This is a genomic window from Erythrobacter sp. (genome assembly GCF_011765465.1).
Taxonomy (GTDB): Bacteria; Pseudomonadota; Alphaproteobacteria; order Sphingomonadales; family Sphingomonadaceae; genus Erythrobacter.
On record NZ_CP050265.1, the window covers coordinates 56,038 to 109,192 of the forward strand.

Here is a 53,155-nt window from a genome sequence, read left to right on the forward strand (position 1 = left end):
TTGAGCATGGTCTTGAAATCGAGGAAGGGCTTGGTCCCGAGCTTGAGATAGCCTTCCTCGTAGACGCGTTCCGAATATTCGAGGAAGCGCTGGTAGCCCACGACATCGTCGGGTTCGAGCTTGGCGATCTCGGCGTTCAGCGCCTCTTCGTCATTCGAATAGTCGAAATTCGTCCCGTCGGGCCAGTTGAGGCGGTAGAAGGGCATGACCTTCATCAGCTCGACGTCTTCGGCGATGTCGTGGCCGGTGAGCTGCCAGAGTTCTTCAAGGCAGGGCGGGTCGGTGATGACGGTCGGCCCGGCATCGAAGGTGAAGCCGTCCTTTTCCCAGAAATAGGCGCGCCCGCCGGGCTTGTCGCGGGCCTCGATGACGGTGGTCGCAATGCCGTGCGATTGCAGGCGGATGGCGAGCGCCATGCCGCCGAAACCGGCCCCGATGACGCAGGCTTTCTTGCCTGCATAACGTTCGGCCATGGCGGGGTCGATCCCGGTCCCCGAGGGATTCGTGGGGGCGATCGGCGTTTCGGCGTTCATGCCGTTTTCTCCATTCTGAAAGGCTTCCCGCGCGAGACCATCGCGCGCATCGCACGGCCTATAGCTACGGGCGGCTTGCCGCTTAGGATGCGGAAACGATCGGGCCAGGTCGATTGCCCGGCATAGAAACGTTCCACGAGATCGCCCGACAGGCCGTAGAAATGCTCGAACACGTTGACCCGGCGTTCGGGATCGGCGGCTTCGAACAGCATCCGCGAGAGCATCCGGTAGAACCCCGTCTCGCGCCAGTGGCGCCGCGCGCGCTCTTCGCAGAAGAAGGCGAGATCCTCCGCGCTCGTCTCCGGACACTCGGCCAGCAGCGCCGCGATGTCGCGCGCATTGGCGGCGGCGAACGGCAGGGTGTAGCTGGTCAGCGGATGCGAGAAGCCGCCGCGCGAACCGGCCACCGCGACGCCCGGAATGCGCAGGTCTTCGATCACGCCATCGAAATCGCCGCCCGAGATGACCGGCAGGATGCCCGTCTCGCTGCCGATGACCTCGCCGCGCCAGCCCTTTTCGCGGGCATAGGCGCGGGTGCGCGCGGCGAGCTGTTCGCGGTCCATGCGCGGATGGTCGGCGTAATAGGTGTCCTCGACGAAGACCTCGTCTTCGGAAAGCGGCAGGACATAGACGAAGCGATAGGCCGCGCCGTTGCCGTGCGGGGCGAGCTGATCGACCGTCGCGTCCATGATGACGGGGCGGGTCAGCCCGTGGGGTTCGTGACAGCGGATGTGCTGGCCCAGGAACACCTGCCACCCGCCTGCGAGCTTGTCCGACGGCTTGAACGTGCGGCAGTCGACGACCCGCCGCGCGCCGATGCGGCTGCCGTCGACCAGCGTGACGCCGCCCGCGTCGAGTTCGGCGACCCGCTTGCCCAGCAGCACGCTTTCGCCCGGCAGGACATTGGCGAGGTGGCGGTGGAAATCCTCCGAGGCGAGCGAGCGGTAGGACGTGCCCAAGGTCCGGCCGTAGCCCGGAAAGGCGATGTCGTAGCCTTCGTCCCAGCTCTTGAGCGGGAATTCGCTGAGCAGCGCGGCGTTTTCGGGCGCGAGGTCGGTTTCGAACCAGCTCCAGCGGTGGTTCCCGCCGAGCGTCTTGCCCGCTTCTACGAGAAGGAAGCGCACACCGGGCGCCATGCGGGTGAGCGCGAGCGCCAGAAGGCCGCCCGCCAGCCCGCCGCCGACGATCACGAGATCGAGCCTGTCTATGTCGCCGGGGGAGGGAATCGTCTCGCTCATGCCGTCCCAGCCCTAGGGCACGGCGGCGAGGGGGGCAATGCGGAGCGGCGCGGGGCGCACCGGAGAAAGCGCGCGCAGGAACAGGGAGGCTCGCTGCGGATTGATTGCGGTAATTGCATGATCGGGCGGGTGGCTTTACGAATTCATGATATACCATTGCCAAGAAGTACGCCGCTTGAACAGGGTCTTGCGCAAGGGCGGGGCACGGGCGAAAGGCAGGTGCGAAAGGATCTGCCTGCCGCTTCGCCCGCGTTCCGCGCGCCCCACCTGTCCGCCGTTTTCCCATGTCTCCAGGAGCTGTATTGCCGTGACATCTTCTCGCCTTGCCGTCCTCCCGATCGCCACCGCTTGTGCGGTCGGGTTTGCCCTCGCCGCGCCCGCAACAGCCGCAACTGGTGCCGAAGCCGGGGCCGCGACGCTCGCCGCCGAGGAAGGCGGGCTCCGCCCGGCGCTGCTGGCTGCGGGTTCTGCCGGAGGGTTCGATCTTTCCGAGGACGGGGCCGAGGCAGGCGAGGCGCAGCCCGCACCGCAGCAGCAGGGCCAGCAGCAGGGGCCGGGTCAGGGCCCGATGCCTACGGGTATGCAGGGCATGAAGCCGGTCTTCGACAAGAACTGGGTGACGCTCGGCCTCGGTGTCGGGATGGTGCCGAGCTATGCAGGATCGGACGATTACATCGCCTTCCCGCTGCCGCTGATCGTCGGGCGGCTGGGCGGCGTGGGACTGTCGCCCAACGGGCCGGGCATTACGCTCAACCTGCTTTCGCAGCGCGCCGTGCCGGGCCAGCCGAGCGGGACAAGTTTCCAGTTCGGCCCGGCCTTCCGCATCCGCAACGATCGCCAGGCGCGCATTTCCGACGATGTTGTCGAGGCCGCGGGTAAGCTCGACATCGCGGCCGAGGTCGGTGCCAATGCCGGGGTGAACATCCCGCGCGTGTTCAACCGCTTCGATTCATTGACCGTCGGCGCGCAGGTGCGCTGGGACGTGCTCGGCGCGCACAGCGGGATGCTGGTCGAACCGAACGTCGCCTACACCACGCCGATCGGCCGGGCGACGGTGATCAACCTTCAGGCCGGGCTGCAATTCGTCGACGACGATTTCGCGGACTATTATTACACCGTCAGCCCCGAGCAGAGCGCCGCGAGCGGCCTGCCGCAGTTCCAGGCCGATGGCGGGCTCAACAGCGCCGGGCTGACCGCGATCGTCAATTACGACCTCAGCGGCAACAGCCTCGACGGCGGTTTCAGCATCTATGGCGTTGCCGGCTATTCGCGCCTGTTCGGCGACGGGGAGGATACGCCCTACACCTCGATCCGCGGCAGCGCGGACCAGTTCATCGGCGGGCTGGGCGTCGGTTACACGTTTTAGTTTGCCCTACCGGTTCAGCCTGCGGCTGTGCTTCGCAACCGCTGCTTGAGGGCGAATTTTAGTCCGCCCTACCGCTGCGCTGCTTGAGGGCGAATTTTAGTCCGCCCTACCGCTGCGCTGCTTGAGGGCGGGGCGGTCAGCTCCCCCACCTTGTCGCGAGGGCTGCCCGTCATCGGCGTCCAGGCGGCGGAGCGGCATCGGGCCGCTCCGCCGGTCGGCCTCATTCCTCAATGCTCGAGCCCGCCGCGCCCTCGGCCAGTTCGGGCCGCGGATCGGGCAGCGGGGCGCGCCGGTCGCCCGTCTTCAGGTAGGTGTCGAACCAGCGCATCATGCGAAGGTTGTAGTCATAGCGCGCCGCCGCGCCCTGGTTGCCGTGGCCTTCGCCCGGATAGAACACGAGCCGCGTGGGCACTTCGGGCTTCCTCACCTTGAGGCTGCGATAGAGCTCGAGGCTCTGGCCCGGATTGACCCGCGTATCTTCCTCGCCATGCATGATGAGGATCGGGGTGTTCGCCTTGTCGACGTGATAGACCGGCGAGACTTCGAGCATCCCCAGCCAGTCGTCCCACGGCCACGCGCGCGAATGGACGTTGTACATCTCGTAGGGAATGTCGCCCGTGCCGAATTTCGACACCTGGTTCGAGATGCCGACGAACATGACCGAGGCAGCGAATTCGTCGGAATAATAGGTCGCGCCCCAGCCGCTGGCATAGCCGCCGTATGACCCGCCGGTGATCCCGGTGCGGTCCGGATCGGCGATGCCTTCGGCGACCAGAGCGCGCTTGGCATCGACGATGTCGCGGAATTCGGGGTCGGTGTAATTGCCCTGGTGCTGCTTGGCGAAGGCCACGCCGTAGCCGGTCGAGCCGCGATAGTTCGGCAGGAACACGGCATAGCCCTGACCTGCGGCGACCTGTCCGGGCTTGGAATAGGCGGTCTGCCAGCCATTGCTCTCATGCGCTTCCGGCCCGCCGTGGATGTTCATGATCGTGGGCGCGCCGCCTTTCGGAGCACCGCCGACCGGCTCGATCAGCACGCCCTCGATGGTTTGACCGTCGGCGGCGGTGTAGGTGTAGGTGCGCTGCGTGCCGAAGTCGATTTCGGCAAGCCACGGATTGTGCGTCGTCCAGCGCTCGAATGCGCCGTTTTTCCAGACGAACAGCTCGCTCGGGTGGCGCGGGGAATCGGCGGCGACCGCGAGAGTGCCGCCCGCCGCCTCGAGCCGGGTGAGGATGAGCCCTTGCGGATCATATTCCTGCGCGACGCTGCCATCGGGATCGTAGAGCCTCAGGCGGGCCTGCGCGCCCACGTGGATCACCGCGGCGAGCCGCCCGCTGTCGAGCCATTCGGCATCGACCGCCGCCTCGGCCGCGCCCGCGTTGAGCGCGCGATATTCGCCGGTGGAGGCATCGACGAGGTGCAGCGTGGTGGCCGCCGGATCGTTCATGTCGACGCCCGCGATGAGCGAGAGTTGCGAGCCGTCCGGCGACCATTCGACGTCCCCGATCTTGCCCGGCGTTGCGACCACGGCGGTCATCGCGCCGGTCGCAAGGTCGATGATATTCACCCGCTTCTGGGTGTAGCTGTCGTCGACCAGCGGAGTGGGCGCGGTCTCGATCAGCGCGCGCTTGCCGTCCGGCGAGACGTCGAAGGCGCTGACGAAGCCGGGAAGGGGGATCTCGCGCGGGTCTTCGTCGAGCGTCTCGCCAAGCTGTGCGGCGAACATCCGCGCAGGGCGGAATTCCTCCTCGTAGACCTTGGCATCGAAGCCGCCCTTTCTCTGCGCGGTGCGCTGTTCGTCCTCGCCCGGCCCTGCGAGCATATAAATTGCAGAACCATCGGGCGCGATTTCGTAGGAGCGCACGCCCGTGCCCGGCACGGCGGCGAGTTTCTCGTAGGTTCCGCCCGCGACCGGCACGCCCCACACGGCGGTGTCCTCGCTGCCCTTGGCCCACAGGAAAGTGACCATCGAGCCGTCGGGGGTGAAGGCGACCTGTCCGGGGCTGATGTCGGCGGGAAGATAGGCGCGCGCATCGTCCGGGCCGGTCGCGATCTTGAGTTCGCCGCGATAACCCCCGTCGGCCTCGCCCTCGGTCACGTCGGGGCGCGAGCCGGTGGTGAAGGCGATGCTCTTGCCGTCGGGCGAGACGGCCATCGCGCCCAGCGCTTCGAGCTTGGCGACGTCCTCGGGAGTCATCGGACGGGCGTTCGCGGCGCTGGCGGCGAGCGAGGCCGAGGCGGCGAGGCCGGCTGCGAAAAGGGCGATACGGGTGGTGCGGGTCATGTAAGGGCGGCTCCTCTCTTGCCGTGTTCTCTTGCTGCGCCTTTCCATAACGGCCATGCCTGCGCGCGCAACTTTCGCAAGCGGGGGACGGTCATGGGTTGTGTAAGGGGAGGGGCGGCGGTTCTCGCTGCGCTGCTGGCGCTGGGGCAGCCGAGCATCGCGGCGGATGAGCCAGCAGCCTGCGCGCGCGAACTGGTGGTGCTGGGCACCGGGCAGGACGCGGGCGCGCCGCAGATCGGCAACGGCGATGACCATGGCCCGCCCTTGTGGCCGACCTCGCTCGCGCTGGTCGACCGCGAGGCGGGGACGCGCTACCTCTTCGACGCGACCCCCGCGATCACCGGGCAGCTCGCCCTGCTCGACGCGGTGGAACCGCCGCGGGGCGAGGGTCTCGGGATCGACGGCATCTTCCTCACCCACGCGCATATTGGCCACTATCTCGGCCTCGCCTACCTCGGCACCGAGGCGGCGGGGGCGAGGGGCGTGCCGGTCTTCGCCATGGAACGCATGGCCGCTTTCCTGCGAGACAACGGTCCGTGGAGCCAACTGGTGAAGCAGGGCAATATCGCGCTCACCGAAATGGCCGAGGGCGCCTTCACCGTTCTGTCGGACGATTTTGGAGTGCTGCCGATCCGCGTGCCGCACCGCGACGAATATTCGGAGACCGTGGGCTTCATCGTGATGACGCCCGATCGGCGCGCGCTCTACCTGCCCGACCTCGACAGCTGGGAGGAGTTCGAGAGCGCCTCGGGCAGCAGCCTCGAACAGCTTGTCGCCGGGGTCGATTTCGCGCTGATCGACGCGACCTTCTGGGATGACGGGGAACTCGAAGGGCGCGACATGAGCGCAGTGCCGCACCCGCGGGTGAAGGCGGTGATCGAACGGCTCGCCCCGCTGCCCGCGACCGAGCGGGTCAAGGTCCACTTCATCCACATGAACCACACCAACCCCTTGCGCGATCCGGCGAGCGCGGAAAGCCGCAAGGTGGAGGAGGCCGGCTTCGCTGTCGCTCGCCGGGGGATGCGGATGTGCCTTTCGGGGTGATCAGGCCGCCTTCATCGCGGCAAGGTCGCTGCGGCGGGCGATTTCCCCGGCGGTGAAGCGGCGCGCGGCCTCGGCCACTTCGCGCCCCCTGTGCCAGTCGAGCAGCTGCATCGTCTCGGGTATCGGCGGGACCAGCAGCGCATCGGCGCTGTCGAGCGCGGCGCGGACCGCGCTTTCCGAGGCGACCACCATCGAGCGCGACATGATCTCGACGAGGCTCGGGAAAGCGCGCTCGGGCCGCCGCCGCAGGATGAGGTCGCGCGCCAGCCGCCCCGGGCTGCGCACGTCGCCATAGCGCGCCTCGATCCGCCACGCCGCCCCGGCATCGGCGCGCAGCGCGACCACCACGTTCGGCCCCGTCTTCGCCGCGCGCATGATCTCGACCGGCACGTTGTCGAGCACGCCCCCGTCGACCAGCACCTCGCCTTCCTCGGTGACGAAAGGCGGCAGGATCGTCGGCAGCGAGCCCGAGGCGCGCACGGCTTCCCATAGCGGCCCGCGGCGGTGGACATGGACCGCGTTGGTCGAAAGATTGGTCGACACCGCGAAAAAGCCGGTCGGCAGGTCGGCGATGTCTCCGGCCGGATAGCGGCGACGCAGTTCCTCGTCGAAGACCCGCGCATCGAGAAAGGAATGGACCGGCAGCGTCACCCGCTTCATCGCCCGGCGCGCGATGAACATCTCCTCCATCTGCACCACCACCTCGTCGGGCGTCAGCCCCTGCGCGAGCGCGCCCGCCATCGCCGCCCCGGCGCTGGTCCCGCCGTAGAAATCGATCGGGATGCTGTTTTCGATGAGCGCCTGCATCACCCCGAGATGCGCGCAGCCCAATGCCCCGCCGCCGGCCAGCACGATGCCGTTCGCCCGCCCCGCCATGAACCGCGCGAGCCGGGCAATGCCCGCCTCCTCGTCGAGCGCGACGTGGTGGTGGAGCTTGACCGGGCGCGGATCGAGCCAGCGCGCCGTGCCCGCGATCGCCTCGCCCGCGCGCTCGCGCCAGAGCAGCAGCGTCCGGTCCTGTTCGAAGAAACGGGGGAGGGCGTAGTCTTCGAGCGCGGACAGGGAGGTGTCCGTTCCGGCAAGCGGGGCGAGGAGCAACAGGTCGTCGGCATTGCGCGCGATCGCGCGGTCCCACGCCTCTTCGCCCTCGGCGACGAGCAGCACCCGCGCGGCGCTCGCTTCGACTCCGGCGATCCAGTCGCCGAAGGCTTCGCTCGCCGGGTCGAGCCCATCGGGCCGGTCGGCGGCGCGCACCAGCCGGATATCGTCGTGGCGCGACAAGTGCTCTGCGAGGCGGTCGGCCAGCCCTTCGGGTATCGCGCTCCCGCCTGCGGGCAGCAGCGCGACGACCCTTCCGGGGCGCGCGGGCATAGCGGCAGACCCGGCCGTGCTGCGGGCGAGGCGGCGGGCGATCTCGGCAAGGATGGTGTCGGCGATCTCGCGGTGCTCTGCCGAAACCGCGTCATAGGCCGTGCGGGTGAGAGCGAAGACCGTGCTGTCGCGGCTTGCGCGGACATCGGCGGTGCGCGTGCCGCCGGCGAAGAAGGCGAGTTCGCCGACCGGCTCGCCCGGCTCGATCTCGGCCACCACGCGCCCATCGGGGAGCATCACGTGAAACCGCCCGGTGGCGACGATGTAGAGCGTGTCGGCGGTCTCGCCGTGCCGGACGAGCAATTCGCCGCCCCGCACCGCCTCGATCCGCGCCGCCGCGCGCAGCGCCCCGAGAGCGGCCTCGCCCAGCCCCGCGAAAGCCTCCACCTGCGCGAAATCGCCCGCCGTCCCTGACCTAGATCCATCACTCGCCACGCATTGATCCCCTGGCTAGCGACCCCGCCTCATGCCTAGCCCAAGGACGGCCCGGCGCAAATGCTTGGAATCGGTCGCGCGGCGCGTTACAAGGTTCGCACCCCGGGGAGCCAGCACGTCGCCGCCGCAGATCGGTGGGGACGCATGGGCTGAGAGGTGTGGGTATGCTCCACACGACCCGTCGAACCTGAACCGACTAGCATCGGCGGAGGGAGTGGTCTGGTTGACGCCAGCGAACCGCTTTCTCCGTCCACGAGGAGAGACTTCGCATGGCCGACATCAATTCCCCCGTAGAAATCGGCGTCACCACCGGCCCCATTCGCGGCAGCCGCAAGATCCACGTCGGCGCGCGCACCGGCAGCGGCGTGCGCGTCGCGATGCGCGAGATCATGCTCGAAGGCGGGGAGCCGCCGGTCCGGGTCTACGACACCTCCGGCCCCTACACCGACCCCGATGCCGCGATCGACATTCACGCGGGTCTCCCGGCGCTGCGACGCGACTGGATCATGGCGCGCGGCGATGTCGAGGATTACGAGGGCCGTGAGGTCAAGCCGGAGGACAACGGCCAGCTCGGCCCCGACCGCTCGGGCGGCGTCGCGCAGTTTCCCAATGTCGTGAAGCGCCCCCTGCGCGCCAAGGCTGGCGGCAACGTCTCGCAGATGCACTATGCAAGGCAGGGCATCATCACGCCCGAGATGGAATATGTCGCCGAGCGCGAGAACCTGGGCCGCGAGATCGCGAAGGATGTGCGGCGCGACGGCGAAAGCTGGGGCGCGTCGATCCCCGACTACATCACCCCCGAATTCGTCCGCGACGAGGTCGCGCGCGGGCGGGCGATCATCCCGTCGAACATCAACCACCCCGAAAGCGAACCGATGGCGATCGGGCGCAATTTCCTCGTCAAGATCAACGCCAATATCGGCAATTCCGCCGTGGCGAGCGACGTGGCGCAGGAAGTGGAAAAGATGGTCTGGGCGACCCGCTGGGGCGCGGACACGATCATGGACCTGTCGACGGGCCGCAACATCCACGACACGCGCGAATGGATCATCCGCAACTCGCCCGTGCCGATCGGGACCGTGCCGATCTACCAGGCGCTCGAAAAGGTCGGCGGCGTCGCCGAGGAGCTGACCTGGGAAATCTTCCGCGACACGCTGATCGAACAGGCCGAGCAGGGCGTCGATTATTTCACCATCCACGCGGGCGTGCGCCTGCCCTTCGTGCCGATGGCGGCGAAGCGGGTCACCGGCATCGTCAGCCGCGGCGGCTCGATCATGGCGAAGTGGTGCCTCGCGCATCACAAGGAGAGCTTCCTCTACGAGCACTTCGACGAGATCACCGAGATCATGAAAACCTACGACATCGCCTATTCGCTGGGCGATGGCCTGCGTCCCGGCTCGATCGCCGACGCCAACGACGAGGCGCAGTTCGCCGAGCTCTATACTCTGGGCGAGCTGACCAAGCGCGCTTGGGAGCAGGACGTGCAGGTGATGATCGAAGGGCCGGGCCATGTGCCCATGCACAAGATCAAGGAGAACATGGAAAAGCAGCTCGAGGCGTGCGGCGAGGCGCCGTTCTACACGCTCGGGCCGCTCGTCACCGACATTGCGCCGGGATACGACCATATCACCAGCGGTATCGGCGCGGCGCAGATCGGCTGGTACGGCACGGCAATGCTCTGCTACGTCACGCCCAAGGAGCACCTTGGGCTGCCCGACCGCGACGATGTGAAAGTCGGGGTCGTGACCTATAAACTTGCCGCCCACGCCGCCGACCTCGCCAAGGGCCACCCGGCCGCGCAGGTGCGCGACGATGCATTGAGCAAGGCCCGCTTCGAGTTCCGCTGGCGAGACCAGTTCAACCTCAGCCTCGATCCCGACACGGCCGAGCAGTATCACGACCAGACGCTGCCCGCCGAAGGCGCGAAGACGGCGCATTTCTGTTCGATGTGCGGGCCGAAGTTCTGCTCGATGAAGATCAGCCAGGAAGTGCGCGACTTTGCGGCGAAGCAGAATTCGGACCCCGACAGCTTCCTCGCCGCGACCTCGCCCGAGGCGGTGGAAGAGGCCGAGAAGGGCATGGAGGAAATGGCGAAGCTCTACGACGCCAAGGGCCGCCGCCTTTACCTGCCCGAGGACGCCGCCGAATGAAGGCGGAATAGGGCCTGAGGGGGCCCGGCGGGGCTGACGCCCCTGCCGGGTCCGGCCCCGCCGGGGAGCGCGCGCCATGATCCGCATCACCTATTGCCTCCACCGCCTGCCGGGCATGAGCCGCGAGGCGTTCCAGCGCTACTGGCGCGAGACCCACGCCCCGCTTGTCGCCGCGGCGAGCGAGGCGCTCGGCATTCGCCGCTATGTCCAGCAGCATACGCTGACCAGCGAGATGGCCCGCCGCTTCGCCAGCGCGCAGGGCATCCCCAACGGCGAGGGCGAGGACTATGACGGCATCGCGGAAATCTGGTTCGACAGCGAGGCCGCGCTCGCCCGCGTCGGAGAGACCGAGGAAGGCCGCCGCCACGCCGCGATCCTCGCCGCGGACGAGGCGAAGTTCATCGACTTTTCGCGCAGCCGCTATTTCTTCAGCGCGGCGAACGAGGTGATCGTGTAAGGTCCGCCGCCGCAGGGAGGGACGTATGAGAGCATCGCGTATCACCGGACGGGTTTTCGGCTTCGCGGGGGCCGGAGCGGCGCTCGCCGCCTGTGCGGGCGAGAGCGACCCTGCCCCGCCACCCGCGCCGCTCGACGAGGCGGCGGTCGCCGCGCGCTCCGCCCCTATCGCGCAAGGCTTCGCCGCCGACCTCAAGACGCAGCTCACAAGCGCGCTTCAAGCGGGCGGACCGAAGAACGCGGTCAGCGTGTGCCAGCAGGTCGCCCCCGCGCTGGCCGAGGCGGCGTCCGAGCAAAGCGGCGCCGAAGTCCGCCGCATCGCCGCGCGCAACCGCAACCCGGCCGGCGGCGTGCCGGGCGAAATGCAGGCGCAATACGACGAACTCGCCGCGCAGCCGATCGCGGACGGAGCCCCCGCGCGCCGCATCTGGCGCGCCGAGGACGGGCGGGTCCATTTCATGAGCGCCATCCCCATGGCCGAACAGCCCTGCTCGACCTGCCACGGCAAGGACATCGACCCGGACCTCAAGGCCCATATCGAGAGCCTCTATCCCGAGGACGCCGCGACCGGCTTCGCCCCCGGAGACCTGCGCGGCGCGTTGCTGATCACGTGGCCCGCGGGCAGCTTTGGCGCGGAAGGGGCCGGGGCAGGGGCCAAGGCGGGGGCCAAGGCAGGGGCCAAGGCGGGGGAAGGCGCATGAGGCCCGGCAGGCGCATCCCCGCGCTCCTCGCCGCGCTTGTCGCGCCCTTCGCGCTCATGGCCTGCGCGAGCCTGCCGGACGAGGGCTTCGACCCCGTCCCCCGCGCCGAAGCGCCCTATTTCGACCCGCTGGTGTTCTTCGCCGGGACAAGCACCGGGCGCGGCGAATTGTCCAAAGTCTTCTCCGGCACGGTTGCCGTGCAGGTCGAGAGCACCGGGCGACTGCTGCGCCCCGGCGTGATGGAACTGGTGCAGGTCGTCACCGAAGGCGACAAGGAGCCGCGCACCCGCCGCTGGGAAATCCGTGAAGTGGGGGAGGGCCGCTGGGAGGGCACCTTGACCGACGCGGACGGGCCGGTCGAGCTCTATGCCAAGGGCAACCTCTTGACGATCCAGTACCGCATGGACGGCAATTACGACGTGACCCAGCGGCTGACCTTGGCCCCGGACGGGCGGAGCGCCTACAACGAGCTGAAGGTGGAGTTGTTGGGGGCGACGGTGGCGGTGCTGGCGGAGCGGATTGTGAAGGGGTGAGCGTTCTCTTTAGCCCCCTCCTTCCCAAGGAGGGGGTTGGAGGTGGTTGCTCGCTTTACGACGCGTCCGCCCGCCACGCTTTCAAAGCCCGAACCCGTCCGACCCGCAAGCATCCGCCGCGCTTCCCCGTGGCGGCGGACCCACCACCCCGCTGCGACTAGGCTCGCTACGCTCCCCAAGTCTCGCTGCCCCTCCTCCGGGAGGAGGGAAGGTCAAGGTGCTGGCGAAAGAGACTACAATCATCCGGGGCGCTACTGCCACCTCGTCGCTCAAGATGGGCTAAGACTCCTGCTGTCTTGCACTAGCCCGCTCTGGGCTTCGCCATCTCCAAGATACCGTCTTTCAGTCTAATCAGATTTTTGGCATCCCAGAATTCGCCTTTGATCTTTCGAGAAACTGCATGTGTTTTTGGGTGGATGAACATCCGATTGAATGGGCTTTTCCCATGCCAAGGATCTAACCCTGAAGCATAAGCCCGAACCATGACGTTCGCGAATACGTCAGCTGCTTGTAAGGGCGGTAAAGCCTGATCGTCGCCGAATGCTATAGAACCCAGCATCGATTTTTCGCCTTTCCAATGCTTCTTGGTCTTGGACCATATCGAAAGAAAGCGGCTCGAGGTCTTTTCGCTATCGTCGATCCAAAATCCAAGCGATTCCGATATTTCCTCGCTAGCCATATAATCGAAAGATAGTCTCAATATCCTTCGAAATAGAAACTCTTCTGGCTTTAGCTTCTTTTTTGCGTCCTTGAGGGTGTTACGATATTCACCAGCATTTATCGCTGAGAATATTCCGCAGTCAATCTCATCTCGTATTATGTCCATGAATTCGCTAAGGATGTCTAAGCGATCTTCGTAGGAGTGTGACAATTCACGGTATTCCCCTTCACCCGCCAGAAAGTCCGAAGTGTGGAGTACGCTCATTCCATGTTCATCCAACTTGTCACACCATCTCTGGCTAAATTTTTCCCAAGCGTAATCCGAGGATATAAAACCAGCTAAACAGATAAAGCCGTTCTTGCCAAAGGTGTCGCTATCGTCTGTGAACACGTGCATGAAATCAGCCTTCGAACGCTGTAGAGAACAGGAGCGAAGGTTTCTAATGCACTTTTTCTGAGATTGCCGCGAGACCTTATGAAATGCGATGAGCTAATCTCTCCTTTCCTACACCCCCACCCCAAGTCATCCTCCCCGGATGCCCCACAAGACGCCGGCCCTCCGCTCCGCCTCGCGCTCGTCCGCGACCCCCTCCACAAAGCGCAAGACCCGTGTCGACGGGTGGACCCTCGCCACGCAGGCCGCCTTCCTGCGCGCGCTTTCGGCGACGCATTCGGTCTCCGAGGCCGCGCGCTCGGTCGGCAAGTCGCGCCAGTCGGCCTATCGCCTGCGCTCGCGATTGAAGGGCCAGCCCTTCGATCTCGCGTGGGAGGTTGCCTTTCACCATTCCTATGACGTGCTCGCTCATGCCGCGCTCGACCGCGCGCTGAACGGGGTCGAGGTGCCGGTGTTCTTCCAGGGCGAGCAGGTCGGCTCCTATCGCAGGTATGACGAGCGGCTGACGGTCGCGCTGCTGAATCGCGTCACGCTCGGCGGCAATCCGAGATACGGGCGGCTCGGCCCCATGGCCGAACGCCACGCGCGCGATTTCGAGGCGCTGCTGAAAAGGATCGAGAAAGGCGAGAGCGTCGAGACCGGCGCGGCCAGCCCTGAGGACCCGGGCGAGCTTGAGGCGATCCGGCGTTTTGCCGCCGACGGGCTGGAAAGGGCCGCACTCCCCTGTCCGTCCGCCCCCACGGATGCCGAGATTATGGCGCTATTACAGGAATATGCGCGGGATGAGGAAAGGTGACAGGGTGTAAACTTCGTAAACTTCTTTTTTTGCGTGAGCCCATCCGGGCGCACGTCCTCGGTGCTGTTTCGCGCTTCGCGCGAGCACCTGCGGCTCGGCCGCGTGGCCTCGCGGTCGCGGCGCGACCGTTCTTGCGCGACTATGCGGGGCCTTGTGCGCCCGGTTCTTCCGCAACCGGGCGAGGGCAGATCTGGTCCGACGCCGCAGGCGTCGCAAGGGCGACCGCCCGCCCGCAGCGCCGCAAGGCGCGAGGACATCGCAGCCCGGATGGGCTGCGCAAACAAAAACGCGGGAACAGCACCGAGGACGCCCGCGCGGATGCGCGGGCATGAAACAAAGACTCCGATTAGGAGAATCCGCCAGTCCGTGCTACACACTCCCCGCTGACGTCGGAATTTGCGACGGACTTCGTATTTTGACTCGCCGCCTGGCCGCGCTTTCATGCGCCTAAGTCCCCCGGCGTAAACCAGACGACGACTTCCTTTCCCCTGAACGATTTGACGCACGACCCGGGGGCAATGTCGCCCTCGGTGCAACACTAACGTTCTTCGAAAGGAACGACTTATGGCCAAGACCGGCACCGTGAAATTCTTCAACACCGACAAGGGCTACGGCTTCATCCAGCCCGACGACGGCAGCTCGGACAGCTTCGTCCACATCACCGCGGTCCATGCCGCCGGGATGCAGACCTTGGATCGCGACCAGCGCCTCAACTACGAGGTCGAAACCGGTCGCAACGGCAAGGAAAGCGCCGTCAACCTCGTCGCGGCGGACTGACGCGAAGGGCCCGGCGCGCGGCGGCCTTCCGGCAAGGAAGGCTCGCCGCGCGCCCCCTCTTCCCAGCGCCCTTTTTCGCCCGACCAACCGACAGGAGGCCCCCCGATGGCCCAGACCTACGAATTCTATCTCGAACGCGCCGAAGCCGCCGCCGAAGCGGCGAAGAAGGCCAAGCTCGCCAATGTGCGCGATCGCGAACTGCGCTCCGAAAAGACCTGGCGCGGGCTTGCCGAACAGGCCCGCAAGACCGCGCTCGAACGCGAAAAGGCCGACGCCGAACGCGCCGCCCGCCGCGAAGCCGAGGCGGCCGAAGCGGCTTCGGGCGAATAGGCTCTCGCAATCCCCGGTTCACTCCCCAGCTTGTATGGTGGCGCTGTCCTTGAGTAGGATGAGCGTTGAAAGAGAAGAAGAGAGGAGAAAGCCGCGATGCAGTTCCAGTTCAACACCAACAGCTCGGTCATGGGGACCGAAAACGTCGCGGAGCGGATCGAGGCGGCGGTGCGCCAGAAGCTCGCCCGCTACGAGGACCGCCTGACCCGGGTCGAGGTCCATGTCGCCGACGACAACGGGGCCAAGCACGGCGCCGACGACAAGCACTGCACGATCGAGGCCCGCCCGCGCGGCGGCAAGCCGATCGGCGTGACGGCGAAGGCGAGCAAGGTCGACGATGCCGCGCGCAAGGCCGCGAACACGCTCGCCCAGCGGCTCGATCGCCATTTCGGCAAGGGCGAAAAGCACAAGCACGACGCGCGCCCCGACAAGGTGATGTGAGCGCGCGTCCCGCGGGGCCCGCAATCCGGCCCGCACGTGCCTCAGGCGCGGCGGGCCGTCAGGCCTGCGCCGGAATCCATGTTATGGTCGGGCCATGCCCGGCAAGACCCACTTCAAGCGCTTCCGCCCCGCCACCTGCGCCGCGCTCGGCCTCGCCGCGCTCGCGGCCGCCTGCGCACCGGTCGAGGATACCGCCTCCAGCCAGCTCGCTGCGGGGGAGGAGGGCGGGCGCGAATGCTTCTATCCGCGCAACGTCACCGGCTTCCGCAACGCGCCCGAGGGGCCGGACGGCTCCAGCCGCATCTATGTCGACGTGCGCGCCAGCGACACCTTCCTGTTCGAGCTCTTCAGCCCGTGCCGCGAGTTGACCTTCGCCCGCTCGATCGCTTTCGACACCATCAGCGGGGTCGGGCGGGTGTGCAGCGGGCTCGAGGTCGACCTGCTCGTGCCCGACCCCAACCTGGGCACGCAGCGCTGCCAGGTGAAGATGATCCGCAAGCTCGAACCCGGCGAGGAAGGCGCGCGCGCCGGGGCGAAATAGGCGCTCAGCCGGGCAGCCCTTCCGGCGGGTTCGCGCCGGTGATGCCGAGTTCGCCGAGGATCGGCTCGATCTGCTTCTTCACCCGGAAGAACCCGGCGCGCGCGTGCGGCCAGGTCGCTCGCGCGAGGTCGCCCAGTATCCACGCCACGCGCCCTTCCTCGACCAGCGGCGCGATCTGCGGCATCAGCGCGTCGCGGGTCCAGCCGGTCGGCAGGTAGGGCACGGCAAGCCGCTCGATCCCCGCTTCGGCGAGGATCGCCGACAGATCGCCCCCGTCCTCCCACCACACGGACCCGCAGCCGAAGGCGCGGGCCCCCTCGTCCATCCCGCTTGTCACCGCCCCGCGCGCGAACGCGGTCGCGCCCGCTCCGACCGGGCGGGGCGAGCGCGCTTCGGGCCGGGCCGCGCCGATCACCAGCGCAGGCGGGGCCGACAGGGCCAGCGGGACATGGTGCGCCGCCTCGTCGTGCAGCAGCAACGCATAGGGCTCGGCCAGGGCATCGGGACTGACCGGGCCGGGAAGGTCGAGCGAGCGGCGGCCATGCTCGCGCGGCTCGGTCAGAGGCTCGGCCTCATCGGCCAGCTCCTCGGCGGCGAGCGGCCCGCCCGGCCGGCTCGCGGTGTAGCGCGCGATGTTGTCGCTGCGCGCGAGATAGGTCTTGCCCGCCGTGTGCAGCCCGCCGACCCAGCGCCACGACAGCGTGTTCGAAGCCGCATCGCCGTCCTTGAGATGCCGCAGGAAGAAATCCGCGCCCAGTTCCCAATCGAGCTTCAGGGTGAAGATCCAGATGCTCGCGAACCACATCCGAGCGTGGTTGTGGAGGTAGCCGTGGTCGCCCAGTTCGCGCGCCCAGGTGTCGAAGGCGGGGATCCCGGTGCGGCCCTCCACCGCTTCCTCATAGGCGGTGCGCAGGCCCGCGTTCGCTTCGACGCGCGCGAAGGCCGCCTCGCGCCCCTGCTTGTAAGCCTCCCACACGCTCGGGCGTTGTTCGAGCCAGCCCTTGAAATAGACGCGCCAGAACACCTCGGAGACAAAGCTGCCCGCCTCGCGCGGGCTGTGCTGGCGCAGGACCGCCTCGATCACCTCGGCCTCGCCCACCAGCCCGGCGTGGAGCCAGGGCGACAATTGCGAGACATTGGCCCCCCCGCGCTCCCCCGGCGCCTCGCCGACGGGGCCGTCGTCATAGCCGCGGGTTTCGGCATAGTCGCTGCCTGCGCGCGGGAGGAATCGGGCGAGGCGCTCGAGCGCGCGGGCGCGTGTCGGGGTCCAGTCCATGTCGCGAGCAACCGCCAAAGCGGCAGGCGGTTCCGCGCCCATCTGTGTCGAAATTATGGCGAATTTCGGAACATTGCCGCGCCTTCGCGCATTGGGCAGGTCAGGGTGGGGGAAGGACACCGACCCTGTTTTTAAGGACCGCGTGCATCCTGCGCGCGCTCGTCACGATTGAAAAACCAGGAGCTACCCCGATGAAACTGCTCAAGATCACCGCCGCTTCGCTGCTCGCTCTCGGCCTTGCCGCCTGCGCCGACGACGCGGCCGAGACCGACGACACGATGATGGCCGACGAAACTGCGATGAGCGAGGACGCGACCTCGCCCGGCACGATCGTCGAGGTCGCCCAGGGCAATGGCGACTTCACCACGCTGGTCGCCGCCGTGAACGCCGCCGAACTGGGCGAGACGCTGTCGGGCGATGGCCCGTTCACCGTCTTCGCCCCGACCGACGAGGCGTTCGGCAAGCTGCCCGAAGGCACGGTCGAAACGCTCACCACCGACGAGACCGACAAGCTCAAGTCGATCCTCACCTATCACGTCATCGAAGGCTCGATGGACGCCGCCGCGGTCACTAAAGCGATCGAGGACGCGGGCGAGGAGGGCCTCGTCGTCGAAACGGTCGGCGGCCCGACGCTGACCGCCACGCTGGTCGACGGCGAGGTCATGCTGACCGATGCCGCGGGCAACACCGCGACCGTGACCGCGACCGACGTCGAAGCCTCGAACGGGGTCATCCACGTCATCGACACGGTGCTGATGCCCGAATAAGCTTCGGTTCATCGCCGACTTGCGAGAAAGGCGGGCCCGTGCGGGTCCGCCTTTTGCGTATGCGCGGCTGAGCCTTTTGCATCTGGGCCTTTTGCATCTGCGCGATCGAGCGATTAGACGGGGCGCAAGGAGAGAGAGAACCGATGTCGCCACCCGCCTTCGCCGCCCCGGCCGCGCTTGCGGCTCTCGTATCGCTTGCCGCCTGCTCGGGCGATGAGGGCGATGCCATCAGCCGCGACACGCAGCCCTTTTCGGGCATTGCCGAGAATGAGACGATCGAAGTCACCGGGACCGAGCCGTTCTGGGGCATGACGATCGACCAGGCCGAAGGGGTCGCGGCTTACTCCACGCCCGAGAACATCGAGGGCACGCGCTTTGCCGTCGAACGCTTCGCCGGCAATAACGGGCTCGGCTTCACCGGCGCGCTGGACAGCGGGGAGGGCGTCACCGTCACCATCACGCCGGGCGAATGCAGCGACGGGATGAGCGACCGGACCTATCCCTTCACCGCCACCGCCGAGGTCGGCGAGCGCGACCTTCGCGGTTGTGCCTTCACCGACGCGCAGGGCTTCACCGGGCCTCAGGCACCATGAGCGATGGGCGTCTCGGCGCGCCGATCGGGCGCAGGCCGGTGGGGCAGGGCTGGCGGATCTTCCTGTGGCTCGCCGCCGCGTTCAATTTCGTCGTCGGCCTGCTCGCCATGCTTTCCCCCGAGGCGGATGTCGATGCGCGGCTGGTCGGGCTGCTTATCTTCGCCTTCGGGGTCGTCTATTTCCAGGCCGCGCGCGATCCCGAACGGCTTGCGCCCGTGCTGTGGGGCGGGGTCATCGCCAAGGTCGGAACCGCCGCCCTGTTCGCCCCGCTCGGTTTCGGTGCGGATGGATCGCTGCTGGTGGCGAGCGCGGTGGTGATCGACGGCTTGTTCGCGGTCGGTTTCCTCGCTTTCCTGCTGTCGCGCGGGGGCGATCTGTGACACGATGACGGGGCAACGAGGGGGAGAAAGAAGCATGAGCGAGGACGAAACGCGCAGCGGCGGCTGCCTGTGCGGCAAGGTGCGATACACGCTGGCGGAGGATCCCGTCATGTGCGTCACCTGCCATTGCAAGAACTGCCAGCGCCAGGCCGGAAGCGCGCTGTCGATCATCATCGGCGTGCGCGAGGACGCGATTGCGATTTCGGGCGCGGTGAAGACCTATGACGACACCGCCGACAGCGGCGCACCCGTCCACCGCCAGTTCTGCGATACCTGCGGTTCGGCGCTGTTCACCCGGATCGACCATCCGCCCGGCCTGATGTTCGTCAAGGCCGGAACGCTCGACGACACCTCGAAGCTCGCGCCTGCGTTCCATTGCTGGACGAAGAGCAAGCAGGACTGGGTGCCGCTCGGCGACATCCCGGCCTATGACACGGTGCCGCAACAGGGGTGAGCGCGCGCGCACCTGCGAACGGGTCGCAGGAAATATATCAACATATCAGGCACTTGCCCGAACCTCGGAACCCGGGGGCGGAATCCGGTGTTGGAAAAAGGCAACCTATGTTCGTGATCCGCGCCAGCGCGCGCGGCGCGGACGAGGCCGTGGGAAAGACGAGACGTGAGCACTGACGACCAGGACAAGCCGAGGCTGAGCGACCAGGCATCGATGCGATTCGATGACGCGCCAGAGAGGTTCCGCACGGGCGGCGCAGGTGCACGCAGCGGCGACCGCTTTTCGGGCGCATCGGGCGTGCTGTTCGAACAGGCCATGGCCCAGACCCGCATGGCGATCTGCCTGTCCGACCCGCACCTGCCCGACCAGCCGATCGTCTTCGCCAATCGTGCCTTCCGCCAGCTGACCGGCTATTCGGAGGAGGAAATCCTCGGGCGCAATTGCCGCTTCCTGCAGGGGCCCAAGACCGACCCCGAGCCCGTCGCCCGCATCCGCGAGGCGATCGTCAACGAGGACGTGGTGGTGGTCGAGCTGCTCAACTACCGCAAGAACGGCACGACCTTCTGGAACGCGCTCCATCTGGGCCCGATCTACAACGACGCGGGCGAACTCGTCTATTTCTTCGGCAGCCAGTGGGACGTTTCCGACGTGCGCGCCGCGCGGGCGGAGGAACAGCACGCCAAGGAAATGGCGCGCGAGCTGTCGCACCGGATGAAAAATATGTTCGCGGTGATCTCCGGCATCGTCAACGTCACCGGGCGGATGCGCGGCATCCAGTCTGAAGCGGCCGAGATCAACGCCCGCATTCAGGCGCTGGGCCGGGCCTATGAAACGACGCTTGACGATGCCTCATCGGGCAGCATCGACATCGGCGGGGCGATCCGCGCCGTGCTCTCCCCCTACGACCAGGGCGGCGAGAGGCTGACGCTCGATGGCGAGAACGCGCGGCTGCCCTTCGCGATCATCTCGATCGTCGGCATGATCCTGCACGAAATGGCCGCCAACGCGATGAAGCACGGCGCGTGGACCGCGCCCGATGGCCGCGTGCGGGTCGCGTGGGAGACACCGGGCGAGGACGCGACGCTGGTGATCCGCTGGGAGGAAGCGGGCGGCCCGCCGGTCGACCCGGCGCGGATCGAGGCCGGGACGGGCACCGCGATCGTCGACCGGATGCTGGCGACGGCGCGCGGGCGGATCGAGCGCGAATGGAAGGAAAGCGGGCTGACCGCGACGATCACGGTCCCCGCGCGGGCGATCTGATGGCGGGAACCTGCTCGATCCTGCTGCTCGAAGACGAACCGATCATCCTGATGGACCTCGAATTCGCGGCCGAGGATATGGGCTGCGATGCCGTGCCCGCCTCGAATTGCGCGGGCGCGCTCGAACGGCTGGCGACGCTGGGCGGGGTCGATGTCGCGGTGCTCGACGTGAGCCTTGCAGGGGGCGAGACGTGCCTGCCGGTGGCCGAGGAACTGGGCCGGCTCGGCATTCCCTACGTGCTCCATTCGGGCGATCTCGACCGCCACGACGAACGCATCCGCGAGCTCGATGCCGACCTCATCGCCAAGCCCGCCAGCGCCGAAACCGTCATCGCCGCTGCCATCTCCCGCTGCGAGCGGTGCAATGGCGGCGGCGACAAAGCCTCCTAGAACAGCCCCGGAATCTCGAACTGCGCCGGGTTGGGGCGGCGCGGCTGGAGCATCCGCCGCGTGTCGCCCAGATCGACGGTCGCGCGCTGGGCCTCGGCGCTCGCCCCGGAAATATCGGAATCGCGCCGGGCGCTGATCGCGGTGCAGGACCGCCCGGCAAGGAAGTCGAGCGCCTTGGCGACCGAATCCTCCGCCGGGTCGCCGAGAGGGGTGAAGATGTCGTCCGCCGCCGCGCAGGTGTTGGGCACGGTGGTGGCGAGGCCGGAGAAGTAGTCGCCCTCGTCGTCGGCATTGACGGTCTTGAACGTCACCGCCCGGATCCTGAGATCGCAGGAATCGAGATCGAAGCCCGACTGTCCCACCGGCTTGCCAAAGGTGTTGGTGCCGATGAGCGCGATATTGTTGCCGAGATAGGACTTCATCGAATTGATCACCAGTTCGCTGGCCGAGGCGGTCCCGCCGCGTGCGATGAAGGCGATCTTGACCGGATTGACCGAGGCGATCGGTTCCGCCGCGCCGAGTTGGCCGGTCTGCGGGTTGAAGAAGGGCACGCTGCTTTCGAAGCTGTCGGTCCGGTTGCGGTCCGACTTGCTGTCGCGCCAGACTGTCCGGCTGAAAACCGAGCCGGTGTTGGGGCCGCGCATGAAATCGCCCATCACTTCGGCAAGCCGCACGAGGCCGCCGCCGTTGTAGCGGAAATCGATGATGAACTCGGTGACGCCTTCCTGCGCGAAGCGTTCGAACGCGTCCTCGATCTGGCGGTCCGCGCCGGAGGGAAAGAAGGTGCGGAAATTGAGATAGCCGACCTTCTTCGCCCCGTCCTGGATGATCTGCACGCCGTAGCGGTCGGAGATCGGGTCGAGCGAGAAATCGCTCTTGGCCACGCTCTGCTCGATCACCGTGCCGTCCGCGGTGCGGAAGCGCAGGACGCGCGTCACTCCCGGATCGGACGGGCCGAGCGCATCGACCACGGCCTGCGGGCCGCCCGACGCCATGAGGCTGCTGACGAGCTGGAGGTTGGTCGACGCCGTGCCGATCGCCAGCAGCTCGGTCCCCCGGTCGATCCCGGCGGCGAAGCCGTTGCCGTTCTCGAAGGCTTCGAGCACGAAGACGCGGTCGTTCGCCGTGTCATAGCCCAGCCGCACGCCGAAGCCCGCGCTGGAGCCTGAATTGATCAGCTCGTTCTCTTCCTCGATCGAGGTGGCGAAGGTGAAGCCGCGGTCGATGTCCTGTGCGCGGGCCGGGGCGACGCGCGCGTCGAGGAAGTCCTGCACGTCGTTGAAATCGGCCGGGTTCACCGTGTCGTCGAGCAGGTCTGGGAAGAGATACCATTCATTGAGCACGGCATTGGCGAAGTCGATTTCCTCCGCCGCGGTGCAGGCGGCGGTCGTCGGGGTCGGGGTCGGCGTCGGGGTCGGAGTGGGGCTCGGCCCGCCGGAGGTGGGCGGCGGGTTCGATCCGCCGCCGCCGCAAGCGGCGAGAGCGAGCGCGAGCGTGGCGGTAAGCGCGGTGCGACCGATCTTCATGGAAAGCGCGACTCCGGAAAGGACAGCAAGGACGATGGTTTAGGCAGGCCCGCAAGGGTGCGAATCCCCGCTCTTCATGCAATGTAGAGGCTGCTTCGGCAAGCGGGCGGGGGCGTTCGGGCGGGGATCGCCGCGCCCAAGGGCCGCTCGCGATGCCGTTTCGCACCCTTGTCCGGCGGGTTTTCCGCAGAAACCGGGGCAAAAAGACCCGGCCCCGTCTACTATCGGGGGGGCAACCGCACTAGCACGAAGGAATGGAATCGACCGAGTCATGACCGAATTGCCGCAATGGATCGCATCGAAGCTGCCCTCGGGCGCGCGCCACCCCGGCCTCGCCATCGCGCGGCTGGGGGACGAGCGCACGCTGGCGAAGGGCGGCTTCGCCCTCTCGAGCCCGGCCTTCGCCGCCGGCGACCAGCTCGACCCGTGCTTCACCGCCAAGGAGGAGGACGCGGTCGCCCCGCCGCTCGAATGGACCGCGCCGCCGCCGGGCAGCCAGGAAATCGTGATCGTCGTCGAAGACGCCTCGAGCGAAGGGGCGGAGCCGCAATGCCATTGGCTCGTCTGGGGCCTGCCCGGGCAGAAGGGCAAGCTGCTGGAAGGCGAAACCCCGCCGCGCACGGGCAAGAACGCGCAGGGCAATTCGGAATGGCTGCTGCCCAATCCGCCGCTGGGCGAAACGCGGCATTACGTGTTCCAGGCTTTCGCCACCGACCTGCCATTGACGACCATGCCCGGCGCCACGCGCGATGACATCATCAAGGCGCTCACCGGACAGGTCACGGCCTGCGCCGTGCTCCATGCGCCCTTCACCGGGACACCCGCCGACGACTACGCCCCGGCGGACGACGATTTTTGACTTACCTGCCATGAGAAAAGGAGAAGGATGATGGCTGGCAATAATGCGCTGCAGAAACCCGTCCAGCTTTCGGGGGATCTCGAAGCGGTGGTCGGCAAGGGTCCGATGACCCGCGCCGAAGTGACCTCGAAGGTCTGGGAATACATCAAGGCGAATGGTCTCCAGGACCAGAAGGACAAGCGCCAGATCAATCCCGACGCCAAGCTCGGCGCGGTGATCGGGAACGACCAGATCTCGATGTTCAAGATGACGGCGGCGGTGTCGAAGCACCTCAGCTGACGAATTGGCCTGCCCGGTCAGCGGCGCGCGATGCGATAGGCACCGCGCCGCTGGCCGAGCGGCTGCCCTTTCCACGACAGCGCGATTTCGCCTGCGGCGTGAAGCGCGTCCACTTCGCGGTGGACAGCCTCCATCTGCCCGCGCCAGTCGTCCTCGCTCCCGGCGAGCGCCCTTGCGGCCTCGCTCGGGCAGATTGTCCTGCCCTCGCCGCGCGCCTCCAGCAGGCCGAGGATCGCGTCTTTCGGGGTCATGGGCGACCCGTTACGCGCCCTGACCCGGCTCCCAGCCCGGCGGGGCCAGTTCGAACCCGGCGAAATCGAAGCCGGGCACGACCACGCAGCTGACCAGCGACCAGCCGTGCGCGCCGTTTTGGGGCGTCAGCGGGCGCGTCGCCTGCCAATGGCCGGTGGGGACCACGCCCTGCGGCGCTTCGCCGCCGGCCACGTCCGCGCCGAGCCGGAGGCTCGTGACTTGCGCCTCGTCGCTTGCCGCCAGCCGCAATTCGAGCGGGTCGCCCGCCTGCCAGATCCACAGCTCCTCGGCATCGACCCGGTGCCAGTGCGAGGGTTCGCCCGCTTTCAGCAGGAACAGGATCGCCGTCCCCGCCGCCCGCTCGCCCGTCACCGAGGGCGCGCGCCACGTCTCGCGATACCACCCGCCTTCGGGGTGCGGCTGGAGCTGCAATTGTTCGATCAGCGCGTCGGCGTTATGCCCGCTGCCGGACCCGTCCTGCGTCATGGGAGTTCCTTTCCCTGCAGGTCCTAGAGGGAGTGACCGAGATGATGCAACACGCCGCCGCCGCCCGCCCGCTGTTCGCCGCGCTTCTTGCCGGAGCCGCCGCTCTGCCGGTACTGGCCCAGGATGCGCCCCCGCAAAGCGCCGAACCGCGCACCACCGGCCCCGAGGCCGAGCGCGCCGAGACCGTGTTCGACCCCGCCGTCGACACCGCCAATGCCGCGCTTGAGGTCGCGCCCGTGTTCGACGGGCACAACGACGTGCCGATCCAGCTGCGCGCGCGCTTCGACAACCAGCTTGGCGAGTTCGACTTCACCGACACCACCATGACCGGCGAAACGCACCCGCAGGGCCGCACCATGCACACCGACCTCACCCGGCTCGCCGAAGGAAAGGTCGGGGCGCAGTTCTGGTCGGTCTATGTGCCCACCTCGCTGACCGAGGCCGAGGCGGTGCAGATGACGCTCGAACAGATCGACGTGACCAAGCGGTTGGTGGCGCGCTACGACGAACTGGTCCTCGCGCGCACCGCCGACGATGTCGAAAACGCCTTTCGCAGCGGCCGCATCGCCTCGCTGATCGGCATGGAAGGCGGCCATTCGATCGGATCGAGCCTTGCCGTGCTGCGCCAGATGCACGAACTCGGCGCGCGCTACATGACGCTCACCCACAACCGCAACACGCCTTGGGCCGACAGCGCGACCGATACGCCCGAGCACGGCGGGCTTTCCGATTTCGGCAAGGACGTGGTGCGCGAGATGAACCGGCTGGGGATGCTGGTCGACCTCTCCCATGTCAGCGAGGAGGCGATGCTCGACGCGCTCGAAGTGGCGAAGGCCCCGGTGATCTTCAGCCATTCGGGCGCGCGCGCGGTCAACGGCCATGCGCGCAACGTGCCCGACAGCGTGCTGCGCCGCCTGCCCTATAATGGCGGGATCGTGATGGTGGTCGCGCTGCCCGGCTATGTCAGCGAGGAACGCCGCCTCTGGTTCGCGGAGCGCGAGGCGGAAGCGGCGCGGCAGGAATCGCTCTATCAGGGCCAGCCGGAGAAGGTGAAAGCGGCGATGGACGAATGGGACGCGGCCAATCCCGAGCCCGTCACGACCATCGCCCAGATGGCCGACCACATCGACCATATCCGCGAGGTGGCAGGGATCGAATCGATCGGGATCGGCGGCGATTTCGACGGGATGCCGAGCGGGCCGGAAGGCTTCGAGGACGTCACCGGCTATCCCGCGCTCTTCGCCGAGCTGGCGCGGCGCGGCTATTCACAGGCCGAGCTGGAGATGATCGCGAGCCGCAACGCGGTGCGCGTCATGCGCGAGGCCGAGCGTTACGCGGCAAGCGTGCGGGGCGAGCCGCCGATCGAGACGCTCATCCCGGACGGCGAGTAAAAGATCGGTCCCGAGGCTGGGCTGGTCCCGGGGGCATCACGATCGGTCCCAGTCCTCAAGCTCGCTGCCGCGTTTGAGGACGCGGTCGCCGTCCTCCTGCTTGACGAGATAGGCCGGGTTGTCGCTGTCGCCCTTCTTCGTGATCTCGGAGCCCTGCAGGGTGCGCGTGACCTCGCGTTCGAAGCGGTCCTCGACCTGCCCCTTGCCCTCGCCATTGCCCCAGTTCCATTTGACGTATTGGCCGGTCTGGAAGCTGTTGCTCATCGTGCTTTCTTCACTCGCCCGTCACCGGCTCCTCTACGGTCGATTCCGGCGCGCTCGGCTGGGTCGTGGGGACCGCGGGGATGTCCTCTTCGGCAACCCCGTCCTCGCGCATCTCATCGACCCGCTCGGTCGCGAGTTCGGCGCTTTCGACGTCGCCTTCCTGAAGCGCGGGGACGATCCACGCGATGCTCATCGCGACGATCGCGATCAGGGTGGAGATGATGAGGATCCAGCGCACCCGGCCGGTTTCGGTGCCCGCGCGGGCGGCGTCGTCGTCGATATGGGTGGCGCCGTCGGCGCCGGTGTGGGTGGTCTTGCTGTCGGCCATGTCATTGCCTCCCCTTGGAAAACTGTCTCGCCAGACCAACGGGAGCGCCGCTGGCCTGTTCCGAGGCGGGGAGGGCAATGAGCCGGGAAAAGCCCCGGCCTGACGCTGCGATCAGTCGCGCAGCAGTTCGTTGATCCCGGTCTTGGCGCGGGTCTGCGCGTCCACCGTCTTGACGATCACCGCGCAATAGAGCGACGGGCCGGGCGAGCCGTCGGGCAGGGGCTTGCCGGGCAGCGTACCGGGCACGACGACCGCATAGGGCGGCACTTCGCCGCGGTGGATCTGGCCCGTCTCGCGGTTCACGATCTTGGTCGAGGCGCCGAGATAGACGCCCATCGAAAGCACCGCGCCTTCGCCCACGCGCACGCCTTCGGCGACTTCGCTGCGCGCGCCTATGAAGGCGCCGTCGCCGATGATGACGGGGTCGGCCTGCAGCGGTTCGAGCACCCCGCCGATCCCAGCGCCGCCCGAGATATGCACGTTCTTGCCGATCTGCGCGCAGGATCCGACCGTCGCCCAGGTGTCGACCATCGTGCCTTCATCGACATAGGCGCCGATGTTGACGAAGCTCGGCATCAGGACGACGCCCTTGCCGATGAAGCTGCCGCGCCGCGCGACCGCGCCGGGGACGACGCGAAAACCGCATTCGCGAAAGCGCCGCTCGCCCCAGCCGGCGAACTTGTTGGGAACCTTGTCGAAGGCCGCCGCCCCGCCCGATCCGTGATCGATCAGGCGGTTGTCGTGGAGGCGGAAGGAGAGCAGGACCGCCTTCTTGAGCCACTGGTTGACCCTCCAGCCGCCGTTCCCGTCGGGCTCGGCGACGCGCGCCGCGCCGCTGTCTAGCATCTCCAGCGCATCGCTCACCGCGCCGCGGATTTCGCTGCCGGGGGTGATGTCGGCGCGGTGTTCCCACGCTTGCTCGATCTGGGTGATGAGAGTGTCGGTCATGGAGCCTCCGCTTCGCGCTGTCGGCTGGGCTGCTAGCCGGGCGGACGGGGCTGGGCAAGCGCCTTGGATCGCCAGGCGCGGCGCACCGGGGCAGGGCGGTGCGGGAGACACAACCGCTTTGGCGGCAAAGATGAGCGACGGGCGCGTGCGAGGCTGCTATCCCGGGCAGACCGTTCACCCCAGATCCACCCCCCGGCCATAGGAGGGGCCACCATGACCGCTCGTGCCGACGCCCCCCGCAGCCCGAACGCTCCTGCCCCCGATCCGCGCGCGCCGGTGCGTTGGCGCTGCACGGCGCCGGGCAAAGCGGGCCGCGCCGCGCTGGCGGCGCTTGCCTGCGCGGCGCTTGCGGCCTGCGGCGGCGGAGGGGGCGGGGGCGGCGGTGTCGTGTCCACTCCCCCGCCGCCCCCGCCCCCTCCGCCGCCTCCTCCACCCCCTCCGCCTCCGCCGCCGCCGCCGACCAATTTCGACACGGCCGAATTCCGCCGCTCCGACGGGCCGGCCTTCCACGGCGCGGACAGCGCGTGGCGCGACGGCTTCACCGGGGAGGGGCAAGTGATCGCGGTGGTGGATTCGGGGCTCGATTCCGACAGCCCCGAATTCGCCGGCCGCGTCCATCCCGCCTCGCAGGATGTGGCCGGAAACCGCGGGATCGATCCCGAAGACGATCACGGCACCAATGTCAGCCTCGTCGCCGCCGCGGCGCGAAACGGGGACGGCGTGCTCGGCATCGCGTTCGAAGCGCAGGTGCTCGCGCTGAGAGCCGACCAGCCAGGCTCCTGTGCGGGCGATACGCTCGCCGACCCGAGCCTGTCGTGCCGCTTCCTCGATGCCGACATCGCGCGCGGGATCGATGTCGCGGTGGCGAACGGAGCGAAGGCGGTGAACCTCTCGCTCGGCGGGGGCGGTATCTCGCGCGAATTGTTCGACGCGGTCCGCCGCGCGTCCGATGCGGGGCTGGTCATCGTGGTCGCGGCGGGCAACGGGGGCGACGGGTCCGATCCCGACATCGACCCGTTCGAACCCGATCCCTTCGCCCGGGCGCTGGCCGATGCGGGCGGGGCGAACGTCATCATCGTCGGGTCGGTCGACGATGCGGGCACGATCTCAGACTTCAGCAACCGCGCGGGTTCCCTCGCCGCCTCCTATCTCGCCGCGCGGGGGGAGGCGATCTGCTGCGTCTACGACAATGGCGATCTCTTCATCGAGACGATCGACGGGCAGCAGTTCGTCACGCTGTTCTCGGGCACGAGCTTCGCCGCGCCGCAGGTGTCGGGGGCCGTGGCGCTGCTGGCCGAGGCGTTTCCCAACCTTTCGGGCGCCGACATCGCGGAGATCCTGCTCACCTCGGCGCGCGATGCCGGGGCGGGCGGGGTGGATGCGATCTACGGGCGCGGCATCCTCGACATCGCCGCCGCCTTTGCGCCGCAGGGGACCACCACTCTCGCCGGGAGCGGGGTGGCGCTCGCCGCGGGGGAGGATATTGCGGTCGGCTCGGCGGCGATGGGCGATGCGCCGGGTGCAATCCGCCTGACGGGCGTGGTGCTCGACCGGTATGAGCGCGCCTATCGCCGCGAACTCGGCGGACGCGCGCGCGGCGCGGCGCAGGTCCGGCGGCTCGCGGGCGCGGTCGAGCGGCCCGGCTTCACCCGCGCCGCCGGGGGCGAGGCGCTGTCCTTCGCATTGACGCTGGGCGAGACGGAGCGTGCGGCGGGCCTGCAATGGTCGCGCGAACTGCGCCTCGCGCCCGAAGAGGCGGACGGCCCGCGCGTCCTCGCCGCGCGCGTCACGGGGCAGCTTGGCGACGATCTCGAGGCGGGCTTTGCGCTCGGGCAGGGCGCGCTCGGGCTGGCGCGGCAGCTTGGCGGCGGAGCGCGCGGCGGGGCCGGGAAGGCCCCGCCGCGCCCCGCTTTCCAGATCGCGCCCGAAGCAGGGCTCGACGAGGGCTTCACTGGCAGCAGCGATCTTGCCGTCGCCGCGCGGCAGGGGTTCGGCGCATGGGGCATCACGCTCTCGGCAGAGCGCGGGCGGGCATGGCTGGGCGAGAACCGCCGCGCCGAGGAGGTCATCTACGGCCTTCCCGAAACCCGTGCGACGACGAGCATCGCGCTCGCCGCCGACCGCCGTTTCGGCAGCGGTGAGGCGCGGCTCTCCGCGACCTGGCTGGCCGAGGAAGAGACACTGCTCGGCGCGCATTTCCACCGCGCTTTCGGCATTTCGGGGGCGGATACGGTTTTCATCGACGGCGCGCTGGCGGGCGAAGTCGCCCCCGGCTGGAGCCTGTCGGGCGCCGTGCGCGGCGGGATCACGCGCCCGCGCGCCGGGGCGCTGGTCGGCGAGGGCTCGGCCCTGCTGACGCAGGGCTGGTCGCTCGACCTTGCCAAGGCAGGCGCGTTCGGCGCTGCCGACAGGATCGGCTTCAGGCTCAGCCAGCCCCTGCGGGTCGAGGGCGGGGCGCTCGATTTCGACCTTGCGACCGGGTGGGACTATGCGAGCCGCAGCCCGGTGATCGCGCGGCAGGCGGTCTCGCTCGAACCGGCGGGGCGCGAGGTGATGGGCGAGCTGGCGTGGTCCACGCCCTTCGCCTTCGGGCAGGGCCCGTGGGGCGCGCGCGCTTTCGGCAATGCCACCGTCAGCCTGTTCTACCGCCACCAGCCGGGCCATTTCGCCGATGCCCCCGCCGATGCGGGCGCGGTGGTGAACGTCAGCGCGGGGTTCTGAGCGAAAGCGTTTCCGTTCGGCCCCCTTTGCGAGCCCCTGCGCAGGCAGGGCCTTCATGCGGGTCCGCACCGAGGCGCGCAGATCATGCGCGAACAAGGCGGCCGACGAGCGACATGGCGCGCTCACGCGGCGGAGCGGCATCCGGGCAGGGAACCTGCCTGCGCAGGGATCAGCGGCGGGACGGCCAACCCGTGCGGCAGGCGGCGCGCCCCTATTCCGGCATCCCGGCCTTCACCGCGAATTCGTAAGCCCGTTCGACGAGCGGGGCGACCCGGTCGCTCATCGCCTTGGCGTGGGCGCTGGAGGCGGTCCCGTCGATCACCCGCTTCTTGATCCCCTGCATGATCCCGGCAAGGCGGAACAGGTTGTAGGCGAAATACCAGTCCATCGGCGGCACCGGATAGCCGGTGCGCGCGACATAGCGGTCGACCGCCTCCTGCTGCGAGGGGATGCCCAGCTCCTCGAGGTCGAGCCCCAGCAGCCCCGCGCGCCCGTCGGCCGGGTTGTGCCAGTTGAGCATGAGATAGCTGAAATCCGCGATCGGATCGCCCAGCGTCGACAGCTCCCAGTCGAGCACGGCGATGATGCGCGGTTCGGTCTTGTGAAAGATCACGTTGTCGAGCCGGTAGTCGCCGTGCACGACGCTAGAATTGTGCTGCGGCGGGATCGTCTCGGGCAGCCATTCGATCAGCCGCTCCATCTGCGGCATATGCTCGGTTTCGGACAGCTTATACTGCTTCGACCAGCGCGCGATCTGGCGCGCGCAGTAATCGGTCGGCTTGCCGTAGTCGCCGAGGCCGATTTCGTCCGGCTTGTTGAGATGCAGGTCCGCCATCGTGTCGATCAGCGCGTGGTAGATCGCGCGGCGTTCCTCCTTCGCGCAGCCCGGCAGCGCGCCGTTCCACAAGCTGCGCCCGTCGGCCATGCTCATCACGAAGAACTTGGAGCCGATGACATCGGGATCCTCGCACAGGCCATAGGTGCGCGGGACCGGAAAGCCGGTGGGATAGAGCCCGGTCATCGCGGTGTATTCGCGGTCGACCGCGTGGGCGCTGGGCAGCAGCTTGCCGAAAGGCTGGCGGCGCAGGACGTAGTTCGCCCCCGGCGTTTCGATCTTGTAGGTCGGGTTCGACTGGCCGCCCTTGAACTTGGTGTAGCTGATCGGCCCTTCGAAACCTTCGACATTGGCCTCGAACCACGCGGTGAGCGCGTCGAGGTCGAGCTTGTCCTTCTCGCTCACCTCGACCGTGCCGACCATTTCCTTGTCGAAGTCGATCTGGGGTGCGTCTGTCATTGCCTTCGTCCTCAATCGAACACCACCACGCTGCGCGCGGAATGGCCCTCGCGCAGCTTGTCGAAGCCCTTGTTCACGTCCTCAAGCGCGATGCGCTCGGCGATGATCGTGTCGAGGTCGAGCAGGCCGCGCATATAGAAATCGACCAGCCGCGGGAGGTCCACCGGGAAGTGGTTCATGCCCATGATCGCGCCCATCAGCTTCTTGCCGCCGAGCAGGTCCATCGCGCCGAGGCCGACCTTGCAATCGAGCGGCATCATGCCGAGGATCACCGCGGTCCCGCCGCGCCGCAGGCACTTGACCGCGAGGTCGGCGCTGGCCTGCCGCCCGACCGCCTCGATCCCGTAATGGACCCCGCCGCCGGAGATCTCGATGATCTGGCTCGCCGCGTCATCGGCCAGGGCATCGACCGCGTGGGTCGCGCCCAATACCTTGGCGAGCTCGCGCTTTTCGGGGAGCGGGTCGGCGGCGATGATCTTGGATGCGCCCGCGATCTTCGCCGCGTTGATCGCGGCGAGGCCGACGCCGCCGCAGCCGACCACCGCGACCGTCTCGCCCGGGGTGAGTTTCACCGCGTTGAAGATGGTCCCCGCGCCGGTCGTCACCGCGCAGCCGATCACGGCGGCGCGGTCGAGCGGCATATCCTTGTCGATCGCGACGCAGGCGTGTTCGTGGATGAGCATCTGTTCCGACAGGGCCGACAGGTTGAGCATCTGGTTGACCGTGTCGCCGCCGCTTCTCGTCATGCGCGGGGCGGTGCCCTTGGCCCGGCGCGTGTCCCCGCCGAGGCACAGCGCCATGCGGCCCGTCACGCAGAATTCGCAATGCCCGCAGAAGGCCGAAAGGCAGGTGACGACATGATCGCCCGGCTTCACCGTTTTCACTTCGCTGCCGACCGCGCGGACCACGCCTGCCGCCTCGTGCCCCGGGATGCAGGGGAGCGGGTGGGGATAGGCGCCGTCGATGAAGTGCAGGTCCGAATGGCAGAGGCCACAGGCTTTCGTGTCGATCAGCACTTCGTGCGGGGCGGGATCGGCGTATTCGACCTCGCCGATGACGAGACCCTCGCCCGGTTTTTCAAGGATGGCGGCCTTGGCCATGACTTTTCCTCTCCGTCTGAATCTGGATTTCCCGACCGCCCTTCAAGCAGGCGTGGCGGTGTTTCGGGAAAGCCGGGGAACCCCCGCAAGGGCGGTCCCCCGACGTATCAAGTGATCGAGCCTGCCAGCAGGCGAAAGCCCGTCAGCGCGCGACCCCCATGTCGCCCGAGCTCAGCGTCTCGCTGTCGTTCGCCGGCGCGGGGCCGGAGCGCAGCGCGTTCGCGGTCGGCCCTTCCTGCGGGGCGTGCTTGCCGAATTCCATGCGGGCGATGGAGCGGGCGTGGACCTCGTCCGGCCCGTCGGCAAGGCGCAGGGTGCGCTGGTTGGCATAGGCGCGCGCGAGGCCGTAGTCCTCCGACACGCCGCCGCCGCCATGGGCCTGGATCGCGTCGTCGATGATCCTCAATGCCATCATCGGCGCCTGCACCTTGATCATGGCGATTTCCTGCTTCGCCGCCTTGTTGCCGACCTTGTCCATCATGTCGGCGGCCTTGAGGCAGAGCAGGCGCGTCATGTCGATGTCGATGCGGGCGCGCGCGACGCGCTCTTCCCAGACCGAATGCTTGTAGATCGGCTTGCCGAAAGCCTCGCGCTCCTGCAGGCGCTTGCACATCTTCTCCAGCGCCTCTTCCGCGACGCCGATGGTCCTCATGCAGTGGTGGATGCGGCCCGGCCCGAGGCGCCCTTGCGCGATCTCGAAACCGCGCCCTTCGCCAAGGAGAATGTTCGAGGCGGGAACGCGCACGTCCTTCATCTCGACTTCCATGTGGCCGTGCGGCGCATCGTCATAGCCGAAGACCGGCAGGTGCCGCAGGATGTTCACGCCGGGGGTGTCGATCGGCATGAGGATCATCGACTGCTGCGCGTGGCGCTGGGCCTCGAAATCGGTCTTGCCCATGACGATCGCGACCTTGCAGCGCGGATCGCCGAGGCCCGACGACCACCACTTGCGCCCGTTGATGACGTATTCGTCGCCGTCGCGCTCGATGCGGGTTTCGATGTTGGTGGCGTCGGAGGACGCGGTGTAAGGCTCGGTCATCAGGAAGGCGGAACGGATCTCGCCGTTCATCAGCGGGCGGAGCCATTCCTCCTTCTGCTCGCGCGTGCCGTAGCGGTGGAAGACTTCCATGTTGCCGGTGTCGGGCGCGGAGCAGTTGAACACTTCCGACGCCCAGCCGATGCGGCCCATTTCCTCGGCGCACAGGGCGTATTCGAGGTTGGTGAGGCCCGGCCCTTCGAATTCGAAGCTGTCGTCGACATGGTGGTGGCTGTCATTGCGCGGCGGCATGAACAGGTTCCAGATGCCCTCTTCCTTGGCCTTGGCCTTCAGCTCCTCGACGATGGGCAGGACCTTCCAGCGGTCGCCTTCGCGGTCCTGTTCGTCATAGGTGGGGACATTGGGGCGGATGTGCTTCTCGATGAAGCCGCGCACGCGGTCGCGCCAATAGACCTGGCGTTCGGTGGGTTCGAAATCCATGGGGGAGTTCCTCTCTCGTCCTTAATTGCAATCGAATCTGATGGGTCGACCGTGGCAGAGGCAAATGCCAGCGCCAAGCTCCTATTTGCGAGGGGCTATGCCTGTCACCCGGTCTGCGGATGCTCCTTGGCCGGCGCCGCGGCAGCCTTGGCCGCCGCGCGCGGCTCGGCGGCGAGCGGGTCGGGTTCGCCCGCCGCGATGCGCGCATGGCGCGCGGCGACGCGGGCCTCGTGCTGTTCCTGCGTGATCGGGAAACGCGCGAGCCAGAAGGCGGCGAACACGGCCAGCACCGCGGTGACGAGGATGTAGAGGATCGCGAGCCAAGCCGCGACCGAATCGCTCACCTCGGCCTGCGGCGTGCCCGGCTCCAGCCCGATCATCGACACGATCAGCCCGCTCAGCATGATGCCCCCGCCGGTGGCGCATTTCTGGATCAGCCAGTTGCCCGAATAGAAGGTCGCCTCGGCCCGCTTGCCGGTGCGTTCCTCGAAAGCCTCGACGATCTCGGCCACCATCGAGGTCGCCGAAATGCTCGAAATGACGCCCGCCGTGTTGGCGAGGACCATGAAGGTCATGAAGCCGATGGTCGAGGCGGTCCCGCCCGTGGTCGGCCACATCCCGACGAGGAAGAGCGTATAGGGGATGGCCATGATCCCGAGCGCGGCGAGCGCGCCGATGGCGGCGGTCATCTGCTTGCCGAAACGGCGGTGGAGCGGCCCTGCGAGCAGGAACATGAAGACCACCGACAGCCCCAGCACCAGCGGATAGACGACGAAGGCGCGCTCTGAGAACTGCCAGACATATTGCGTCACGTAGATCGTGATCGACAGCGTCACGCCGTGACTGACATAGGTCGCAAGTCCCCCCAGCGCGAATATGACGAAGGCGTGTTCGCGGAAGGCGTCGATGATCTCGCCGAAGGCATCGGACAGCGAAAAGCGCCCCGGCGGCTCGGCGGGGCGCTGCGCGACATAGCGGTGCTGCCCCGCGGCCGAGCCGATCACCGAAGCGGCGATCACGATCGCGCCGACCACGCCGTAGGTCGCATAGCCTTCGGGCTGCATCCGCGCGGCCTCGGTCGGCAGGAAGACCGCGAAGGTGAGCAGCATCATCAGCAATCCGCCGACCCAGCCGAACAGGAAGCGGAACCGGAACAGCGTGGTGCGCGCGACGTAATCGTCGGTGATTTCCGGCACGAGGCTGACCGAGGGAACCTCGCAGGCCGACAGCAGCAGCCGCACCCCGACCGCGAGCGCGACGATTTCCCAGAAGCTGGGCGTGCCGGTGAAGGGTGGGGACCACAACAGGGTCCACATCAGCGCGAGCGGGATCGGCGCGACGTAGAGCCACGGCAGCCGCCTGCCCCAGCGGGTATAGGTGCGGTCCGACAAGTGCCCGATCAGCGGGTCGACGAAGGCATCGATCACCAGCGCCGTGGCGAGCGCGAGCGAGACGAGCCACGCATCGACACCCAGCACGAGATTGTAGAAGGGCAGCAGGAAATAGAGGAACCCGCCGTCCTTCACCCCGAAGGCGACCGCGCCGAGCCCGTTGAAGAACCTGAGGTCGAGCGGCAGCTTGCCCTTCACGAAGCTCACGCGCCGCCCCCTCTCGCGCGCGGCGCGGGGGCGCTTCCGGCGAATCCGGACCTCGCGATCATGCCCTTGTCCTCTCCATCTCTCTCGGGCGCGAGAGTGGCCTTCCGGCGCGGCTTCGTCAATCGCGCTCACCTTGACGCTACGGCATCCCGGCTTGCCCGTTTCGCAAGCCAAGAGCGCTTGCGGCGCCCGCGAAAATCACGCTAACGTAAAGGTCAAGTGGGAGCTTACGAACAAACGAGGAGAGTCGGATCATGAGCGATCTGGAACAATTCCGCATGGAAACGCGGGCCTGGCTCGAGGCGAACTGCCCGGCCGAAATGCGCGAGCCCGTCCGCGACGAGGACGACGTCTATTGGGGCGGGCGCAACGCCACCTTCAAGAACGATGCGCAGAAGGCGTGGTTCGACGCCTGCGTCGAAAAGGGCTACACCGTCCCGGCATGGCCCAAGGCATACGGCGGCGCGGGTCTTTCCGCTCCTGAAGCCAAGGTGCTGCGCGAGGAAATGGCCCGCATCAACGCGCGCCCGCCGCTTTCGTCCTTCGGCATCTGGATGCTCGGCCCGGCGCTGCTGCATTTCGGCACGGAAGGCCAGAAGCAGCGCTTCCTCAATGAAATCGCGCGCGGCGAAATCCGCTGGTGCCAGGGCTATTCGGAGCCGGGTTCGGGCAGCGACCTCGTCAGCCTTCAGACCTATGGCGAGGACAAGGGCGATCACTGGGTGGTGAACGGCCAGAAGGTCTGGACCTCCTACGCCGATCACTGCGACTGGATCTTCTGCCTCGTTCGCACGGACAAGCAGAACAAGTACCAGGGCATCACCTTCATGCTGATCGACATGGAAACGCAGGGCGTCTCCACCAAGCCGATCAAGCTCATCAGCGGCAATTCGCCCTTCTGCGAGACCTTCCTCGAGGACGTGAAGGTTCCCAAGTCCTATGGCGACGACATCCCGGCGCAGGTGGGCGAGGTCAATCGCGGCTGGGACGTCGCGAAATACCTGCTCGGCCATGAGCGCGAGATGATCTCGGGCGCGGGCGGCGGCGACCGCACGGCGGCGATCGGCGCGGCGATGAAGCGTCATGCGGCGCAGAACGGCGACGAGCTCGACCCCGTGCTGCGCGCCGAGCTCGCCATGTTCGACGTCGACGCGCTCGCCTATGGTTGCATGGGCGAGAAGTTCCTCGACGAGATCAAGGCGGGCAAGACCCACCCCGCGCAGCCCAACATGATGAAATACGCCGGGACCGAGCTCAACAAGCGCCGCCATGAGCTGATGATGGCAGCCGGCGGCTCGCGCAGCCTCGAATGGGAGAGCGAGGAAACCGGCGGCGGCAAGCCGGCGCGCAACTGGCTGCGCACCAAGGCGAACTCGATCGAGGGCGGCACCTCGGAAATCATGCTCAACGTGGTTTCCAAGCGCATCCTCGAACTGCCGGGCGGCTGATCCGGCGCATCACGAATGACGGGCGGGCCGCTTCCGGCGAGACGGGAGCGGCCCGCTGACCATCCGACACCCAGACGACCTGAGACAAGAGAGAGGAACCCGCCCGCCATGCCCCTTTACCACGACGAAGACCAGGCAATGCTGGCCGACACCGCCAGCAGCTTCATGGCCGAGGAAGGCAATATCGCCAAGCAGCTGCGCCACTGGCGCGACCGCGACTGCAAGGACGGCTTCGGCCACGACCTGTGGAAGCAGATGGCCGAACTCGGCTTCAACGGCATCCTTGTCGACGAGGCCGACGGCGGGCTCGGCATGGGCCACGTCGAGGCGGGCATCGTGCTCGAGGAAATCGGGCGCAACCTCACGCCGTCGCCGTTCCTGACCTCCTCGGTGCTCGCCGCGACCGCATTGAAGCACGGCTCGGACGACCTCAAGGGCCGCTATCTTCCCGGCCTCGTCGCGGGCGATTCCGTCTTCGCCGTGGCGATCGACGAGACCGCCAAGCACCGCCCCGAACGCATCACCACCCGCGCGGAAAAGTCGGGCAACGGCTTCAGGCTGACCGGTTCCAAGAGCTTCGTCGTCTACGGCGGCAGCGCCGACATGATCGTGGTCGCCGCGCGCACTTCGGGTGCGGACAACGAGACCGACGGCATCACCCTTTTCGCCGTGCCGAAGGACGCTAAGGGCATGAGCCATGACGCGGTGCGGCTGGTCGATTCCTCGATGGCGACGCACACGAAATTCGACGGCGTCGAACTCGACGGCGATGCCGTGATCGGCGAAGTCGACGGCGGGCGCGAAGTGCTCGACGCGATGCTGCGCGCCGGGCGCATCGGCGCGGCGGCGGAAGGCGTCGGCGTCGCGCGCGGGGCGATGGATCGCACGGTCGACTATCTCAAGCAGCGCAAGCAGTTCGGCAAGCTCATCGGCGAATTCCAGGCGCTCCAGCACCGCGCCGCGCACCTCTATTCCGAAGTCGAGATCGCCCGCGCGGTCACGATCAAGACCCAGCAACTGCTCGACGCGGGCGCGGAAAGCGCGGACATGATGACTTCTGTCGCCAAGGCCAAGGTCGCCAAGACCGCGCGGCTTGCCGTGCAGGAAGGCGTCCAGATGCACGGCGGGATCGGAATGACCGACGAATACGACATCGGCCTGTTCATGAAGCGCGACCGGGCGCTCGCCGAATTCCTCGGCGATGCCTACTACCACGCGAACCGCGTGGCCGAACTGTCGGGCTATTGAGGAGCAGCGCAATGAACGTGCAGGAACTCTTCAGCCTCGATGGCCGCATCGCGCTCGTCACCGGGGGCAGCCGCGGGATCGGCAAGATGTTCGTCGAAGGCTTGCTCTCGGCGGGCGCGGCGAAGGTCTACATCTCGGCCCGCAAGGTCGAGCAGATGCAGGACACCATTGCCGAGTTCGACAAGGCTTTCGGCGAGGGCAAGGTGATCGGCATCCCCGCCGACCTCAGCCAGATGGACGGGATCGAGGCGCTCGCCGCCGAAATGGCCAAGCGCGAGGACAGGCTCGACATCCTCATCAACAACGCGGGCGCCGCGTGGGGCCAGCCCTATCTCGAATTCTCCGAGGCCGGCTGGCACCGGACGATGGACCTCAACGTCAAGACGCCGTTCTTCCTCACGCAGAAGCTCCACGAACTCCTCGTCGTGGGCGGCAAGGGCGACCACCCGGCGAAGGTCATCCACGTCTCCTCGATAGACGGGCAGCGGATCAACCCGTGGGAGACCTATGCCTACCAGGCGTCGAAAGCGGGCGTGATCCAGCTCACCCGGCGCATGGCCGCGCGGCTCATTCAGGACAACATCGTCGTCACCTCGATCGCGCCGGGCGCTTTCGCATCCGAGATGAACAGGGCCGCCAAGAACGCGCCCGACGCCTCGGCGAGCGTCATTCCGGCGAAGCGGATCGGCAGCCCGGAAGACATGGCGGCCGCCGCGATCTACCTGTGCAGCCGCGCGGGCGACTATGTCGTGGGCGAGACGCTGACGGTCGACGGCGGGGTGGTGAACGCCGCGCTGCCATCGAGCTTCAACGACCCCGCAGGCTGAGAGAGCCCGGCCCTTTCGGGCCGGGTCCGCGGGCCGGGGCCCAAAGGCGCGCTTGGCACTCTCGCGCAAGGATTGCCAAGTGCAAGCGCGCTTCGCCGCACGAAAATGTCGGTGGATAATCGCAGGCCGCAAGAATTGACTGCTTAACCCTTTCGCGCCAGCATCCTTCCCGAGAGGAGGAGGCTGACGCGAAGGAGTGCGCATGGCGTATCGGGATTTCGAAAGACAGCTGCGGGGCGAGGGCCTGCTCACGGCCGAGATCTTCTATTTCTTCCCCGACTATCCCTCGCTGATCCAGCAATTCGTCTGGCAGGATTACGACGAGGCTCCGGACTACCCGATATTGTTCCGCTTCCTCGACCACTGGCGGCGCGAGATCGAGGCGGCGATCCACTCGGTCCGGATCGCGCACGAACGCAGCCTCGGCCCGCGCGAATTCCGCCACGTCGACGGGGAGTTCCGGCTCCAGTAAGGCCGGAGGCGAGGGGCGGTCAGCCCGCCATCAGCTCGCGCACGAAGGGGATGAGCCCGGTCTGGCGCTGGCGCTTCATCCGCTCGGCATCGAGGATTTCGCGCACCTTGCCGAAGCATTGCTGCACGTCGTCATTGATGACGACATAGTCGTATCCGTCCCAGTGGCTGATTTCCGCCCGGGCGCGTTCCATGCGGCCCTGTATCACCTCTTCGCTGTCGGTGGCGCGGCTGCGCAGGCGGCGGTGGAGTTCGTCGATCGAGGGCGGCAGGATGAAGACGCGCACCACGTCCTGCTGGTCCTTCTGGTAGAGCTGCTGCGTGCCCTGCCAGTCGATGTCGAAGAGGAAATCCTGCCCTTCCTTCAGCGCCGCGCGGATGATCCCCTTGGGCGTGCCGTAGCGATAGCCGAAGACGTGCGCCCATTCGTAGAAGTCGTCTTCTTCGACCATCGCGTCGAATTCGGCATCGCTCCTGAAATGGTAGTGCACCCCGTCGACCTCGCCCGGACGCGGCGGGCGGGTGGTGACCGAGACCGACAGCTTTATCTCGGGGTCCTGCTCAAGCAGCATCCGCGACAGCGTCGTCTTGCCCGCGCCCGAGGGCGAGGAGAGGATGAACATGAGGCCCCGGCGCTTGAGCGCCGGCGATTGGGTCGGGCTGGATGGGGGAGGCGTGTCCATGCGCCCCGTTGCCCCAAGCGTGGGGGCTAAATCAAGTCTCGCGCGCGGGCGCGGCCTTGCGCTGCTTGCGGCGGCGCAGCTGGCGGGCCTTGCCGCGGTCGTAGAGCGTCTTCGCCGCGAGCCCGCCCGCGACGAGCGCAAGGCCGGGAAGCGACCCGGTCGCAAGCCGGCTCGCCCCGAACAGGCCGACGGTGCGGATGAGGCCCTTGCCGTCCTTGAACTTGGCGACCTTATCGGGGTCGTATTCTTCGAGCAGCATCCGGTCCTTCAGCTTGCGGCGCAGGAACAGGCTGCTGCCGCGCAGGACGATGTCGGCGATCATCAGGTTGGTGTTGGGGTCGGGGCTGGGCATCGCCCGGCTCGCCCGGCGGGGCTTGGGACCATCGGCGGGCGGGAGCCTGTCGGGGTTCTCCGGGTCTTGGCGGTCGACGCTGTCCTGCGCGTCGTGTTCCGGGGGGTGGGGCGATGCCATCGCGGCGCTATTTCTTCCTTCCGAAATCGACCGTCACCACGTTCGAGCCGTCCCCGTCGTCCCCGCCTTCGGGATCGCCCGCTTCGCCGTCGTTTTCCGCGTCCTCGTGTTCCTCGTGCGGCAATTCCTCCACCGAAGTCTGGAATTGCAAGCCGAAATCGACCGCCGGGTCGACGAATGCGGTGATCGCCGCGAAGGGGATCTGCAGCTTTGCCGGGATCTGGTTGAACGACAGGCCGACGGTGAAGTCCTCCTCGCGCACTTCGAGATCCCAGAACTTGTTCTGGAGCACGATCGTCATCTCGTCGGGGAAACGGTCGCGCAGGTGCTGCGGGATGGAGACGCCGGGCGCGGCGGTCTTGAAGGTGATGTAGAAATGGTGGTTGCCCGGCAGCGTCCCGCCGCCGCTTTCGATTTCGCCGAGCACGCGGCCGACGACGGCGCGCAGCGCTTCCTGCACGATCTCGTCGTAGGGGATCAGGCTGTCGGGCGTTTCTTCGCTCATATCGCGTTGAATCGTGGCGAGCCTTGCCAGCGCGGTCAAGCGTTTCGTGCGGGCTTCGCGCAATTGCCGGGCGGCGGAGCGGCGTCGCCCCACTTGCGCCCTGCGGCGACACGCCTATAGCGCGGCCATGACCAGCCTTCCCGACAATTCCGCGCCGGCGCGCACGGGTTCGGTCTCGCGCAACACGGCCGAGACGAAAATCGCGATTCAAGTCGATCTCGACGGGACCGGGGCCTATGACGTGTCGACCGGCATCGGCTTTCTCGATCACATGGTCGAACAGTTCAGCCGCCACTCGCTGATCGACGTGACGATGAAGGTCGAGGGCGACCTCCACGTGGACCAGCACCACACGACCGAGGACTCGGCGATCGCGCTGGGGCAGGCGCTGTCGCAGGCGCTGGGCGACAAGGCCGGGATCGGTCGCTACGGCCACGCCTATTCGCCGATGGACGAGACGCTGAGCCGCGTCGCGCTCGACATTTCGGGGCGGCCCTACCTCGTGTGGAAAGCGGGCTTCACGCAGGAGAAGCTGGGCGAATGGGACACCGAGCTGATCGAGCACTGGTTCCATTCGGTCGCCCAGAGCGCCGGGATCACCCTGCACATGGAACTGCTCTACGGCACGAACAATCACCACATCTGCGAAAGCCTCTACAAGGGCTTCGCCCGCGCGATGCGGCAGGCGGTGGAGCGCGATCCGAGGAAGGCCGGCGCGATCCCGAGCACGAAGGGCCAGCTCGGTGGATGATGGGGTGAAAGCATCGGTCGCGCAGCGACCGCAAGGCCAAGCGGCCGCCCGCAGCGGGTGCAGCTTTGCTGCGCGTCTAGCGAGGACCGCTCGCCCGGATGGGCGAGCGGAAAACACAAATGCCTGAAGTCGTCGCCCTCGTGGATTACGGCGCGGGCAACCTCCATTCGGTCCACAACGCGCTGAAGAAGGTCGGGGCGAATGTCACCGTCACCGACGATCCCAACGTCGTGCGCGCCGCGGATCGCATCGTGCTGCCCGGTGTCGGCTCCTTCCGCGCCTGCGCCAAGGGTCTGAAGGCCGTCCCGCACATGGTCGAGGCCATGACCGAGCGCGTCCATGTCGGCGGTGCGCCCTTCCTCGGCATCTGTGTCGGGATGCAGCTCCTTGCGACGCGCGGGCTCGAGCACGGCACGACAAAAGGCCTCGGCTGGATCCCGGGCGAGGTGCGCCTCATCGAGCCCGCCGATCCGGCGATCAAGGTTCCGCACATGGGCTGGAACGATGTCGGCCTGCTGCCGCACGCGCGCGATCACCAGGTGATCGAGGAAGGCGAAGCCTATTTCCTCCACTCCTACCATTTCATCGCCGACGATCCGCACGATGTCGCCGCGCTCACCGACCACGGCGAGGGCCTTGTCGCGGCGGTCGCCCGCGACAACATGGTGGGCGTCCAGTTTCATCCGGAGAAGAGCCAGGCTTTTGGCCTTGCGACGCTCGAAAGGTTCCTTGCATGGTATCCGTGACCTGCTTGCGGCTCGCTAACGCTCGCGTTTCTCGTCTGCGGCTCGCTGACGCTCGCGGGCCGCGCCAGCCCACGCCCCCGCCCTTCCACCCGGAATGGTATCCTCAAGGGCGGAAGGGCGGGGGCGTGGGCTGGCCCGGCAAAAAGGGACGCGCGGATGCGCGTTCCGCACGCAGCAAGGAAGCGCCATGATCGTTTTTCCCGCCATCGACCTCAAGGGCGGCGAGGTTGTGCGCCTTGCCGAGGGCGACATGGCCCGCGCCACGACCTATGGCGACGACCCGGCGGCCCAGGCGATGCTCTTTGCCGAGGCGGGCGCCGAGCATCTCCACGTGGTCGATCTCGACGGCAGCTTCGCCGGACGCCCGGAGAACCGCGCCGCGGTCGAGGCGATCATCGAGCGCTTTCCGGGTTACGTGCAACTGGGCGGCGGCATCCGCGACGCGAAGACGGTCGAGGGCTGGTTCAATCTCGGCGTCGCGCGCGTGGTGATGGGCTCGGCGGCCTTGAAGGACCCCGATTTCGTGCGCGAAATGGCGCGCGAGTGGGAAGGCGGCATCGTCGTCGCCGTGGACGCGCGGGACGGCATGGTCGCGACCGAGGGCTGGGCGGAAGTCTCGAACGTCCCCGTGGTCGACCTCGCCCGCCGGTTCGAGGACGCGGGCGTCGCCTCGCTGCTTTTCACCGACATCGGGCGCGACGGGCTCCTGAAGGGCGTCAACATCGACGCGACGGTGGACCTCGCCCGCAGCGTCGACATCCCGGTGATCGCGAGCGGCGGGGTGCGCGGCCTCGACGACATCCACATCCTCTCGATCCACGCGCATGAGGGGATCGAAGGCGTGATAACGGGCCGCGCGCTCTACGAGGGCAAGCTGGACCTCGCGGCGGCTATCGCGATGGGGGCGAGGCAGACATGACCGACGAAATTAGGCCGAGCTTTGGAAGCAGCCCGATAGCTATATTGTTAATGCTTGCTGCGATCGTTGCTTACGGCTGGCAGGTGCACGGCTTTTGGATTGGAGCGGGGCTAGGTGTGCTCTTCCTTCTCATATTGCCCCTCTCAAACATGGTTGCGATTTCAGCGTTCCAAAGTTTGAAGCTCACGACCACGTTTCGTTGGTTGATTTTTGCGACGATCATGATCGGAATCGCCGTATTTGGCGGCGAAACTTGTGATGCGTCGGGAAATTGTGAACCTCTCATATGACCGTCCGCATCCGCGTCATCCCCTGTCTCGACGTGGCCGAGGGCCGCGTGGTCAAGGGCGTCAATTTCGTCGACCTCAAGGACGCGGGCGATCCGGTCGAACAGGCGCGCGCCTATGACGCGGCCGGAGCGGACGAACTGTGCTTCCTCGACATATCGGCGAGCCACGAGGGGCGGGGCACGCTGCTCGACATCGTCAAGCGCACGGCGGAGGTGTGCTTCATGCCGCTGACCGTGGGCGGCGGGGTGAGGAGCGTCGAGGATGCGCGCGCGCTGCTGCTGGCGGGCGCGGACAAGGTCGCGGTGAACTCCGCCGCCGTCGCCCGGCCCGAACTCGTGCGCGAGATCGCGGCGAAGTTCGGCAGCCAGTGCGTCGTCGCCAGCGTCGATGCGCGGCGGGTCGCGCCCGAAGTCACCGTGCAGGGCGGGGAGCCCGAGCCGGGCCCGCGCTGGGAAATCTTCACCCACGGCGGCCGCAAGGCGACGGGGATCGACGCGGTCGAATACGCCAAGAAAGTCGCGGACCTCGGCGCGGGCGAATTGCTCGTCACCAGCATGGACGGCGACGGGACCAAGGCGGGCTACGACCTCGACCTCACCCGCACCATCGCCGATGCGGTAAGCGTTCCCGTCATCGCGAGCGGCGGGGTCGGCACTCTCGATCACCTCGTCGAAGGCGTGCGCGAGGGCCATGCGAGCGCGGTGCTCGCCGCCTCGATCTTCCATTTCGGCACGCATTCCATCGCCGAGGCGCACAAGGCTCTCCGCGATGCCGGCCTGCCGGCGCGCGGCGACTGAAAATGCGCGATGCGGGCTTGCCCGCGCGGGGGCTTTGAGGGCAGGGAAGCGCGCATGGACACGCTCGCCCGCCTCGAAGCCACCATCGCCTCGCGCCGCGCCGCCTCGCCGGAGGAAAGCTATGTGGCAAAGCTCAACGCCAAGGGCGTCCCCAAGATCGCGCAGAAACTGGGCGAGGAAGCGACCGAGGCTGTGATCGCGGCGGTTTCGGGGAGCAACGCGGAACTGGTCGGCGAAAGCGCGGACCTTCTCTTCCACCTCCTCGTGCTGCTGAACGCGCGCGGCGTGTCGCTCGACCATGTCCTTGCCGAACTCGAACGGCGCGAAGGGCTGTCGGGCATCGAGGAAAAGGCCAGCAGGAGCGAATAATGCCGATCGACGCGACCCTTCCCTATGACGACGACAACATCTTTGCGAAGATCCTGCGCGGGGAAATCCCGTCGACCAAGGTCTACGAGGACGAATGGGCCTACGCCTTCGAGGACATCAACCCGCAGGCGACAAACCACACGCTGGTGATCCCCAAGGGCCGCTATGTCAGCTGGGACGATTTTTCCGCGAAGGCTTCGGCCGAGGAAATCGCGGGCTTCATCCGCGCGGTCGGCCATGTCGCGCGGGAGAAGGGGCTGGTCGAGCCGGGCTACCGCCTGCTCGCCAATGTCGGGGCGCACGCCGGGCAGGAAGTGCCGCACCTTCACGTCCACATATTCGGCGGCGAACCCCTCGGCCCGATGATCTGGAAGCGCGGCTGAGCCCTTGTTGGAAAACGCCTTGCGCCGCACGCGCGTCCAACAGGCGTAGGATTCGGCCTGCGGCGATCCAACGCGGATTTTCGCTTTGGGCAAAGGGGTATGTACGACGCGAACCAGGCTCGCAGGCCGGGTGTCGGGCCTTGCCGTTCCGCTTGCATTCACATCGATTGGGCATTCATCGCTGGCATGGCCTTCGACCACAAGCTAAGTGCCGCCGCGATGACCCAACCGACACCTCCCGGCGGCGTTCTCGATGGCCCGCGGCATCTCTATGCCGTGCGGGTCTATTACGAGGACACCGACCTGTCGGGCATCACCTATCACGCCAATTACCTGCGCTGGTTCGAGCGGGCGCGGTCCGACCTGCTGCGCCTGCTGGAGATAGACCAGCGCGCCGCGATCGAGAGCGGCGAGGGGGCCTATGCGGTCTCCGAGGTGAATTTGCGTTACCTGCGCCCCGCAAAGCTCGACGACGACGTGGTGATCGAGACGCGCTGCACCGAACTCGGCGCGGCGAGCTGCCGGATGCACCAGGTGGCAAGGCGCGGCGAGGAGGATTTGTGCGAAGCCACCCTGCGCGTCGGCTTTATCAGCCTCGAAGGCCGCCCGCGCCGCCAGCCGGCGGCATGGCGCGCCGCCTTCAAGGCGTTCATGGACCAAGGAGAGATCTGACCTCATGCCCACCACCCTGCTTGCCGCGGCCGCAACCGCAGTCGGGCCGACCCGGCTCGACCCGCTCGAGCTGTTCCTCGCCGCCGACATCGTCGTGCAGGCGGTGATCGTCGGGCTGGTGCTGGCGAGCATCTGGACCTGGACGATCATCGTCGCTTTCACCATGCGGCGGAGCAAGCTCGAAAAGAAGTCGCGCGCCTACGAGGTCGATTTCTGGGAAACCCGCGACCGCGAGGCGACCCTGACGAAACAGCAGCGGCGCGAGATTCCCTCGGCCCGGGTCGCGGCGGCGGGGCTGGAAGAGTGGAAGAAATCGACCGGCGCGGGCAAGCTCGATGCCGATGCCGCGCGCCAGCGGATCGCGGCGGCGATGGAAAGCCAGGTCGCTTTCGAGGCGGACGGGCTCGCGTCGCGCCTCGGCTTTCTCGCCACCACCGGATCGGTCGCGCCCTTCGTCGGCCTGTTCGGCACGATCTGGGGGATCATGAACAGCTTCTTCCAGATCGGCGCGCAGCAGAGCGCGAGCCTTGCCATCGTCGCCCCCGGCATCGCCGAAGCGCTGTTCGCGACCGCGATCGGCCTGTTCGCCGCGATCCCTGCGGTCATCGCCTATAACCGCTTTTCGAACAGCGTGAACCAGTACGAGGCGCGGCTGCAACGCTTCGCCGACCGGGTCCATGCCGGGCTCAGCCGCGAACTGGACAAGGTCTGATGGGCGTCTCGCTTTCCCCCTCGGGCCGCAAGCGGGGCCGCCGTTCGCGCCGCGCCGCCATGGCCGAGATCAACGTCACCCCGCTCGTCGACGTCATGCTGGTGTTGCTCATCATCTTCATGGTGACGGTGACGCTGCCCGCGGTCGGCGTGCCCATCGAACTGCCCGAAAGCCGCGCCAACCCGGTCGAGGAAGTGCCCGAAAGCGTCACCGTCAGCATCGACGGTGAGGGCCGCATCTACATCGCCGATGAAGCCGTGCCCTTGGGCGGCTTTCCCGAGGCGCTCGCGGCGATAGGTCGGAAGAGTGACGGAGAGCTTCCGACGCTGGTTCTGCGCGGCGATCGGGGGCTCGACTATGGCCGTGTGATGGCCGTGATGGGGGAGATGAACCGCGCCGGCTTCACGAAAATCGAACTGGTCACCGACGGTTCAGTTACGCCGCCATAGCGAGACGAGCAGCATGGGAGAGACCGCCACATTGCGCAGCGAGGATCGCACCGGGCTTCTGGTCGCGGTGATCCTGCACGCCTTGCTGGTGGCGGTGCTGGCGCTGCAATGGAGCGCGCCCCCGCCGCCCGTCAGCCAGCGCATGACGGTAAGCCTTGCAAGCGAGGTCGCCCTGGAAGCGAGCGCGCCCGATCCCGTACCCGAAAGCCGCGCCGCGATTGCCCCGACGCTGGCGGACAGTCCTGAGCCCGCTCCTGCCGAGACGCGCGCCGAAACCCCGCCGCCACCGCCGACGCCCACCACCCGGCAGGCTGCCCGCGAGCCCGCGCCAAGCCGCGAGCGCAGCCGCCCCGACCGCCAGCCCGCGCGCGAGACGCCGCGCCAGCCCGCGCGCGAGGAGCCTGCGGGCGGCAGCCGCATCGGCGAGAACTTCCTCGAAGGCTCGGGCTCCTCGACCACCACCGACGAGACCCGCATCCCCGCCTCCCAGATCGGCGCCAGCGCCAAGGCGTCGATCATCCAGGCGATCGTGCGCCAGATCCGCCCGCACTGGACTGCGCCGAGCGGGGCGGATGCGGAGCTTCTCGTCACCGAACTCGCCTTCGACCTCAATGAGGACGGCAGCCTCAAGGGCCGTCCGCGCGTGCTGCGGCAGAGCGGCGTCACCGACGCCAACCGCGCGCAGCAGGCGCTCCACGCCGAACGCGCCATCCGCGCCGTGCAACTCGCCGCGCCCTTCGATCTCCCGGACGAATATTACAACGCATGGAAGTCGATCCGCGGCGCCCGCTTCGATAGGAACCTTTCACGATGAACCGCACCCTTACCCTTCTCGCCGCTCTCGCGCTTGGCGCCTCGCCTGCCTCCCTGTCGGCCCAGACCACCGACCTCGGCGAGCCGGTGGCCGAAGGCGGCGCGGTCGAGACGACCGGCACGCAGGCTTCGGGCGAAGATGCCGAGGGCGGGCTGACCTTCACCGTCACCGACGAGAGCGACTGGTCCGACATCGGGGTCGCCATCCCCGCCTTCGCGACCGACCGCAACCGGGCGACGCCCGCCAGCAGCGACGGGACCGAGGCGCTGGGCCGCGAGATCGCGCGGGTCATTACCGCCAATCTGAGGAACAACGGACTGTTCAAGCCGGTCGGCCCCGACAGTCTGCCGCAGCCCACATTCCCGCAGATAACCTCGCCCGCCTGGGGCAGCTGGTCGGGCCGGGGCGCCGAGATGCTCGTACATGGCTATGTCCGCGCACGCGACGATGAAAAGCTGGTGGTCGGCTGCTATCTTTATGACGTCGCATTGCAGGACGAACTGATCCGCGAGGGCTGGGTGGTGCGCCCAGCCGACTGGCGGCGTGCGGCGCACAAGTGCTCCGACCTCATCTACGCCCGCCTGACCGGCGAAGACCCGTTCTTCGACAGCCGCATCGCCTATATCGCGGAGACCGGGCCGAAGGATAACCGGGTCAAGCGGCTCGCGGTAATGGACAGCGACGGGGCGAACCACCGCTTCATCACACTGGGCAGCGCGACGGCGCTCACCCCGCGCTATTCGCCCGATTATTCGAAGATCCTCTACCTGTCCTATGTCGACGGGAACCCGCGGATCTACGTCTACGACATCGGCTCGGGCCGGCAGCAGCTGGTGACCGAGAACGCCAACCCGACGCTCGCCCCCCGCTGGTCGCCCGACGGGCGGCACATCCTCTATTCGATGGCGGTCGCGGGCAACACCGACATCTACCGCGTGCCGGTGTCGGGCGGCCAGGCCGAGCGGCTGACGAGCGCGCCGGGCATCGACATCGCCGGATCCTATTCGCCCGACGGGTCGAAGATCGTCTTCGAAAGCGACCGTTCGGGCGCGCAGCAGTGCTACATCATGGATGCAGACGGTTCGAACCAGAAGCGCATCAGCTTCTTCGGCGGGCGCTGCGCCACGCCCGAATGGAGCCCGCGCGGCGACCAGATCGCCTTCACGCGGATCGCGGGCGATTTCAACATCGCCGTAATGACGCCGTCGGGCGGCAATATGCGCGTGCTCACCCGAGGCTGGCAGGACGAGGCGCCGACCTGGGCGCCCAATGGCCGCATCATCCAGTTCTTCCGGACGGCGAGGAATTCGGGCCGTTCGTCCCTGTGGCAAGTCGATCTCACCGGTCGCAACGAGAGGAGGCTGCCGACGCCGGTCGACGCGTCGGACCCGGCATGGGGACCGATTCGTCCCTGACAGTGTTTTTCGTGTAGAACTCCCCGGGCCAGCCAACGATGCCCGGCCAAGCAAGGAGAGCAGAACAATGACCATCTCCCTTTCGCGCTGCGCGACCGCCGCGCTCATCACCTCGACCCTCGCGCTCGGCGCGTGTTCCAAGAAGGCGCCCGAGGAACTGCCGCCCGCCCCGGCTGCGACGAGCGCGCCCGAGACGCCGCAGACGCGGCCCACCACGCCGACCGGACCGCAAGTCGGCACGCAGCAGCATTTCGCCGATGCGGTCGGTTCCTCGACGACGATCTATTTCGACACCGATCGCTACAATATCGACAGCCAGGACGCCGCCGCATTGCAGGCGCAGGCGCAGTATTTCGCGCGCTACCCGCAGGTGAACTTCACCATCGAGGGCCACGCCGACGAACGCGGCACGCGCGAATACAACCTCGCGCTGGGCGAACGGCGCGCCAATGCGGCGAAGAATTATCTCGTGAGCCTCGGGGTCTCGCCCGACCGCATCCGCACGGTCAGCTACGGCAAGGAGCGCCCGGTCGCGCTCGCCTCCACGCCCGAGGCATGGGCGCAGAATCGCCGCGCGGCGAGCGTGGTCATCAACTGATCGTGAGCAAAGGCCCGTCCCGTTCGCGCGGGGCGGGCCGGCCGCTTCAGCCCGGAAGGCCGGACGCTTCGGCCGAAACCACCGCGAGCGCGTCGTAGGCGGGCGCGTCCGCCTGCCGGATCGACCCTGCGGCGAGGCACAGGCACGCCATGGCGAGCACCGAGGCGATGCTGGAAAAGGCGAGTTGCTGGCTCATCACGGGGTTCCTTCCTGCGGCCCTTTGCGGGTCCTGTCGGTGCTTTGGCAATGCGGGTCTTCCGCAATGCAACATTTCATATAGCAACTGGTTCCCGGCTTTACCATCCTTTCCATATCCGCCCAGCTTCCCTAGACTGACACCCCTATGGCTTCGACCAACGTCATGACTGGCCCGGGCCCGCGCGCATGAGCCGCGCGCGCCGCTCGAACGACTGGGGCTTTCCGCGCTGGCGCGGCTACGACGCCTCGCGCGAGGCGACGACGGTGCGGCTATGCGACCGGCACGGCTGCGAGGAGAAGGGCGATTGTCCCGCGCCCAAGGCGCCCAACAGCCCCGAACGCTGGTATTTCTGCCAGCGCCACGCAGCCGAATACAATTCGAAATGGGACTATTTCGAGGGCCTCGAGAAGGCCGAGCGAGCCGAGCGCGCCAAGGCCGAAAGGGCCGAAAGCGCGGGCTATGCCGAAAGCGCGCATTACGGCTGGGCCGGGTCGGGCGACGGGTCGCGCAGCGCGGACGAAATGCGCGCGCTCGAACTGCTCGGGCTTGAAGCCGATGCCGAATTCGACGCGATCAAGAAAGCCTATCGCCAGCGCGCGAAACAGGTCCACCCCGACGTGAAACCGGGCGACGAGGAAGCCGCGCGCGAATTCCAGGCGTTGCAGGTCGCCTATGAAGTGCTGCGCGCGGGCGAGGAACGGCGCACGTGGCGGGGATAGGGGCGCGCGGCTAGTCCCGCCGCCCGTCAGCCGCCTTTCGGTCCCGCGAAGCCCTTGCCCTTCGAATCGATCTCCGGGTTCGGATTGTCGTTCCACCACGCGACATCACTCCACGGGCGCACGTCGATTTCGTGCGTCCAGCAATGGCGCGGTTGCTGCGCGAGATGCCAGTAGGTTTCGGCCAGCACGGCGGGGTCGATCACGCCCTCGGGCCCCTTCCTCGCCTTGAACGCCTCGTATTTGTCGCCCAGCAGCTTGCCCAGCGTGTCGGGCGAATCCACCGCGCCGTCGACCACCACGTGCGCGACGTGGATGCCCTTTGGCGCAAATTCGGCGTTAAGCGTCTGGCACAGCATACGCCGCCCGCCCATGGCCGCAGCGTGGCTGTGCTGCCCCGCATTGCCGCGCATCGCCGCCGTGGCCGAGGTGACGAGCAGCGTGCCGTGCGGACCGCCGTTTCGCGCGCGATCGACCATCGCCGGAAAGGCCGCATGGGCGAGCCTGAACAGGCCGAAGCACGCCAGCCGCCAGCCCAGCTCGAACGTCCGGAGCGACGTGTCGGCAAGGCTGCGGTTCCCGATCTGCGCGCCGAGATTGTAGAGCATCGCCCCGATAGGCCCGATGTCGCGCTCGACCCGTTCGACCAGCGCCTCGATCGCGCCGTCCTCGGCCGCGTTCACCAGCGTGCCTGTCGCGCTGCCCCCCGCCTCCTCGATCGCGCCGACAAGCCGGGCCAGGCTCTCCTCGTCGCTGCGGCGGGCGAGCACCGCGTGATACCCGCCCGCCGCGAAGCGTATCGCCGCCTGCCCGCCGATGCCGGCGCCCGCCCCGATCACGAGGAAGACGGGTTTGCGCCTGTCGGTCATGCTGCTCTCCTGCCTGGCCTGCTTTGCGCGAGGCTAGCCCGGAAAGCGGGGGCCGCGCACCTCACACATATTCCAGCGCCTGCTCGAAATCGGCGATGAGGTCGTCCGCGTCCTCGATCCCGATGCTGATCCGCACGAGGCTGTCGGTGATGCCGAGCTGCTGGCGGCGTGCGTGCGGGACCGAGAGGTGGGTCATGCTCGCGGGGTGGCTCGCCAGCGTTTCGGTCCCGCCGAGGCTCACCGCGAGCTTGGCGATGGTGAGGTTGTCGAGGAAGCGGAAACATTCCTCCTCCCCACCTTCGAGGAAAAGCGAGAAGGTCGATCCCGCGCCGAGGCAATGGCGGTCGTAGATGTCCTGCTGGCGCTCATCCTCGATCATGCCGAGATAGCCGAGCCCTGCGACCTTGGGGTGCTTCTTCAGGAAGGCGCAGACCTTGGCCGCGTTCTCGCCCGCGCGCTGCATCCTGAGTTCGACCGTCTCGAGGCTCCGCAGCAGCATCCACGCCGTGTTCGGATCGACGATCCCGCCCATCGTGTTCCTCAGCGCGCGCACCGGGTCCATCCACTTCTTGGCCCCGGCGATCGAACCGGCGACGAGGTCCGAATGGCCGCCGACATACTTGGTCAGCGAATAGGCGACGATGTCGGCTCCGTGATCGAGCGGGCGCTGCCACAGCGGGCCGAGGAAGGTGTTGTCGATCGCGATCGGGGTCTCGGCCGGATCGAGAGCCGCATCGCGCGCGGCCTTGACCGCCTCGATGTCGACCAGGGCATTGGTCGGGTTGCCGGGGCTTTCGAGATAGACCAGCGCGACCTTGCCGCCCTGTTCGTCGGCCTGGGCCTTCGCCTTGGCCATCACCTCGTCGAGCGTTTCGCGGCTCGCTCCTGCAGGGAAATCGACATAGGTGACGCCGAAGCGGGAAAGCACCTTGGCAACGAAACCTTCGGACGCGGCGTAGAGCGGGCCGGAATGGACGATCACGTCGTTCTGGTTCGCATAGGCCATCATCAGGATGCAGATCGCGGTCATGCCGGATGAGAAGGTCAGCGCGTCCTCGGCCCCGTCCCACACCGCGAGGCGGTCTTCGAGGATTTCCTGGTTCGGCCCGT

The 53,155-nt window shown here is 67.6% G+C and carries 61 protein-coding genes and 1 riboswitch (2 of these 62 running past the window's edge); of the genes, 39 read left to right on the forward strand and 22 right to left on the reverse strand.

All coding sequences use genetic code 11. From position 1 onward, the window contains the following. Together G9473_RS00290 and crtY are read right to left on the reverse strand one after the other, a co-directional pair. On the reverse strand, positions 1-473 hold the 5' portion of the coding sequence (locus G9473_RS00290) for a phytoene desaturase (protein ID WP_291138554.1). The gene continues 1,039 nt to the left of window position 1, outside the view; 473 of the gene's 1,512 nt are visible here — the first part of the coding sequence; it begins with the start codon at positions 471-473; its stop codon lies off the left edge, out of view. A gap of 56 nt (positions 474-529) precedes the next feature. Next, a complete protein-coding gene (crtY, locus tag G9473_RS00295) occupies positions 530-1,771 on the reverse strand; it encodes a lycopene beta-cyclase CrtY (RefSeq protein WP_291134864.1) in 1,242 nt (413 codons plus the stop codon). Positions 1,772-2,078: 307 nt separating this feature from the next. On the opposite strand from crtY, the gene G9473_RS00300 reads away from it, so the two are divergent. Continuing rightward, positions 2,079-3,137: a MipA/OmpV family protein gene (locus tag G9473_RS00300; protein ID WP_291134866.1), complete on the forward strand. Its 1,059-nt coding sequence runs from the start codon at positions 2,079-2,081 to the stop codon at positions 3,135-3,137. Between the two features lie 220 nt (positions 3,138-3,357). On the opposite strand, the gene G9473_RS00305 is transcribed toward G9473_RS00300, so the two are convergent. After that, entirely contained in the window at positions 3,358-5,421 is a 2,064-nt protein-coding gene (locus G9473_RS00305; RefSeq protein ID WP_291134868.1) for a S9 family peptidase, read from the reverse strand. A 93-nt stretch (positions 5,422-5,514) separates the two neighbouring features. Here G9473_RS00305 and G9473_RS00310 point away from each other — a divergent pair, with 93 nt between their 5' ends. Further along, positions 5,515-6,465 carry an MBL fold metallo-hydrolase gene (locus G9473_RS00310; protein WP_291134870.1) on the forward strand — a complete coding sequence of 317 codons (951 nt, stop codon included), beginning with the start codon at positions 5,515-5,517 and terminating at the stop codon, positions 6,463-6,465. Here the strand turns inward: G9473_RS00310 and G9473_RS00315 are convergent, their stop codons facing one another. After that, a complete protein-coding gene (locus G9473_RS00315) occupies positions 6,466-8,271 on the reverse strand; it encodes a cyclic nucleotide-binding and patatin-like phospholipase domain-containing protein (RefSeq protein WP_291134872.1) in 1,806 nt (601 codons plus the stop codon). Between the two features lie 93 nt (positions 8,272-8,364). Next, positions 8,365-8,503: riboswitch (TPP riboswitch) on the forward strand. Between the two features lie 37 nt (positions 8,504-8,540). Here G9473_RS00315 and thiC point away from each other — a divergent pair. From thiC to G9473_RS00335, 4 genes are all read left to right on the forward strand, one after another. After that, positions 8,541-10,421: a phosphomethylpyrimidine synthase ThiC gene (gene thiC / locus G9473_RS00320; RefSeq protein ID WP_291134874.1), complete on the forward strand. Its 1,881-nt coding sequence runs from the start codon at positions 8,541-8,543 to the stop codon at positions 10,419-10,421. 76 nt (positions 10,422-10,497) lie between these two features. Next, positions 10,498-10,878 (forward strand): EthD domain-containing protein, encoded by a 381-nt coding sequence (locus G9473_RS00325; protein WP_291134876.1) that lies wholly within the window; start codon positions 10,498-10,500, stop codon positions 10,876-10,878. 25 nt (positions 10,879-10,903) lie between these two features. Continuing rightward, the gene (locus G9473_RS00330; protein ID WP_291134878.1) at positions 10,904-11,578 is read left to right on the forward strand and encodes a DUF3365 domain-containing protein; all 675 of its coding nucleotides are present in this window, start codon (positions 10,904-10,906) and stop codon (positions 11,576-11,578) included. After that, complete coding sequence (locus G9473_RS00335) at positions 11,575-12,111, forward strand: DUF3833 family protein (protein WP_291134880.1); 537 nt, start codon at positions 11,575-11,577, stop codon at positions 12,109-12,111. The genes G9473_RS00330 and G9473_RS00335 overlap by 4 nt, the downstream gene beginning before the upstream one ends. Before the next feature lie 301 nt (positions 12,112-12,412). Here the strand turns inward: G9473_RS00335 and G9473_RS00340 are convergent, their stop codons facing one another. Next, positions 12,413-13,168: a DUF3800 domain-containing protein gene (locus G9473_RS00340; protein ID WP_291134882.1), complete on the reverse strand. Its 756-nt coding sequence runs from the start codon at positions 13,166-13,168 to the stop codon at positions 12,413-12,415. 139 nt (positions 13,169-13,307) lie between these two features. Between G9473_RS00340 and G9473_RS00345 the strand changes: the two genes are divergently transcribed. The 5 genes from G9473_RS00345 (at position 13,308) to G9473_RS00365 (ending at position 16,050) form a co-directional block, all read left to right on the forward strand. Beyond that, the gene (locus tag G9473_RS00345) at positions 13,308-13,961 is read left to right on the forward strand and encodes a hypothetical protein (protein WP_291134884.1); all 654 of its coding nucleotides are present in this window, start codon (positions 13,308-13,310) and stop codon (positions 13,959-13,961) included. A gap of 564 nt (positions 13,962-14,525) precedes the next feature. Beyond that, positions 14,526-14,738: a cold-shock protein gene (locus tag G9473_RS00350; RefSeq protein ID WP_291134886.1), complete on the forward strand. Its 213-nt coding sequence runs from the start codon at positions 14,526-14,528 to the stop codon at positions 14,736-14,738. Between the two features lie 105 nt (positions 14,739-14,843). Beyond that, positions 14,844-15,068, forward strand: a complete 225-nt coding sequence (locus G9473_RS00355; RefSeq protein WP_291134888.1) for a hypothetical protein — start codon at positions 14,844-14,846, stop codon at positions 15,066-15,068. 96 nt (positions 15,069-15,164) lie between these two features. Further along, positions 15,165-15,509, forward strand: coding sequence for an HPF/RaiA family ribosome-associated protein (locus tag G9473_RS00360; RefSeq protein WP_291134890.1), 345 nt, complete (start codon positions 15,165-15,167; stop codon positions 15,507-15,509). 94 nt (positions 15,510-15,603) lie between these two features. Then, the gene (locus G9473_RS00365; RefSeq protein ID WP_291134892.1) at positions 15,604-16,050 is read left to right on the forward strand and encodes a DUF6491 family protein; all 447 of its coding nucleotides are present in this window, start codon (positions 15,604-15,606) and stop codon (positions 16,048-16,050) included. Between the two features lie 4 nt (positions 16,051-16,054). On the opposite strand, the gene G9473_RS00370 is transcribed toward G9473_RS00365, so the two are convergent. Next, entirely contained in the window at positions 16,055-17,326 is a 1,272-nt protein-coding gene (locus G9473_RS00370) for an FAD-binding domain-containing protein (protein ID WP_291134894.1), read from the reverse strand. Between the two features lie 191 nt (positions 17,327-17,517). Between G9473_RS00370 and G9473_RS00375 the strand changes: the two genes are divergently transcribed. The 6 genes from G9473_RS00375 (at position 17,518) to G9473_RS00400 (ending at position 21,169) form a co-directional block, all read left to right on the forward strand. Then, entirely contained in the window at positions 17,518-18,093 is a 576-nt protein-coding gene (locus G9473_RS00375; protein WP_291134895.1) for a fasciclin domain-containing protein, read from the forward strand. Between the two features lie 143 nt (positions 18,094-18,236). Continuing rightward, on the forward strand, positions 18,237-18,686 hold the full coding sequence (locus G9473_RS00380; protein WP_291134897.1) for a hypothetical protein: 450 nt from the start codon (positions 18,237-18,239) through the stop codon (positions 18,684-18,686). Further along, positions 18,683-19,066, forward strand: a complete 384-nt coding sequence (locus G9473_RS00385; RefSeq protein WP_291134899.1) for a hypothetical protein — start codon at positions 18,683-18,685, stop codon at positions 19,064-19,066. Before G9473_RS00380 ends, G9473_RS00385 begins: the two co-directional genes overlap by 4 nt. Before the next feature lie 34 nt (positions 19,067-19,100). Beyond that, positions 19,101-19,520, forward strand: coding sequence for a GFA family protein (locus tag G9473_RS00390; protein WP_291134900.1), 420 nt, complete (start codon positions 19,101-19,103; stop codon positions 19,518-19,520). Positions 19,521-19,733: 213 nt separating this feature from the next. Beyond that, complete coding sequence (locus G9473_RS00395) at positions 19,734-20,780, forward strand: PAS domain-containing protein (RefSeq protein WP_291138147.1); 1,047 nt, start codon at positions 19,734-19,736, stop codon at positions 20,778-20,780. Continuing rightward, entirely contained in the window at positions 20,780-21,169 is a 390-nt protein-coding gene (locus G9473_RS00400; protein WP_291134902.1) for a response regulator, read from the forward strand. The genes G9473_RS00395 and G9473_RS00400 overlap by 1 nt, the downstream gene beginning before the upstream one ends. On the opposite strand, the gene G9473_RS00405 is transcribed toward G9473_RS00400, so the two are convergent. After that, on the reverse strand, positions 21,166-22,695 hold the full coding sequence (locus G9473_RS00405; RefSeq protein WP_291134904.1) for a S41 family peptidase: 1,530 nt from the start codon (positions 22,693-22,695) through the stop codon (positions 21,166-21,168). The two genes, G9473_RS00400 and G9473_RS00405, sit on opposite strands and share 4 nt — an antisense overlap. 271 nt (positions 22,696-22,966) lie before the next feature. Here G9473_RS00405 and G9473_RS00410 point away from each other — a divergent pair, with 271 nt between their 5' ends. Together G9473_RS00410 and G9473_RS00415 are read left to right on the forward strand one after the other, a co-directional pair. Beyond that, complete coding sequence (locus tag G9473_RS00410) at positions 22,967-23,554, forward strand: YbhB/YbcL family Raf kinase inhibitor-like protein (protein WP_291134905.1); 588 nt, start codon at positions 22,967-22,969, stop codon at positions 23,552-23,554. Positions 23,555-23,584: 30 nt separating this feature from the next. After that, positions 23,585-23,833 carry an SWIB/MDM2 domain-containing protein gene (locus G9473_RS00415; protein ID WP_291134906.1) on the forward strand — a complete coding sequence of 83 codons (249 nt, stop codon included), beginning with the start codon at positions 23,585-23,587 and terminating at the stop codon, positions 23,831-23,833. Between the two features lie 17 nt (positions 23,834-23,850). On the opposite strand, the gene G9473_RS00420 is transcribed toward G9473_RS00415, so the two are convergent. Together G9473_RS00420 and G9473_RS00425 are read right to left on the reverse strand one after the other, a co-directional pair. After that, positions 23,851-24,084 (reverse strand): DUF3253 domain-containing protein, encoded by a 234-nt coding sequence (locus tag G9473_RS00420; RefSeq protein WP_291134907.1) that lies wholly within the window; start codon positions 24,082-24,084, stop codon positions 23,851-23,853. 10 nt (positions 24,085-24,094) lie between these two features. After that, positions 24,095-24,571 carry a cupin domain-containing protein gene (locus tag G9473_RS00425; RefSeq protein ID WP_291134908.1) on the reverse strand — a complete coding sequence of 159 codons (477 nt, stop codon included), beginning with the start codon at positions 24,569-24,571 and terminating at the stop codon, positions 24,095-24,097. Between the two features lie 41 nt (positions 24,572-24,612). Here G9473_RS00425 and G9473_RS00430 point away from each other — a divergent pair, with 41 nt between their 5' ends. Next, positions 24,613-25,962, forward strand: a complete 1,350-nt coding sequence (locus G9473_RS00430; protein ID WP_291134910.1) for a dipeptidase — start codon at positions 24,613-24,615, stop codon at positions 25,960-25,962. A gap of 36 nt (positions 25,963-25,998) precedes the next feature. Here the strand turns inward: G9473_RS00430 and G9473_RS00435 are convergent, their stop codons facing one another. The 3 genes from G9473_RS00435 to dapD form a co-directional block, all read right to left on the reverse strand. Further along, positions 25,999-26,226 carry a DUF2945 domain-containing protein gene (locus G9473_RS00435; RefSeq protein WP_291134912.1) on the reverse strand — a complete coding sequence of 76 codons (228 nt, stop codon included), beginning with the start codon at positions 26,224-26,226 and terminating at the stop codon, positions 25,999-26,001. Positions 26,227-26,236: 10 nt separating this feature from the next. Next, entirely contained in the window at positions 26,237-26,554 is a 318-nt protein-coding gene (locus G9473_RS00440; RefSeq protein ID WP_291134914.1) for a hypothetical protein, read from the reverse strand. Positions 26,555-26,665: 111 nt separating this feature from the next. Continuing rightward, a complete protein-coding gene (gene dapD, locus G9473_RS00445; RefSeq protein WP_291134916.1) occupies positions 26,666-27,502 on the reverse strand; it encodes a 2,3,4,5-tetrahydropyridine-2,6-dicarboxylate N-succinyltransferase in 837 nt (278 codons plus the stop codon). Positions 27,503-27,715: 213 nt separating this feature from the next. Here dapD and G9473_RS00450 point away from each other — a divergent pair, with 213 nt between their 5' ends. Then, entirely contained in the window at positions 27,716-30,223 is a 2,508-nt protein-coding gene (locus G9473_RS00450) for a S8 family peptidase (RefSeq protein WP_291134917.1), read from the forward strand. A 211-nt stretch (positions 30,224-30,434) separates the two neighbouring features. On the opposite strand, the gene G9473_RS00455 is transcribed toward G9473_RS00450, so the two are convergent. The 4 genes from G9473_RS00455 to G9473_RS00470 form a co-directional block, all read right to left on the reverse strand. Further along, a complete protein-coding gene (locus G9473_RS00455; RefSeq protein ID WP_291134918.1) occupies positions 30,435-31,517 on the reverse strand; it encodes a phosphotransferase family protein in 1,083 nt (360 codons plus the stop codon). 11 nt (positions 31,518-31,528) lie between these two features. Next, positions 31,529-32,617 (reverse strand): Zn-dependent alcohol dehydrogenase, encoded by a 1,089-nt coding sequence (locus G9473_RS00460; protein ID WP_291134919.1) that lies wholly within the window; start codon positions 32,615-32,617, stop codon positions 31,529-31,531. 142 nt (positions 32,618-32,759) lie between these two features. After that, on the reverse strand, positions 32,760-34,094 hold the full coding sequence (locus G9473_RS00465) for an acyl-CoA dehydrogenase family protein (protein WP_291134920.1): 1,335 nt from the start codon (positions 34,092-34,094) through the stop codon (positions 32,760-32,762). Positions 34,095-34,198: 104 nt separating this feature from the next. Then, positions 34,199-35,692, reverse strand: coding sequence for an MFS transporter (locus tag G9473_RS00470; RefSeq protein ID WP_291134921.1), 1,494 nt, complete (start codon positions 35,690-35,692; stop codon positions 34,199-34,201). A 254-nt stretch (positions 35,693-35,946) separates the two neighbouring features. Here G9473_RS00470 and G9473_RS00475 point away from each other — a divergent pair, with 254 nt between their 5' ends. The 4 genes from G9473_RS00475 (at position 35,947) to G9473_RS00490 (ending at position 39,687) form a co-directional block, all read left to right on the forward strand. Further along, positions 35,947-37,140 (forward strand): acyl-CoA dehydrogenase family protein, encoded by a 1,194-nt coding sequence (locus G9473_RS00475; RefSeq protein ID WP_291134922.1) that lies wholly within the window; start codon positions 35,947-35,949, stop codon positions 37,138-37,140. A gap of 108 nt (positions 37,141-37,248) precedes the next feature. Continuing rightward, complete coding sequence (locus G9473_RS00480; RefSeq protein WP_291134923.1) at positions 37,249-38,388, forward strand: acyl-CoA dehydrogenase family protein; 1,140 nt, start codon at positions 37,249-37,251, stop codon at positions 38,386-38,388. Between the two features lie 11 nt (positions 38,389-38,399). Beyond that, positions 38,400-39,215: an SDR family oxidoreductase gene (locus G9473_RS00485; RefSeq protein ID WP_291134925.1), complete on the forward strand. Its 816-nt coding sequence runs from the start codon at positions 38,400-38,402 to the stop codon at positions 39,213-39,215. A gap of 202 nt (positions 39,216-39,417) precedes the next feature. Continuing rightward, positions 39,418-39,687: a protein usg gene (locus G9473_RS00490; protein WP_291134927.1), complete on the forward strand. Its 270-nt coding sequence runs from the start codon at positions 39,418-39,420 to the stop codon at positions 39,685-39,687. Between the two features lie 19 nt (positions 39,688-39,706). Here the strand turns inward: G9473_RS00490 and gmk are convergent, their stop codons facing one another. Genes gmk through G9473_RS00505 form a run of 3 tightly spaced genes read right to left on the reverse strand, consistent with a single transcriptional unit; the run spans position 39,707 to position 41,346 of the window. Continuing rightward, complete coding sequence (gmk, locus tag G9473_RS00495; RefSeq protein WP_291134929.1) at positions 39,707-40,369, reverse strand: guanylate kinase; 663 nt, start codon at positions 40,367-40,369, stop codon at positions 39,707-39,709. Between the two features lie 31 nt (positions 40,370-40,400). Continuing rightward, positions 40,401-40,841 carry a hypothetical protein gene (locus G9473_RS00500; protein ID WP_291134931.1) on the reverse strand — a complete coding sequence of 147 codons (441 nt, stop codon included), beginning with the start codon at positions 40,839-40,841 and terminating at the stop codon, positions 40,401-40,403. 7 nt (positions 40,842-40,848) lie between these two features. Next, complete coding sequence (locus G9473_RS00505; protein ID WP_291134933.1) at positions 40,849-41,346, reverse strand: SspB family protein; 498 nt, start codon at positions 41,344-41,346, stop codon at positions 40,849-40,851. 127 nt (positions 41,347-41,473) lie between these two features. On the opposite strand from G9473_RS00505, the gene hisB reads away from it, so the two are divergent. The 13 genes from hisB (at position 41,474) to pal (ending at position 50,261) form a co-directional block, all read left to right on the forward strand. After that, on the forward strand, positions 41,474-42,097 hold the full coding sequence (gene hisB, locus G9473_RS00510) for an imidazoleglycerol-phosphate dehydratase HisB (protein ID WP_291134934.1): 624 nt from the start codon (positions 41,474-41,476) through the stop codon (positions 42,095-42,097). A 119-nt stretch (positions 42,098-42,216) separates the two neighbouring features. Beyond that, positions 42,217-42,843, forward strand: coding sequence for an imidazole glycerol phosphate synthase subunit HisH (hisH, locus tag G9473_RS00515; protein WP_291134935.1), 627 nt, complete (start codon positions 42,217-42,219; stop codon positions 42,841-42,843). Between the two features lie 187 nt (positions 42,844-43,030). Further along, the gene (gene hisA / locus G9473_RS00520) at positions 43,031-43,762 is read left to right on the forward strand and encodes a 1-(5-phosphoribosyl)-5-[(5-phosphoribosylamino)methylideneamino]imidazole-4-carboxamide isomerase (RefSeq protein ID WP_291134937.1); all 732 of its coding nucleotides are present in this window, start codon (positions 43,031-43,033) and stop codon (positions 43,760-43,762) included. Beyond that, positions 43,759-44,052: a hypothetical protein gene (locus G9473_RS00525; protein WP_291134938.1), complete on the forward strand. Its 294-nt coding sequence runs from the start codon at positions 43,759-43,761 to the stop codon at positions 44,050-44,052. The genes hisA and G9473_RS00525 overlap by 4 nt, the downstream gene beginning before the upstream one ends. Next, a complete protein-coding gene (hisF, locus tag G9473_RS00530) occupies positions 44,049-44,849 on the forward strand; it encodes an imidazole glycerol phosphate synthase subunit HisF (RefSeq protein ID WP_291134939.1) in 801 nt (266 codons plus the stop codon). The genes G9473_RS00525 and hisF overlap by 4 nt, the downstream gene beginning before the upstream one ends. A gap of 54 nt (positions 44,850-44,903) precedes the next feature. After that, on the forward strand, positions 44,904-45,218 hold the full coding sequence (locus G9473_RS00535; protein ID WP_291134941.1) for a phosphoribosyl-ATP diphosphatase: 315 nt from the start codon (positions 44,904-44,906) through the stop codon (positions 45,216-45,218). After that, positions 45,218-45,601: a histidine triad nucleotide-binding protein gene (locus G9473_RS00540; RefSeq protein ID WP_291134943.1), complete on the forward strand. Its 384-nt coding sequence runs from the start codon at positions 45,218-45,220 to the stop codon at positions 45,599-45,601. Before G9473_RS00535 ends, G9473_RS00540 begins: the two co-directional genes overlap by 1 nt. A gap of 219 nt (positions 45,602-45,820) precedes the next feature. Further along, positions 45,821-46,273 carry a YbgC/FadM family acyl-CoA thioesterase gene (locus tag G9473_RS00545; RefSeq protein WP_291134945.1) on the forward strand — a complete coding sequence of 151 codons (453 nt, stop codon included), beginning with the start codon at positions 45,821-45,823 and terminating at the stop codon, positions 46,271-46,273. Between the two features lie 4 nt (positions 46,274-46,277). Then, complete coding sequence (gene tolQ / locus G9473_RS00550; RefSeq protein ID WP_291134947.1) at positions 46,278-46,985, forward strand: protein TolQ; 708 nt, start codon at positions 46,278-46,280, stop codon at positions 46,983-46,985. After that, complete coding sequence (locus G9473_RS00555; RefSeq protein WP_291134949.1) at positions 46,985-47,434, forward strand: biopolymer transporter ExbD; 450 nt, start codon at positions 46,985-46,987, stop codon at positions 47,432-47,434. Before tolQ ends, G9473_RS00555 begins: the two co-directional genes overlap by 1 nt. 13 nt (positions 47,435-47,447) lie before the next feature. Beyond that, entirely contained in the window at positions 47,448-48,248 is an 801-nt protein-coding gene (locus G9473_RS00560) for an energy transducer TonB (RefSeq protein WP_291134951.1), read from the forward strand. Next, positions 48,245-49,663, forward strand: a complete 1,419-nt coding sequence (gene tolB / locus G9473_RS00565; protein WP_291134953.1) for a Tol-Pal system beta propeller repeat protein TolB — start codon at positions 48,245-48,247, stop codon at positions 49,661-49,663. Before G9473_RS00560 ends, tolB begins: the two co-directional genes overlap by 4 nt. A gap of 67 nt (positions 49,664-49,730) precedes the next feature. Beyond that, positions 49,731-50,261 (forward strand): peptidoglycan-associated lipoprotein Pal, encoded by a 531-nt coding sequence (gene pal, locus G9473_RS00570; protein ID WP_291134955.1) that lies wholly within the window; start codon positions 49,731-49,733, stop codon positions 50,259-50,261. 46 nt (positions 50,262-50,307) lie between these two features. Here the strand turns inward: pal and G9473_RS00575 are convergent, their stop codons facing one another. After that, on the reverse strand, positions 50,308-50,457 hold the full coding sequence (locus G9473_RS00575) for a hypothetical protein (RefSeq protein WP_291134957.1): 150 nt from the start codon (positions 50,455-50,457) through the stop codon (positions 50,308-50,310). 188 nt (positions 50,458-50,645) lie between these two features. On the opposite strand from G9473_RS00575, the gene G9473_RS00580 reads away from it, so the two are divergent. Continuing rightward, entirely contained in the window at positions 50,646-51,179 is a 534-nt protein-coding gene (locus G9473_RS00580; RefSeq protein ID WP_291134960.1) for a J domain-containing protein, read from the forward strand. 26 nt (positions 51,180-51,205) lie between these two features. Here G9473_RS00580 and G9473_RS00585 read toward each other — a convergent pair whose 3' ends face one another. Together G9473_RS00585 and G9473_RS00590 are read right to left on the reverse strand one after the other, a co-directional pair. Beyond that, positions 51,206-52,045 carry an SDR family NAD(P)-dependent oxidoreductase gene (locus G9473_RS00585; RefSeq protein ID WP_291134961.1) on the reverse strand — a complete coding sequence of 280 codons (840 nt, stop codon included), beginning with the start codon at positions 52,043-52,045 and terminating at the stop codon, positions 51,206-51,208. 61 nt (positions 52,046-52,106) lie between these two features. Beyond that, positions 52,107-53,155, reverse strand: the 3' portion of a protein-coding gene (locus G9473_RS00590; RefSeq protein WP_291134963.1) for a cystathionine gamma-synthase family protein. 271 nt of this gene lie beyond the right edge of the window; only the last 1,049 of its 1,320 coding nucleotides appear in the window; the start codon falls outside the window, past its right edge — the gene reads right to left on this strand; the stop codon is at positions 52,107-52,109.

What these genes read in the sequence shown, in the direction of transcription:
- crtY (WP_291134864.1), bottom strand. Translation starts at nt 1,771, where the DNA reads ATGAGCGAGACGATTCCCTCCCCCGGCGACATAGACAGGCTCGATCTC.
- G9473_RS00305 (WP_291134868.1), bottom strand. Translation starts at nt 5,421, where the DNA reads ATGACCCGCACCACCCGTATCGCCCTTTTCGCAGCCGGCCTCGCCGCC.
- G9473_RS00310 (WP_291134870.1), top strand. Translation starts at nt 5,515, where the DNA reads ATGGGTTGTGTAAGGGGAGGGGCGGCGGTTCTCGCTGCGCTGCTGGCG.
- thiC (WP_291134874.1), top strand. Translation starts at nt 8,541, where the DNA reads ATGGCCGACATCAATTCCCCCGTAGAAATCGGCGTCACCACCGGCCCC.
- G9473_RS00325 (WP_291134876.1), top strand. Translation starts at nt 10,498, where the DNA reads ATGATCCGCATCACCTATTGCCTCCACCGCCTGCCGGGCATGAGCCGC.
- G9473_RS00330 (WP_291134878.1), top strand. Translation starts at nt 10,904, where the DNA reads ATGAGAGCATCGCGTATCACCGGACGGGTTTTCGGCTTCGCGGGGGCC.
- G9473_RS00335 (WP_291134880.1), top strand. Translation starts at nt 11,575, where the DNA reads ATGAGGCCCGGCAGGCGCATCCCCGCGCTCCTCGCCGCGCTTGTCGCG.
- G9473_RS00340 (WP_291134882.1), bottom strand. Translation starts at nt 13,168, where the DNA reads ATGCACGTGTTCACAGACGATAGCGACACCTTTGGCAAGAACGGCTTT.
- G9473_RS00345 (WP_291134884.1), top strand. Translation starts at nt 13,308, where the DNA reads ATGCCCCACAAGACGCCGGCCCTCCGCTCCGCCTCGCGCTCGTCCGCG.
- G9473_RS00350 (WP_291134886.1), top strand. Translation starts at nt 14,526, where the DNA reads ATGGCCAAGACCGGCACCGTGAAATTCTTCAACACCGACAAGGGCTAC.
- G9473_RS00355 (WP_291134888.1), top strand. Translation starts at nt 14,844, where the DNA reads ATGGCCCAGACCTACGAATTCTATCTCGAACGCGCCGAAGCCGCCGCC.
- G9473_RS00360 (WP_291134890.1), top strand. Translation starts at nt 15,165, where the DNA reads ATGCAGTTCCAGTTCAACACCAACAGCTCGGTCATGGGGACCGAAAAC.
- G9473_RS00365 (WP_291134892.1), top strand. Translation starts at nt 15,604, where the DNA reads ATGCCCGGCAAGACCCACTTCAAGCGCTTCCGCCCCGCCACCTGCGCC.
- G9473_RS00370 (WP_291134894.1), bottom strand. Translation starts at nt 17,326, where the DNA reads ATGGACTGGACCCCGACACGCGCCCGCGCGCTCGAGCGCCTCGCCCGA.
- G9473_RS00375 (WP_291134895.1), top strand. Translation starts at nt 17,518, where the DNA reads ATGAAACTGCTCAAGATCACCGCCGCTTCGCTGCTCGCTCTCGGCCTT.
- G9473_RS00380 (WP_291134897.1), top strand. Translation starts at nt 18,237, where the DNA reads ATGTCGCCACCCGCCTTCGCCGCCCCGGCCGCGCTTGCGGCTCTCGTA.
- G9473_RS00385 (WP_291134899.1), top strand. Translation starts at nt 18,683, where the DNA reads ATGAGCGATGGGCGTCTCGGCGCGCCGATCGGGCGCAGGCCGGTGGGG.
- G9473_RS00390 (WP_291134900.1), top strand. Translation starts at nt 19,101, where the DNA reads ATGAGCGAGGACGAAACGCGCAGCGGCGGCTGCCTGTGCGGCAAGGTG.
- G9473_RS00395 (WP_291138147.1), top strand. Translation starts at nt 19,734, where the DNA reads ATGCGATTCGATGACGCGCCAGAGAGGTTCCGCACGGGCGGCGCAGGT.
- G9473_RS00400 (WP_291134902.1), top strand. Translation starts at nt 20,780, where the DNA reads ATGGCGGGAACCTGCTCGATCCTGCTGCTCGAAGACGAACCGATCATC.
- G9473_RS00405 (WP_291134904.1), bottom strand. Translation starts at nt 22,695, where the DNA reads ATGAAGATCGGTCGCACCGCGCTTACCGCCACGCTCGCGCTCGCTCTC.
- G9473_RS00410 (WP_291134905.1), top strand. Translation starts at nt 22,967, where the DNA reads ATGACCGAATTGCCGCAATGGATCGCATCGAAGCTGCCCTCGGGCGCG.
- G9473_RS00415 (WP_291134906.1), top strand. Translation starts at nt 23,585, where the DNA reads ATGGCTGGCAATAATGCGCTGCAGAAACCCGTCCAGCTTTCGGGGGAT.
- G9473_RS00420 (WP_291134907.1), bottom strand. Translation starts at nt 24,084, where the DNA reads ATGACCCCGAAAGACGCGATCCTCGGCCTGCTGGAGGCGCGCGGCGAG.
- G9473_RS00425 (WP_291134908.1), bottom strand. Translation starts at nt 24,571, where the DNA reads ATGACGCAGGACGGGTCCGGCAGCGGGCATAACGCCGACGCGCTGATC.
- G9473_RS00430 (WP_291134910.1), top strand. Translation starts at nt 24,613, where the DNA reads ATGATGCAACACGCCGCCGCCGCCCGCCCGCTGTTCGCCGCGCTTCTT.
- G9473_RS00435 (WP_291134912.1), bottom strand. Translation starts at nt 26,226, where the DNA reads ATGAGCAACAGCTTCCAGACCGGCCAATACGTCAAATGGAACTGGGGC.
- G9473_RS00440 (WP_291134914.1), bottom strand. Translation starts at nt 26,554, where the DNA reads ATGGCCGACAGCAAGACCACCCACACCGGCGCCGACGGCGCCACCCAT.
- dapD (WP_291134916.1), bottom strand. Translation starts at nt 27,502, where the DNA reads ATGACCGACACTCTCATCACCCAGATCGAGCAAGCGTGGGAACACCGC.
- G9473_RS00450 (WP_291134917.1), top strand. Translation starts at nt 27,716, where the DNA reads ATGACCGCTCGTGCCGACGCCCCCCGCAGCCCGAACGCTCCTGCCCCC.
- G9473_RS00455 (WP_291134918.1), bottom strand. Translation starts at nt 31,517, where the DNA reads ATGACAGACGCACCCCAGATCGACTTCGACAAGGAAATGGTCGGCACG.
- G9473_RS00460 (WP_291134919.1), bottom strand. Translation starts at nt 32,617, where the DNA reads ATGGCCAAGGCCGCCATCCTTGAAAAACCGGGCGAGGGTCTCGTCATC.
- G9473_RS00465 (WP_291134920.1), bottom strand. Translation starts at nt 34,094, where the DNA reads ATGGATTTCGAACCCACCGAACGCCAGGTCTATTGGCGCGACCGCGTG.
- G9473_RS00475 (WP_291134922.1), top strand. Translation starts at nt 35,947, where the DNA reads ATGAGCGATCTGGAACAATTCCGCATGGAAACGCGGGCCTGGCTCGAG.
- G9473_RS00480 (WP_291134923.1), top strand. Translation starts at nt 37,249, where the DNA reads ATGCCCCTTTACCACGACGAAGACCAGGCAATGCTGGCCGACACCGCC.
- G9473_RS00485 (WP_291134925.1), top strand. Translation starts at nt 38,400, where the DNA reads ATGAACGTGCAGGAACTCTTCAGCCTCGATGGCCGCATCGCGCTCGTC.
- G9473_RS00490 (WP_291134927.1), top strand. Translation starts at nt 39,418, where the DNA reads ATGGCGTATCGGGATTTCGAAAGACAGCTGCGGGGCGAGGGCCTGCTC.
- gmk (WP_291134929.1), bottom strand. Translation starts at nt 40,369, where the DNA reads ATGGACACGCCTCCCCCATCCAGCCCGACCCAATCGCCGGCGCTCAAG.
- G9473_RS00500 (WP_291134931.1), bottom strand. Translation starts at nt 40,841, where the DNA reads ATGGCATCGCCCCACCCCCCGGAACACGACGCGCAGGACAGCGTCGAC.
- G9473_RS00505 (WP_291134933.1), bottom strand. Translation starts at nt 41,346, where the DNA reads ATGAGCGAAGAAACGCCCGACAGCCTGATCCCCTACGACGAGATCGTG.
- hisB (WP_291134934.1), top strand. Translation starts at nt 41,474, where the DNA reads ATGACCAGCCTTCCCGACAATTCCGCGCCGGCGCGCACGGGTTCGGTC.
- hisH (WP_291134935.1), top strand. Translation starts at nt 42,217, where the DNA reads ATGCCTGAAGTCGTCGCCCTCGTGGATTACGGCGCGGGCAACCTCCAT.
- hisA (WP_291134937.1), top strand. Translation starts at nt 43,031, where the DNA reads ATGATCGTTTTTCCCGCCATCGACCTCAAGGGCGGCGAGGTTGTGCGC.
- G9473_RS00525 (WP_291134938.1), top strand. Translation starts at nt 43,759, where the DNA reads ATGACCGACGAAATTAGGCCGAGCTTTGGAAGCAGCCCGATAGCTATA.
- hisF (WP_291134939.1), top strand. Translation starts at nt 44,049, where the DNA reads ATGACCGTCCGCATCCGCGTCATCCCCTGTCTCGACGTGGCCGAGGGC.
- G9473_RS00535 (WP_291134941.1), top strand. Translation starts at nt 44,904, where the DNA reads ATGGACACGCTCGCCCGCCTCGAAGCCACCATCGCCTCGCGCCGCGCC.
- G9473_RS00540 (WP_291134943.1), top strand. Translation starts at nt 45,218, where the DNA reads ATGCCGATCGACGCGACCCTTCCCTATGACGACGACAACATCTTTGCG.
- G9473_RS00545 (WP_291134945.1), top strand. Translation starts at nt 45,821, where the DNA reads ATGACCCAACCGACACCTCCCGGCGGCGTTCTCGATGGCCCGCGGCAT.
- tolQ (WP_291134947.1), top strand. Translation starts at nt 46,278, where the DNA reads ATGCCCACCACCCTGCTTGCCGCGGCCGCAACCGCAGTCGGGCCGACC.
- G9473_RS00555 (WP_291134949.1), top strand. Translation starts at nt 46,985, where the DNA reads ATGGGCGTCTCGCTTTCCCCCTCGGGCCGCAAGCGGGGCCGCCGTTCG.
- G9473_RS00560 (WP_291134951.1), top strand. Translation starts at nt 47,448, where the DNA reads ATGGGAGAGACCGCCACATTGCGCAGCGAGGATCGCACCGGGCTTCTG.
- tolB (WP_291134953.1), top strand. Translation starts at nt 48,245, where the DNA reads ATGAACCGCACCCTTACCCTTCTCGCCGCTCTCGCGCTTGGCGCCTCG.
- pal (WP_291134955.1), top strand. Translation starts at nt 49,731, where the DNA reads ATGACCATCTCCCTTTCGCGCTGCGCGACCGCCGCGCTCATCACCTCG.
- G9473_RS00575 (WP_291134957.1), bottom strand. Translation starts at nt 50,457, where the DNA reads ATGAGCCAGCAACTCGCCTTTTCCAGCATCGCCTCGGTGCTCGCCATG.
- G9473_RS00580 (WP_291134960.1), top strand. Translation starts at nt 50,646, where the DNA reads ATGAGCCGCGCGCGCCGCTCGAACGACTGGGGCTTTCCGCGCTGGCGC.
- G9473_RS00585 (WP_291134961.1), bottom strand. Translation starts at nt 52,045, where the DNA reads ATGACCGACAGGCGCAAACCCGTCTTCCTCGTGATCGGGGCGGGCGCC.